The sequence below is a fragment of the Providencia sp. PROV076 genome (assembly GCF_028483405.1).
Classification (GTDB): Bacteria; Pseudomonadota; Gammaproteobacteria; order Enterobacterales; family Enterobacteriaceae; genus Providencia; species Providencia huaxiensis.
Genome location: NZ_JAMPRR010000018.1, coordinates 173,015 through 230,685, shown reverse-complemented (window position 1 = coordinate 230,685; position 57,671 = coordinate 173,015). Strand labels below are relative to the sequence as shown.

The following is a 57,671-nucleotide window of genomic DNA, read 5'->3' as shown; positions in this document are numbered from 1 at the left end:
TGCCGATTTCGCGGTCTGCGCCATTCCATCTAACATGCTGCCCGCTGCACCGCCGAGGGAAACCGTCAACCCGCTGGATTTGGTTTCCACTGTGGTGATATCGGTACGGCTATTTTCAGCCGCCGTAATATTCACATCACTACCGGTCACATTGATATCTTTCGCCGCAATCACATCACTACCATGAATGCTTGCTGTACCACCTGCGGTCAATGTCACATCGCCTGCCGTACTCCCAATCACACTGCCTTTTTTCTGGTTACTATCCGTATCGGTGGTCACTTTTTGTGAATTTGAACCAACCGTGAAACCAATGCCGCCGGTGCTCATCAGGCCTGACTTGGTTGTTTTCGACATATGTGTTTCATGGGACGCTTCATCAGAAGTGGTCACATTTAACTGATTTCCAGCGGTAACATTGACATCGTTGGTTCCAAGTAAATTACTCCCTTCGATATTGACGTTGTTCCCTGCGGTCACTTTCACACTATCGCCGCTAAACGTACTACTGATAGCGGTACGTTCGTTCACCTCATCATGAGTTTCTTTTGTCGTGCTTGATAAAAAGCCTTTATCCGTGCTTTTTGTGTGTTTCGCATAGTCACTGGTTTCAATACCAGAGGTAATATTGATGTCACGTCCAACATTGATCGCCAGCTCTCCACCGCTGGTCACAGTCGTTGCACGAGCGGAAAGATCTTGCCCGGCCGATAAGGTTAAATCCCCTTTAGTTTGAATTTGCGTGCCGACTTCAGTGCTATTAGCCCCACGATAGTAATTGCTTGAATTATGCGTGTAATCAAATGCCGAGCTGACATCACGAGTTTCTAAACTAATATCGCGTCCCGCAATAATGGAAGTTTTGCCATCAACGCCTAAATTGCCGACATCTGTGGCGATCAAGTTGATATCTTGTACCGCTTTTAAGATAAGCTGGCCATTATCACCTGTGACATAAATACTGGCTGGTCGGTCGAGCCATTGTGATTGGCCATCTCCACGCTGCGCAGTTTCACTGAGAATATCGCGGCCAGCTGAAAGCGAAACGCTGTCTAATCCACGAATTTCCCCACCGATATTCTTAATATCTTTTAGGGTATCAAGTTGTACATCTTTACCTTGAATGCGCCCACTATTTTCGATATTTTCAGCACGTAAATCGGTCAGTTCACGGCTACTGATTTCACCGCTATTAAGGATATTACCGGTCATGTTGGCGGAAACATTACGCCCCGCTAACAATGCACCATTACCGTTTAAGTCCCCTTGACGGGCTCGGACATACACTTGCGGAACACTAACCATTTCAACGCGGCCATCCGGCAGTGTGACTTCTTTATTCACCATCCACACGATGTCTGTGGTTAAGTTCGCCATTTGCTCTGGTGATAATGCAATGCCCGGAGTCAGGTTAAATTGCTTACCAAACGCAACACCGTTAGTTAGCAGCGCGCGATATTGCTCTTCATCACTATTGTAGTTGCCTAATAAGCGCTGTCCTGTGGTTTCAATCAGTTGATCACGAACTAAACGTTGCTCATAGTAACCATCCCCCAAACGCTTATGGAGCTGCTCATTGGTGACAATATCAATACTCGACAACCATTTCTTGTAGTTAGTGAAACGCGGGTCGGTTTCAATCAAAAATTGGCTATCACTACCCGGTGTTAAGTTAAACAGGCTATTGTCGGGTAATTGAGTGTTTGGCCCAACGGTTCTTATCACGGTATCGAGGTTGTCTTTCCCCTGAGGCCCAGTCTCCGCAGTGATATTTTCCCCTTTGCCTACATCAGTTTGCCCTTGAATGTCAGCCCCGTTACCGATGTTGGCATCATCAGCGTGTAATGATGAGTCAACCGATTTGTCGTCTTTAACATCCACTTTGTCTGAAATTGAAGGTAACTGCGCCACTTCCATTTGTTGGCCTGGCTTCAGGTCTAATGGCGTGTTTTTGCTATCTTTTAACGCCTGCTCAGTAACAGCTGCACCTTGGTTTTCTTGTTGATTAGCGTCAGAAACACGTTCGGCTTGCCCATCCAGTTGGTTCACTTTCACTGAATCGAGCTGAGTTTTATTGATCCCCCCCGCGTTCTCGGCAACCTCTAATAGATGTAAGGCTAAATCTTCTTCGCTATTAACCCCTTGGTATTTTGACGTGCTAGTACGCGTTTTCCATTTTTTACCACCTTTATAGCGATAAATCGTATTTCCATCTTCAAAGATACGGCGAACACCCTGTGCTTCTTCGTTGTTGAGATCATAGCCTGTTAAGATCAGGTTTTGCCCCGCAACAACGCGTGAATTTTCATTGTTCAGCTGCTGACCATCAATCGTCAAGTGCTTTCCACTCGTAATCAATGCGGCATCGCGTTTGATAACTTGGGTTTCATAAATGATACGGTCGTAATCGTATTCATAAAAATTCTTAGTCCAGTTACCATACTCAAACATCCGCCAGCGATTAGATTTTTCATAATGAATACCCACTTCCTTGTTCAGCGTACCATCTTCATTAATAGCGTAACGCGTTTGGTTGCCATTACGCGGCTGAATTTTATAACGTCGCCCATTACCAAAATCGTACCAATCAAAATGTTCACGGCTCACTTCCACGGCTTCATCAGTCAGTTGTAAATGGATATCTTTATTTTCAAGTAAATCCGTTTTTAGTGTGAGGTTACCTGCCGCTTCAATGTTAGCACTATGGTTTTTCACGCTTTTAGCATGACCGGTGGCTTTTAGCTGGTCGTTTAATTGGCTACCGATAGTTAAATCACCATCACTGTAAATTAAAGCGTGATCACGGTTTAAAAGTTCACCAACCGCAAGATTGGCCTCTTTACGCCCAGCAATAACCGCTGCTTTATCTCCTTGTTTATCATTGACTAAGCTATTTACTGCGATGGCAAGGAAATCACCATAAATGCGGCCTGTTCCTAAGTTACTTAAGGAATTAGCAACAATATGGGTTAATACGCCATCAATGAGCCCAGTATTGTGTACCTGACCACTGGCTTTTATACGGGTACTTTGCCCACTGATCTCACCTGAAAGTTGGTTAATAACGGTCGTTGTGTTTAAAACCAGCTCGCCAAGACTAGAAATTAACCCTTTATTGGTAAAACCTTGAGCAAAATTAGCCGTTAGGTTTTCACCTGCCTGAATGCGTCCCGTATTTTCAAATAGTTGATTGAAGGTGAGCGATAACGCTTTTTGTGCGATAAGTTTACCTTCACCTGTTAACTGGTTCGCCGTGATCGTGGCAGAGCCATTACTGACTATCACCCCTTGCTGATTTAATACCGCTAAGACTTTACCTTGCGCTTTATCGGTTACATTCAAATCCGTTCCCGCAGATAGCATCCCTTGTATGTTATTCAGGCTTTGTGCGATATTCGCTTCAATCGCTTGCCCTGCACGAACCGCCCCGCTTTGGTTATCTAAATGTGTGGTTCTGAGGTTAACATTTGCCCCTTCAAGGCCTTTACCTGCTTGAGCTGTATTTTTGTTATCAATAGACTCCGCAGAAATATCAAGGTTTTCATTGGCTTTGATCCAGCCTTGTTGGTTTTCAATTTGCTGTTTGACTACCAGTTCAACATTATTGAGACCTTGAATAACACCACTCATATTATTGAGTTGTTGGGTATTTACGTTCAGGTTTTGACCGGACAAAACCTGCCCTTGCTGGTTATCAATCCGTTGATGAATATCCAGCGTTGTACTCCCCTGAGATTGAACAACCCCTTCAGTATTATCGAGGTTTTTTCCTGTCACTTTTAACGCCGATTGGCTCAGTAATAACCCTTTTTGGTTATCAATTTGCTCAGCATTCACTGTGAGTCCAAGTTTTCCTTGAGCCACACCTTGGGTATTATTTAAATCCCCAGTATTCAATTCAAGCTTGTCATTACTCGCTAATGTCCCTTGCTGATTTAGCAATGCCTGCTGCTGGGTATTGATATCCATCGACTGCCCAGCGAAAATTTGCCCGTTCTGGTTCTCAATACCTGTCGTGGTGAGTGATGCCGCCCCTGAGCTTTGAATTTGCCCTTGCTGGTTAAGCAGTCTGCCACTGTCAATCGATAAACCGCCCCCACTTAATAAACCACCATTTTTTTGCGTAAAGCTATTGTTTATCTGCTCACCATGGGTGTTGAGTGTGAGCTGCTTTCCTGCTTGAAGTCGACCTTGTTGGTTATCCAGTGCCCCCGTGTTTGCCGTTAAATTATTGACGGCAAGAATTTCCCCCTCCGTATTATCAACACGTTTTTTCTGACTATCGAGGGAGATTTGGTTCGCTTGTATTTGCCCTTGGCGATTGATTAACTCACCAATTGCCATCGCCAGATTTTGGCTAGCAAAAATGCCTTGATCGGCTTTTTTAGCAAGATTCGTCAGTTTCTGCCCCTGTGTGTCAATACTCACAGAGCGGCCTTTAATCACGCCTTCACGGTTATCCAATAGTTGCGTTGTCATTGAGAGTTCAGACTGGCTGCCCACCAAGCCTTGCTGGTTGTTAACACCTTGGCTGTTCAGATTAAGCGTGTTTTTCGCCACAATACGGCCTTGCTCATTATTGAGTTCCCCCGTTGTTAGGGTTAACCCACCTTGCGCATAAATGCCTTTATTGTCACCGCTTTGGGTGTTATTGAGCTGCTCACCGTGAGTATCAATCAGCATGTCATTACCTGATTGAATTGACCCTTGTTGGTTGTCAATTTGGCCACTATTTAATACTAATGTTTGCTGAGCTAATAACGAACCTTGTGTATTATCAAACCGCTGGTTATGGGTATTAATATCAATGGTATTTGCTTGTAAATAACCCAACTGGTTTTGTAGTACTTGGTTGCTCATCTGCAACAGTTGCCCTGCGGCAATTAACCCTGCTTGGTTATTGATACCATTAGCCACATCCAGTTTTGCATCACCATGGCGAGCAACCAATTTTCCTTGCTGGTTTTCGATATCACTTGCCGTTATGTTCAGCCCATTCTCACCAATGAGTGCCCCGCTTTGGTTTAATAATTCACGGGTTAAATCAATACCTAGCTGACCATTTTTTGCAGTGATAACTTGTCCATCACGATTATCAAGACTATTGGCGGTTAATGAAAAGTCGCCATTACTGCCTATTTCACCCGCTTGGTTATTCAGCTTCCCTTGTAAATTGATTTTCCCGGCTTTATCGCCAGTTTGTAATAATTTTCCGCCTTGGTGATCAAGGGTATTTGCCGTTATTAAGATATGATCTGCTTGGGTGACAGCCTGATTTAGCGAAAGTATTCCACCTTCAATATTCAAGGTGTTCGATGCCAGTATTTCACCTTCATCACCGTCTAGTGATTGACTATTTAAGGTGACATTCCCCATGCTCGCAATCACTTTACCTGTGCGGTTAATCAATGATTGGGTTTCCACAAATACACCCTGCCGGCCGGTCAATGCTCCACCTGTGTTATCCAGCACTTGTTGAATTTGTAAATCAAGCTTACCCATTCTTGCGCTGAATATTTTACCTTGTTGATTATCAAGGGTATTTGCTTTGATTAGCCAAGAGCCGTTACCACTGATATCCCCTGCGCTATTGTTAATCTGTTGGGATACCTCAATAGTACCTTCACGTTCACCCAGTTGGGTCATTGTTCCTTGCTGATGGGTTAAATTATTCGCTCGCAATTGGATATGCTGCGCTTGCGTATTTGCGGCTGTCAGGTCAATCCCTTTACCACTTAGTGATAAATCGCCTTGAGCAATGATTTCCCCACGCTGACCTTGCAAGTCTTCAGTGGTCAGCAGCATATTCCCTTGTTTACTAATTGCTTTACCGTCAATATTGGTGAACGACTGTGTGTTAAGGGTAAAGTCTTGTTCTGCAAATAAGGTGCCTTGGGTGTTATCTACGCTCTGCTTCGCATTTAGGATTAGTGACCCGACTTTTGCCGCGACCACAACACCTTGCTGGTTAGCAAGCGTATTGACATCAAGACTTAGTGTGCCTTGGCTGCTAATATTCCCTGACTGGTTATCAAGGGTTTGAGCAAGCTTGATTTGCCCTTTTTCACTGCCCGTTTGCAGCATTTTCCCACGCTGATGAGACAGGTTTTGTCCTTCAATTTGGATGTTATCGGCCTGCGTCACCGCGTCATTGAGATTAAGTTCATCCCCCGTTAAAGCCAGTTTGCCTTTCGAGAGAATTTCCCCTTTTTCACCATCCAACTGTTTAAGTGTCAATTGGTTATCACCAAAGCTGGCAATAATTTTACCGGATTGGTTAATTAAGCGTTCCGCTGCTAGCTGAATACCTTGATTGCCTAATAATGTCCCTTGTGTATTATTCAGCGCCTGTTGAATAGCCAACGTCAAATGGCCTAATTTTGCCGCAATAATTTTGCCGTCTTGGTTGTTTAGCCCGTTTGCCACAATATCAATTTGGCCATTACTGGAAATTTCACCTTTCTGGTTTTCAAATTGGTTTTGAATATGTAGCTCAGTTTTACCTTCCCCAGTTTGCAACAAGGTGGCACCCTGATGGGTAAAGTTGTTGGCTAAAATAGAAACTTGGCCTGCTTGCGTGAAGCCTTGGTTTAAATTGATATCGGCACTTTCTATGCGCAATGCATTTTGCGTATAAATAGTCCCTTTTTCACCTGCTAAACGATTTGCCGTTAATAAAGCAGCACCGGATAAACTGCTCATTTTACCTTGCTGGTTGATCAGCTTATCGGCTTTGATCATCAGGTACTTATCGGTTTGAATAACCCCACGAGTATTATTCAATTCACCAGTAGATGTTAGGTCTAAACGATGGTTCGAGCTAGTGAGGATTTTACCGTCCGTGTTGTCAACGGCCCCTGCTTGTAAATTCAGATCACCTTTGGATGCAATACTCCCTTGGTTGTTATCCAATCGATTAGCTATATTGAGTTTCAGCGTTTTATCACCCGTCTGCAGCATATTTCCTTGACGATGAGATAACGTATTTGCTTGTAAAGTGATGTGCTCTGCTTGTGTTGTACTTTGGTCAAGATTGGCCGATTTTGCGGTTAACCCCAGTGCACCACTGGTCAGAATTTCCCCTTTCTGCCCATCAAGCGTATCTGTCTTGATGATCAGGCCTTGTTTACCGGATGCGAGTATCGTGCCTTGTTGGTTGCTCAGGTTTTTGCTTTGAATATCAACCTTGCCATCACGGCTGAGTAACTGCCCAGACTGGTTATTTAACTGCTGCGTCGTGATTGAAGTATCACCTGCAAGGTTAATTTCCCCTTGCTGATTGTTTAATAGCTTGGTATTTAAGGTATTTTTTGAGTTACCCGTTTGTACCAATTTGCCTTGCTGATTATCAATTAACTCAGGTGCAATTAACGTGAGCTCATTGGCAACAATCTCGCCGCGCTGATTATCAATGCCCGTTTTAGCCGTCAATGTGGCTTTATTCGTGGCTTTTAGGTGCGCATTTTTCGTTCGAATATCGGTTGTCGTTGAGGTCAACACAATATTGTTGGCTTGGGTATTAGAATCAGACAAATCAAGTGAACTACCTGTCGCGATTAAGGTGTCTTTGGCGACAATATCCCCTTGTAATGCAAGCGATTTATCCCCTTTAACTGTTAACGACCCCGCGGAAGTCAGCTTACCTTTGCTATCGACCCCTGCCGCCAATAAAGCACTACGATCACTGTTAATTTGCTCTGCATGAACTGCTGCATCACGCCCTGCAACGATTTGGCCTTTATCGGTGTTAGTTATTGCCTGTTTCGCTTTGAGCTGGATATCGTTTTGCGCCAGTATAGTACCGGTATTATTGATAGCATCTTGGCTAGTCAGGGCAATATTTTGGCTAGCGGTGATCACGCCAGAGTTACCTACTTTCCCATCCGCTGACAGGGTAATATCCCCGGCTTGTGCCCCAATATGCCCCGCATTACGCACGCCTACACCGTGCTCTGTCCCACGCATTTTAATAGTATTGGCGTACATCCCCCCTAATGCGGCAACATCTAAAGCAAATTCAGGCTTATCATCGGCAGAGGAATTATCCGTTTTAAGAATGGTTGTTCCATCCGCTGCCACGGTATTTTTTCCTGTCGTGATCGCTAAATCTTTGGCATGCAATTTCGCATTGATATTCACTGAGCGGGCAATCAACGCTGTGTAGTTGGTACCATTGCCATTATAGCCTTTCCCAAGAATATTGATGCTGCCTTTATCGACCTCAAATCCTTTGATTTTACCGTTTTCAATTAAAGTTTTTCCCGCCGATAGCAAAGCTTTATCGGCATTGATAAACCCGCAACCGTTACAGGTGATCCCCGCAGGGTTGGCGATGATCACATCCGCTTTTTTCCCTGCCACTTCAATAAAACCATTAAGTTGACTCGGGTCACGGCTATTTACCTCATTGAGGATAATTTTGGCTTCCCCTTTAGCGAGCCAATCATTACCTTGGATCATCCCACCAAGTTGTGTGTTCGTGTTGGTGCTGCTGTTATTGAGGATCGCCCCTTTATGATCAACATCGAACTGGCTGTATTGGTTACGAGAGACGCCATCACGGTTAGGCGCTTGAATATTAACTTGCGGTAAACCATTTTGCGTATTAACAATGGTCGGTTGTTGGTTACCCGGAGCCTTACCATCTGCAACGATGGTCGATGACGAAACGCTAAAGCTCACCATTCCTAATGTAAACCACAAAGAAGTGACTATCGGTTTAATTGACCAGCGCACTCGTCTACTTGTTACTTTCTCTACGTGATTTTCACTCGAACCCGCAGGACCCGCACGATGGCTGCGCGTAATATCTGAAACCACCATCACCATTTGGCGAGCAGCATTAAAAATTAGGCGGTAAAATAACTTGTTCATCCTGAGAGTCCTTAATAATTCCAGTTTACAGAGAAAGCAAAAGTGGCAGGGTCGGTTCTAAAACCATCAGGTTTAGAGAAGGGAGTACCGATAGATAAGTCATAACTCAAATTGGCAGGGGTTATTGCCCCACGTAGGCCAATCGCCCCACCCGCAAGGTGAGTCCCTAAATTCTGGTTAGTCCAACGCCCACTGATTTTGCCGTAATCAGCCCCAACATAGAGCTCTTGAGCAGGAATAGGCAGTGACCATGACAAGGTGTTGCGAAGTGTCCAGCCTTCATCCGCACTGAGCGTGCGCTCACCATCAAAGCCGCGCACCGTCCAGCGGTTACCAATACTAAATTGATCTTGAGGCGTTAAGGGACGGTCGCTTATTTGACGCGAATACTGAGTATCAAAACGCAACGATTGTTCGGCCACTGTAAAAGGGATACTAGCTGATGCGTTAAACTGCATCACAATCGCGAGGGCTGTCGCATAATCTTGAGAAGCTTTACTACTAAACTCTTCAAAAGCAGGCATAGCGCCAAACCAACGCGTCCCGTGTTGGTAACTCGCCCCCACGTTAATGGTTGATTGCCCCACATACTGGCGATGGTTTAGACCTAACTTCCACGCTGTAGTGCGCCGTTTTTGATTTTCAATTTCAGTGTTTTGCACAAAGTTACGGGTTTCGCGCAAATTCAGATCATAGGTAGCGGTGGTTTTCGCTGTGGCATCACGGTAAAGCACATTGCTCAGTTGCAAGTTCAAGCTTTTACTTTTACCGCGATATTCAATATCACTATTTGCACCAGCAATAGTTTGAGTGTATTCATAATCACTCGCGGTGGTGGCAAACTGCCAATAACCAAACGGCACCGAGTAGTGCGCGCTGTAATTGGTGGTGTCTTTATCGCTAGAAAAACTTAAATCGCGAGTCGCTGTAAGATAGAAAAGATCGCTGAGAGAAGTCGGGTTATCCAATGCAAGCATCACACCCGCTTGGTTTTTACCGGTACTTTTTGAACCCGTATTATCCACCCACGCGCCCGCATGCCAATAGCGTGATTGCTGACGGTTGATCACAATTTGGGTTTCACCCGGGCCATCACCGGGGATCATTTCCATCGATGCTTGTACGGTTGGCAAACGTTGTAGATTTTCTAAGCCTTGCTCAATATCCCTCAAATCCAATAAATTACCTGAATGGGCTGGCATTGCGGTATACAGCGTACTGTATTGTGATGAGTCATCAGTAAAAATGACTTTTTGTACTTTGCCTGGCATGACAACTAATTGGAGAACTCCTGTTGATAAATCTTGTTCAGGAACCAATACACGACTGGTGATCCAGCCGTGGCTAATCAGCCGATTTTGTACGTCAGTGACTAATAAATTGATGCCATCAACACCAATACAATGACCAACAGCCTGACCCGCTAACCTTTCTATAGGTACCCAATGTGGGAAGGCATCTTGCCCACTGACAACAACCTGTTCAATTAAAAAACAAGGAGTCTCTTGCGGAAATTGCAGACGTGTTTTTGCAATGGAAGCAGATAAGTTCACATCGGGAGATTTTGCATCAAACTGCTGTTGTAACGTTTGTTGCTGATGCGTTTGACGATTGAACAAGTTATCTGTGTTATCTGGTTTCAATAATGACGCTTTTGCAAGAGCAGGAAAACAAAAGGCAAAACAAATTGATCCGTTCAGTAAGGTACGTACATTAAGCATTAGTTTTTTTTAACGGTTTGGATTTAGGTTAAGTTAATATACGCAACTTTACATACTTTTTATTAAATAACAATCCAATTGGTTCGCATTTTTTGTTAATTGTCTGCTTAATTTTAAAATAACCAATTACTTTCAATAAAAACAAAATAAACCTATATATCAATTAATTATAAAAATAAAAAACAAATTTAACTTGTAGGGAATATTGTATTCAAGCCAGATAAACATCAAAAATGCACCTTAAGGCGTAATTTTTAGTGACTAAAAATCAAATAGTTGTAGTACCCTCTCTCTTATAAAGAGTAAAGAAAATCTAACCAATTACATTTGAAATAAATTATTACAACTTTATAAAAAAGAGGGTAAGAAAGATCGGTAATTAGGGCATATCAACGCCCTAATTACCTATTGATGAGAAGAGGTGAGCAGCTAACTATTGCTAATATTAAGTTTCAACGCAGCAGCTATCGCAAGTGGCGAAAAAGTAATACTGGCGGCAAACAGCGCTGCGAGAATAGCAAAATAGCCATCTAGCGGCATTTTAAAGCTATGCGCCTCCATTGTACCTGTTGCATAGATAAGCACAGGAATATAAAGCGGTAAGACTAGCAGGCTGACTAAAACGCCACCTTTTTTTAAAGAAACCGTTAATGCCGCGCCTATCGCACCAATAAAACTCAATACAGGCGTACCCAGTAACAATGTTCCCGCTAAGACAAATAGCGTGTCTGCGCTAAAAGACAGCATTAATGCAGCAACTGGAGATAACAAGATCAAGGGCAGCCCAGTGACTAACCAGTGTGCAATGACTTTAGCAAAAACGGTAATAAATAAGGGATGTGGGGCCAAAAGTAGCTGTTCAAGGGAACCATCGAGGTAATCATCCTTAAATAAGCGCTCTAACGATAACAGCGAAGACAAAATAGCGGCAACCCAAAATACCCCAACCGCAATACGTGCTAATAACTGAGGTTCAGGACCAATACTAAGAGGAAATAGTGTGATAACAATTAAGAAAAACCACAACGGGTTAACCAATTCAGAAAAACCACGAAAAGCAATTTTAAGTTCTCGTTTAATTAATAACCAAAACATGTTTCAACCCCACCCGTCAGTTTTAGTGAGCCAAATTGCCCTGACATCGCTTGGTGAGAGGTAAACAAAATAATCCCCCCTTGCTCTGCATGTTGATGAAAACGTTCTGTTAAACGCGCCACTCCCGCAACATCAATTGCAGTAAAAGGCTCGTCAAGTACCCACAAAGGGGCTTCGCTTAGCCATAACCTCGCTAAATTAACACGCCGTTGTTGGCCCGCAGACAATTGACTTACAGGGATATCTTCATAACCAATTAGCGAAACTTCCTCTAAAGCGGCCCAAATACGGTCACCTTCACTGCCTTTATTATGCATTCGGTAATAAAATTTGAGGTTTTCATACGGGGTCAATAATGATTTCACTGCGGGTTTGTGCCCTAAATAAAGCAGATGACGCGTAAACTCTTCTTTCAGTTTTTCAATCGATTGATTATTCCAACAAACCGCACCCTCATCAGGCTTTAATAGCCCCGCCATCATGCGTAACAAGGTGGTTTTCCCCGCACCATTAGGCCCTTCAACTTGCAAGATCTCACTGGGCTGAACGGTAAAATTTAGCTGGTGAAATAGAACCCTATTTTGCCGAAGGCAACTCACATCTTGAGCACTTAGCATGCAGCACAATTCCTGTTGTTTTTATTTTAAAGGTTAGCTTTTTGCAACTTTGTTCAACAGCATATCACTAATAGAGTCGCTCGATATTGCTTCACCGCAAAGCACTTGCATCAAAACCTCTGAACCTAGTGTAGATAATGAAAACAACATATCAGGCTTAAGTAAGCGAACTTTATCCATATTGCTTTCTTGGTTAATTAGCACCACAGTTTTTACCGAACTATTTTCCCCCGCTTGCTCTTTCACCCCCAATAAAGCGAAAGTACTGAGGGAATCGCTATCTGTCATGACTAACACACACTTTGCGTGTTTAACATTAGCTGCGGCGAGCAATTCGGAACTGGTTGGGTCACCGGTCACAATATTATCCTTTTCAGGGTAATGGCTGCGATGGTTTTCTTGGCAAATCACGGCCACCGGCAGTTCTCGGTTTTTCAGCCCTTGATAGACATTGACGGCCATTGGTGTGCTACCAATCACCACATAATGATTTTTCATATAAGAAAACCTCTTACGCACGATTTCTTTCGTACCTTTAGCTAACACCCCAACAATATAAACCACTGAAGTGGTAAAAATTGTGATCCCTAAAATAATCACTGTCACTGTGAATACACGCGCATCAACCGTAACCGGAACAATGTCACCAAACCCGACCGTTGTCATGCAGACTAAAGCAAAATAAAAGGCCGTTGTGCCGTCTTTAACGACTGGTGAAAATTCATCACCAATATATAAAGTACCAAAAATGGAATACAGCAATAATGCAATAATACAGGTTATTGCCACAAACCCGGCACTGGTTAAGCTATGGTGATGATACAGCTTCCAAAAAAGGCACAAAGCAACCAATAAAAAGAGGGAAAAATAACCTTGATGTATGTTTTCTTGTGTTAACCGCAGGTCAACAAATGAAATAATCCCAAGTAAAAATAATGAAAACACCCAAGCGATACGGGCTCCGTTAACCATAAATAGCGATAGGAAAATCAGTGAAATTCCCAATAAAAATCGCGGGATATCCAGCAATTTCATAAAACCCAGTGACTTCAACCACTGTGTTAGCCCAGACTCACGCCAATCAATGTAGTCGGTATAAGCGCTTAATACAGGCTTTAAAATCATTGCGCCATCAATAATAATTAGCAATGAAAGAAGCACCCTAATTGATAGGGGTGATTTCAAAAAAGCCACAAATGAGTTATCTAACATGTATTGCTCTCACCCTTCACTGATGCATTCACCAAATTTTCTTATATACCATAAATATGTCAAAGGATAGTATCAATGGCGTAAAGACGATTACAAATGCTAATTCGCCATTTACTATTTTGCTAATGGCGGGCAAAACATCGTCTATAATTGAATATCACAAGAACTGCCCCATTAAAACCAAACACGTTCTTTGCAAAAAAAACACTAATAAACATAGCGTTACGGAATTATTAAGAAATTATTATTTATAAAGGATATATTTTGGAACTTAAACTACGTCTTTATATCTAAAAATCGATTTCTCAATTATTTTTTATATTCGACTTAACAATAATAGAAAACAAGAGTTTAAAAACCTATGGGTAACACTACACACTCAGAAAAATTTAGCTGGATCTCACTGCTCTGGTTACTAATCTACTTTTGGTATTTTTCATCCCTATTACAACTGTATGTGCTAGTAACAGGGCAAAGTAATTCCATTGGCCTAAGAGATTCACTACTCTACAGCTCTCTTTGGTTGATCCCTGCCCTACTTTTTCCTAAAAAAGTTAAGCTAATTGCAGGAGTAATTGGGATTGTTTTATGGCTTTCCTCGGTTGTTGCTCTCGCTTATTTTGTTGTTTATGGGCACCAAATATCACAAAGTGTCATGTTTGTGATGTTTGAAACCAATACCAATGAAGCAGGCGAATTCCTTAAACAATATTTTAGTTTCAAAGTATTAGGTGTCATACTCGCTTACACGGTCGTCGCTATCTTCCTTTGGACGCGCCTAAAACCGGTAACATTACCAAAACCAGGGCGCATCGGTATTTCATTGCTGATTTTAGTTATTTTGTTCGGAATTCCTTATTATAACAAAGGCATTAAACAAGACCGGCCAATAGCTAATGTCGCATCTTATTTGAATAGTAAACTCGCCTATGCTGCACCATGGCAGTTTGTTAGTGGTTACCTTTTATATAAAAACCAGCTGGCAAACATGGAGGAGTTAATCCGCGACAACAGTAAAATTCCACCATTAGAAAACTTCGTCGATGCAAACGGTGACACCCCCCGCACATTTGTGTTAGTGATTGGTGAGTCCACCAGCCGCGATAGAATGAGCCTATATGGCTATTCACGCCCAACCACCCCTGAGTTAGATGAGCTAGCTAACGATTACCCTGCTAATTTATCTGTATTCAATGATGTGGTGACATCACGACCTTATACTATTGAGGCACTACAACAAATTCTGACGTTTGCGACACAAACAGAGCCTGAACTGTTCAATTCACGCCCTTCTATCATGAACATGATGAAGCAAGCAGGTTTTAAAACGTTTTGGATCACTAACCAGCAGACAATGACTGAGCGTAATACCTTATTAACGGCGTTCTCTCGCCAAACAGATAAGCAATATTATTTGAACAATGACATGGCGCAAAGCTCACGTATTTATGATGACGTGGTTTTTTCTCCATTCAAAGAAGCGCTTGCAGACCCTGCAGAAAAGAAATTTATTGTTGTCCATCTGTTAGGAACCCATATGCGCTATGAATTCCGCTACCCAGAAGATAAAGCTATTTTCAAAGATAAAGACAGCGTGGTTCCAGCGAATCTAAATGATGATGAAGTAAAAGATTACAATGCTTATGATAACGCGCAATATTATAACGACTATGTTGTTTCAACATTAATCAAGGACTTTGATTCTTCAAAAGAAAATGGTTTTCTGGTGTTTTTCTCAGACCACGGTGAAGACGTTTATGATACCCCGCCTCATAAAATGTTAGGGCGCAGCGAAGGAAAGCCGAGTAAAGTCATTTACAATGTGCCTTTCCTAGTTTGGCAGTCACCTGAGTGGTTATCAACTCATCAATTTGATTTAAATGATAAAACAGCCCGACCATTCAGTAATATGGACTTTATCTATGCGTGGTCTGATTTAGCAGGTTTAAACTATACCGGGTTTGAGCCCGAAAAAAGCCTGTTTAATGAGGCATTTAAACCTCAACCTCGTTACATTGGTGACCCAGATAATAAATCCTCATTAATGCTTTATGATGATTTAAAACAATAATTAGGTCTCTGTCGGTGAAATGTTACCTGCATTTCACCGACTTATTCATTTAAGCTATAACTTTCAGGTGCTGTGCACCCTTGCGGTTTATTTTACCATCTCGCAAAATAAACGTGACTTCACCACGCCAAAATTCAGCTAAGAAAATATCGTTTATTGATTCAATACCTTGTAATTCAATTTGCTGTATTAACCAAGCCTCGTCTCTTTCGATAGATTCCAAACCATAGCTTCTAATTACCCCTTCTTTTATCAGGATCACTGATGGCATATTTTTTTCATCACAAATAATGGTTAGCTGCCCATCAGGTTCTATTTGCGCATAATAAATTTCTTGAAAGGAGTGAATGCCTTGTGCATGAATTCGAGATGAAATATTGATGAGGTCTATCTTATTGGCTTTTTCTAAGATGTTTTCCATTATAAATTGGCCTTTTTTAATAATGGGTATGGGATTACCAATGGCCACATTACGAAAAAAATTAAATCTTTTTGTTAAAAAGTTCAAAAAGCTTATAAACAAAACACCAATAATTAAAATAATCACATACTGGTACAATGGGATAGTATCACTGTAAATCACCCCACCAATAATGCCCCCTAAGACAAAATTACCAATAAAATCAATAGGAGTCATTTGGGAAAGCTGTGTTTTCCCCGATAGATTCATATGAGTGATAACAATGGCAAAACCGATAATAAATTTTAAAATAATCAACGAATAATAGTACGCCATAATGCTATTCCTTTGTTATCTAAGCCATAAATTTGTTTTCATTATTTATTTAATAATAAGTTCAATCAGTTTAGCTTGATTCTCTATCTTTTATAACTCTATAGCATGGAACAAAAGATGACTTTCCAGAAAATAGGCTTCCACTTGAGCCAATAGTAAAGAAAATATAACCATTTCAATTAGTTACCTAATTATTTTATAACTCACTTAATTTCAACTATAGTTAAATATACACATTGGCGATTATGCCAATATCGAGCTTCAATAACATTTTTACCAGCATCGTGCTAAGGATATGTTTATGAATATAAAACTCATCACTTCACTTCTTTTCGCGGGGATCGTTACAGTTATCGTAGGTTGTGATGACTCATCCAAACCAAGTGACACCGTTAAACAAGCTGAAGAAAAAGCCCAGCAACTAAAAGAAGATGGTGAACAAAAAGCTGATGAACTCACGAAAGATGCGCAAAACAAAGCTGAAGAATTAAAACAAAATGCGTCAGAACTGAGCCAAGAAGTTAAAACAGATGCGATTAATAAAGCCGATGAAGTGGCAACCGATATGAAAGAAAAAACGGAATCGCTCAAAGCAGAAAATGACGCAGAAACTGATAAAAAATAATTATCCTCTCAATTCCCTTCAAGAATGTGGGCTTAAAATGCCTGCATTCTTATTTTCCTCCGAAAAGCACCAAAACCCTCCTAACTAATTCGCCATTCCACGATATAATTGCACTTCTTACTCGTTAGCTCTCAGGAAAACTAATGCAAATTAAATATAGCATTGGGTATGCAAACCCAGAACTCCTTACCGATGCCTTCAACCTGCGCCAACAAGTTTTTACTCAAGAGCAAGGGTTTCCCGCTGATATCGATGTCGATGAATATGATGAGTCCGCATTACATGTCGTTTTGTATTTAGAAGGACAGCCTGCTGCGGTATTACGTTGTGTGCTACTTGACGATAACCTCATCAAAGTAGGCCGCGTTGCAGTACAAAAACCACACCGTGGTAAAGGGCTAGGACGTGAATTAATGAAATTTGTAGAGCAATATGGCCGTTCCCATCATTACCGTAGGATTGCGCTCTCAGCACAACATACTGCCATTGATTTTTACCATACTCTGGGGTACCAAACTGAAGGAGAAATGTATGATGAAGAGGGAATGGACCACATTTATATGACATTATCTTTAGAGTAATAATTGCTCTTGAATTAAATTTTCTCGCCTCAATATTGATATAAGGTCAATATTTAATCAAGTAGGGGTGAATGATGGCAAATGGCTGGGCAAATGAAGATGCTGTTCAAGAACAAATTGATGCCACTCTCGATGATGCGGTAGCGAAAGCGCGTCGCCAATTGCACTCAGGTGAAAGTGCCGAGTTTTGTGAAGAGTGTGGTGAGGCAATTCCTGAGGCTCGCCGTTTAGCATTACCCGGCGTTAAATTCTGTATTAACTGCCAAAATGAATTAGATAAAAAACAATCTACATTTAGCGGCTATAATCGGCGTGGCAGTAAGGATAGCCAATTACGCTAATCACATTTCCTCCTCTACTTATCGATGGTTTTTACTTATCTCGTACTTACTTTCGCTCATTTACGTTAACTTATTGGTACAACATGTAAATATTACATTGTTAGTTATTAATTTAATGATAATTAACATGATATTTTTATCCTCTATTTAATGTTATTTCCCGATATTGTTGATCATTCACTCGTATCATGGCAGTATAACCGCCTATTTTTTAACTTATGAAGGTGATAAAGACTCGGGTTTCATCATTATATTTGGCGGTTTAGTCTGCCATCAACACCCTATTATTGTTCTTTCTATCTCGTTTCCTTAGGGAACCTTTTCGCAATTATTCACTGTTTCATTAAGAAGGACAGCTCGCTGCATACTTTGTTGATATCGGTATGCCAAAAATAAAATAAAACAAAAGAAGGTTGTTATGAGTCAAATTGATACTGATTCTAAAAAAATTCGTTCTAAAATTAGTCCCCCTGTGTTTTATAGCTCTGCCATCATTATTTTGGTTATCGTAGGCTTTGCCGCTTTGATGCCAAAAGTCGCAGAATCTCATCTAAGTCATCTTCAACAAAATTTATTTAATAACGCTAGCTGGTTCTACATTCTTGCCGTTGCTATTGTTCTTTTGAGTGTGACTTATCTGGGACTCTCTCGTTATGGGCAAATAAAATTGGGGCCAGACCACGCCCAACCCAATTTTAGCTATGTGTCATGGTTTGCTATGCTTTTCTCCGCAGGTATGGGGATTGGGTTAATGTTTTTTGGGGTTGCTGAACCTGTAATGCATTACCTAAACCCGCCAGTTGGTGAACCGCAAACCATTGAAGCTGCTAAAGAAGCGATGCGTTTAACCTTCTTCCATTGGGGGTTACATGCATGGGCGATTTACGCCATTGTCGCATTAATTTTAGCATTTTTTAGTTATCGCCACGGCCTACCTCTGACATTACGTTCAGCCCTTTACCCTATTATTGGTGATCGAATTTATGGCCCTATTGGCCATGCAGTTGATGTGTTTGCTGTTGTCGGTACCGTATTTGGTGTCGCGACCTCATTAGGGTTTGGCGTATTACAGGTCAATGCTGGGATGAACCATTTATTTGGTTTGCCCGTTAATGAAATGGTACAAGTCGGGTTAATTATTGCTTTTACTGGTTTAGCGACTATTTCTGTCGTCTCTGGACTAGATAAAGGGATCCGTATTTTATCTGAACTCAACCTTGGCTTAGCATTTCTATTATTGCTGCTTGTGGTGATTTTAGGTCCTACTGTATTACTATTAAAATCTTTTGTAGAAAATACTGGCGGTTATTTATCTGAAATAGTCAGTAAAACGTTTAATCTTTACGCCTATGAACCCAAATCAAGCAGTTGGTTAGGTGGTTGGACGCTACTGTACTGGGGGTGGTGGTTATCTTGGTCGCCATTTGTCGGTATGTTTATTGCCCGTATTTCTCGCGGCCGTAGCATTCGTGAATTTGTTATGGGAGTACTGTTTGTCCCCGCAGGTTTCACATTGATGTGGATGACATTCTTCGGTAACACAGCGATTGACTTGATTAAAAATAAAGGCGCAACATTATTAGCCGAAACTGTTCAAGCGGACGTATCTCTCGCTTTGTTTGAATTCCTTAATTATTTTCCATTCTCTTCGGTCTTATCTTTCTTCGCCATGCTAATGGTTATTGTGTTTTTTGTGACTTCAGCGGATTCAGGAGCAATGGTCGTTGACACGCTAGCCTCTGGAGGCGATTCTAACACGCCAGTTTGGCAACGTATCTTCTGGGCAGGTTTGATGGGGGTAGTTGCCATTACCATGCTACTCGCAGGTGGTTTGCAAGCCTTACAGACACTCACCATTGCGAGTGCTCTGCCCTTTGCTGCCGTTTTGCTTGTCTCCATTTATGGGTTATTTAAAGCCTTACGCGTCGACGCTTATAAGCGAGATAGCCAGCAATTAGCCACCATCGCCCCTACCGCTAGCCGTAACCCGATTCCGTGGCAGCGGCGCTTGCGTAACATTGTCTATTTCCCTAAACGTGCACATGTTAAGCGTTTTATGGAAGAATCTGTGAAACCATCCATGGAAATGGTGTCTGAAGAACTCGCTAAGCAAGGTACTGTGTGCCATATCCATACCGATAAAGATGACCGAATTGGGTTTGAAGTCGATTTAGGCGACGATATGAACTTTTTCTATGAAGTTCGCCTCCGTTACTATATTCAACCGTCATTTGCGTTATCGGGTATGGGTACTGAAACAGATGAAGAAAAAAGCGAAGAACAACGCTACTATCGCGCTGAAATTCACTTAAAAGAAGGTGGGCAAGACTACGATGTGATGGGCTGGGCAAAAGAGCAGATCATTCACGATATTCTTGATCAGTACGAAAAACATATTCACTTCTTGCACTTACTGGGTAAGTAGTCCCAAAAAAGAAACATTACCTAAAATGTGTCGATAAGAATTCACAGGCGGCTAAAATTATAGCCGCCTGTGTTTATTCAATTGTCTATTAATGCAATAGAATCCTATTTCATGACATTTGCATTTTTGATAATAAAGTACTGACGCTAGCTAAGTCTGGTAAGATTTTAGTGATCGTATATTCACATAATATTCCTTGAGTATTACCCTCTCCTTGTAAATAACATTTCATTCCAATCCCTGAGGTTGATATTTTTTTATAGACGAATTTCGACTAAAGTAATTAATAGTAAAATCAGTTAATCGTTTTGCTAAATATCCAACACTCACAAGACGAAGTTGATTTCGGGGTCAGATCCCCATGATAGGTTCCACACTGGAACCCACCATGTGCACAAAGATTGAAAGTCAATTAAAAACAATATGTTACACTTTCCTTTAACTAGTTAAGTTCACTGTGCCACTACACTCTCCATATAATATTTAGGATATTTAAATTAACTCCACAATGAATGAATAACTATTAAATTTTACGCTAATTCGTTTCTTGATTAATTATAGAATTATTTTTTGGACCTGACCAAGTTAGTTGATCTTTTAACTCATCAGGTACTAAAATAAATAACATTCTAATATATTCTATATTTTTTGAGTAAAGCACACTGATTTTCGGAGTGCAATTTTCATAATAGTATTTAGCTTGGTAGTTTAAAAATGATATATCACTACTAGTGAACTCATTCGTTAGAATTTTATTTGGTAAGTTATGTATTAGCTCAGATTCATAATAACATGATAAATCCTTAGATTTTATTTTTTTATCCTGAGATTGAATATTTCTTATGTATGGAAGGATCCAAAATAACATGTCTACATATATTTCATTTTTTGTCATGATATTACCCTATTAATTTCTAGATGGTAATGGTTTTGCTCCAGCAGGAGCAGATTCAACTACAGTCCATCTACCATTTTCAATCAATTTATTAATATACTGCGAGTCACCTGTTTTAACATATATTTCTTTAGCTGCTACCATTCTATGATTGCCTTCTGATATATAATGAATACCTCTTTTATCGACGTATCCAGCAATAATACCTTCTGGTGCAGTGAATCTATAGTTATTGCTGAGCATATCTATTTTCATTTGATCTATTTGACTAGGATTTTTAAGGCCCGTTTGTGTACTTTTTATCATTAATGTTATTTCATCAGAGCCTAGTTTTGACACTGTCAATACGCTCTTTTGTATAAGTTGTTTTCCTATCCAACCTAATGAAATAACTGAGGCTTGTATTTCAGGATCTGATATTAATACTGCTGCTTTTGTCCAACCCGGTGTTTTTGCGTTTATTTTATTTAAGTCTTGTGAGTTCCAATACATTAAGTACTGTTTTGCTAGGTCATTTTGCATGACATCAAAACCTAGATAACTAGCCCAGTAAGGCCTTTTAGCTAAATCAAATGCATTTGATATTCTCGTTTTAGTGATATCTTGTGTAACTAATGGGTTATTAGTTATTTCTACATCTAAATTGCCACTGTTTATTAAGCTGAACATAGCATATTTTTTTATTTGTGTAGCTTCGCAGTTTGTATTACCAGCACACTTTTGCATTTCATTATCAAAATCCATTGCGAGTTCATGGAGTAAATGATTAAACCTGAAGGTACTTTCTGCCGAGTCCGCGCCACTGTAGACCCCACCTGCATTACCTGTGAATATAGCACCCGCAAATCCCCCCAACACGCGGGATAATTGAGCGTATTTCTCGGAATCTTTTTGCCATTCTTTTTCATTGATTAAATTGTTGTTTAGTGTGATCCCTGCTAACTGAACAGCAAGACTACCAACTATAGCTCCTTTGGCATTTCCACCTGCAATTTCAGCGCTAATCCCCGAAACTACAGAGTGGCCTAAAAGCTTGCCTGAATGACCTAAGATGTCCCCTTTATCTCCAATTAGCTTGGCACCTTCGGCATTAATTTGACTCCCGATATTACTGAGTAAGGCACTCTTAAAGTTATCGGTAAAACTGCCACCTTGGATCGTGGTATTCACGGTTGAACTAATCACAGATTGCGCGGCAACACGCTGAGCAACCTTATTCCAATCCCCATTACTTAATAAAGGTAACTTAGCATTCCCCGGATTCCCTTTTGTCCATCCCATTTTGACATCTAAACCATTAAGCGCCCCGGAGATCACCATTTGAGCAACAATAGATTTAACTGTTTCGCTTTTACCTAGTGAATTAAGCGCTTTGGATAGGTTTCCTTGGTTTTCAGCCAGTGCGATCGCTGCTTGTGTTGAAAGAGCTGTCATACCAGAGTAAGCCGCGCCTGATATCACTGCAGCACTCGTACCACTACTCCCCGACGCGGCCCAAGCTGCAAATTTTGTTGCTGTACCTGACGTCATCGCTGCAACAGTTATCATAATCAGCGCAGCAGCAACCGGGTTTAAACTCTGGCTTTTATAATCCCAACTGTCATAGGCGTCTTTAACTAAGTTCCACTGCACATCTTCATGGTCTTTTAAGCCTGCAAGCCACTGTGTACCTTCTGTTTGACCAAGAGCCTCTAAGGCATTTTCTAGGCTCTGACCATTTTTCGATTTAACATCCGCAGTGATCCCTTTATTCGCATCAACAGTCAGTTTTCCACCAATATGCAATGCAGGTAAAACCCATTTATCTGAGGTATAGCCTTTATTACGTTGGGTGATATAAAAACCATTAGAATTTGTAATCACCTGTTCAAATTGCGAATTTTTGACCGCTTTAAAATTCACCTTGCCCGTTTGGCTGGTGATTTTGGCATTCTTGCCCGCATTAATTTTGGTCGCTTCTAATGTGACATCATCCTTGGCATACAGATTAATATCGCCACCAGCAGTAAACTCAGTGACTTTATTCGTCGTTTCACTCCGCGTTTTTTTCACTTCTTTTTTGGTAATGCAAAGTGTCCATTTATTGCATTTTTTCTTTTGCTCTTCATAGTGGCTGGTTTCTTCCATGGCTTGCGCATAGAGATAGCCGCCTTTTGCCGCGATATCTATCGTACCTTTTGCCACTAAGCGTGAGGCTTGGAACAGAATGCTCCCCTCAGACAAAATGGTCAGGGTTTTACCACTGTTAATTTCAGTGCCAATTTGGCGATATAACTCTTCAAATTTTTTCCCTGACTGCTTACGATAGTTCGTTTTGACCGACTCTAAGCGTACATTTCCACCGCTTGAGAGTGTGATGTCATCTAGGGATTTGATTGTGCTACCTTGTGCAGTGAGTGCGCCATTAGAGGCCAGTGTGATGCCTTTGTCACCGGAAAGTGTCGAGGTCACATAACGTACATCTTGGTTATCTTCGTTGGGGTTGGGAATGGCAGAGTAAGCGGTAGCGGTTAATTTAAGATCACGGCCAGAAAGTACAATAATTTTGTCTTTGGATTGGAGATTAGCCGACTGCAAGTCAATATCACGGGCTGCATTTAACGTGATATTGCCATTTGCGATGAGTTGTGAGCGTAGCTCTGGGTAGCGATTGGTCTTAAATACATTGTCGACATCTTTAATCGCTTTAGAGCCTAAAAGAATATCTTGGCCTGCATTGAATGTCAGTGATTTTCCACTGTTGAAGGCAATGCCATGCGCTTCAATATTTTTACCAGCGGTGAGGTTTATTTCCCCTGAACTTGCCCAATTTCCTGTTTTTGTGAGTAACGCATTGATATTGGCGACAGGCTCTGAAGCCGCGAGTTTCATTAAATTAGATTCATCACGACGAATAAAAATATTGTCATTAGCACTAAGGGTAAGTTTATTCGTTTTGGCTAACTGCGCATTATCAAAAGTGATATTTTTACCCGCTTGGATATGTAACGAATTTGCGGCATTGAGAACCGGGGGCGATAAGACATTATCCTTAAACGCAGAGACAGGATTTAAGCTATATTGAAGATTGCCATTTTTCGCAATTAAGGTGCTGTCTTTAGCCGTTAAATTAACCTGTTTGAGATTAAGGTCGTTGTTGGCAATTAGGCTTTGTGATTGTTTTGCAACCAGTTGTGCATCATGAATATTGATGTTTTGACCAGCGATAATAGACAGATCATTTTCAGACTGTAAGTTGGTAGAAATATTTATATTATTGGAATTTAAGACAATGTTTTTTGCAGTAATGGCAAAAGATGGATTACCTACTTGTACTATTTTTGCTATGGGTTTTTCGGTGCTAGGAAGCTTACTTTCAAGATTAATGGCGTTTTTAAAATCAAGGACAACATTATTTCCAGCGGTGAGCTCGGAAGGTATTATCTTTGAGGTCATCCATGCATATTGTTTCGTATATTCAGACCAAAATTTATTTAATTCACGATAACTCCCTAAATTATAGTCATTTAAGTATCTTTGTTCTTGCTCTACAGTGAAAACAGGATTATAAGTAGCATAAGTACTGAGCCTACCAGTTAAAAACTCTTCATTATTGAATGTATCTCCAGTTAGAATCATATTAGCTACTGCTGAGATAGTTCCTCCCTCATTTGTCAGTTGGTTTGCATTAACATAAAGATTCTTGCCGGCTAAAAGCCTTGAATTGGTTGAAATATCTTCAGTAAAAACATCGCGAGCAATTTCATATGCGGGGTATTCCAACAAATCAGCTTTGCCGAACCATTTATTGATTACGGGTTGTGGAGATGTATTGTCTATGACATCTGAATATAGCTCATCTCCAAATAGCGAACGTATAAAATTTTCAAAGAACATGTCTGCATTTCCCATACTGCGATCTGTTCGTTCGCTAGAATCAGGGGATAGTGCCTTTTTATTAAACGTGAATTTAGCGGATGTATTTTTTAATTTTTTTGTCCTAACAACCAAGTCCCCCGCATTGGTCTTTATCGTCCCTGACTTATTCTCAATCAGCGTACTCAAATCACCCTTGGCATTTTTTTGTATCCACAGATTATCTTGTGCCTGAATAAGTGCGCTATTTCCTGTGTTACTGACGTTATCAGCAAAGACTCGCATGTCCTTACCAGCGATAACTTTCCCGTTATTGGTGAGGGTGTTGGTGGCTAATGTGATGTCTTTGGCGGCATTCACGTTGGCATTGGCGTTAATTTGCAGGTTTTTGGTGCTGACATTAATGTCTTTTTTCCCTTGGATATTACCCGCAAGAGTAATTTTTCCATCGACAGTTAACGTCAGGTCATGTTGGTTGGCTTGCACATTGCTGAGGTTAATCCCCACCCCTGATTCAGTACTCACCAATTTCACTTGATTGGCATACATCCCACCCAGTGCTTTGGTATCTACCGAAATACTGGGTTTTGCCCCTTCACCCGCAATCGGTGTTACGGTGCCTTTTTGAAAATCGACACGGTTGGTGCCTTGCATCAAGGTCAAGTTTTTGGCTTTGATTTGCCCATTTAGTTCGGTGGCGCGGCTGATAATATCGGCATAGGTTTGTGCTTCGGCATTCAGGCCATTGGCGCCAATAACCACACTGCCTTTTTTCACCTCAACCGCAGACAATGCCCCCTTGTTATCCAGAATGGGTTTTCCCGTGGTCAAGGTAATCGCTGGGGTATTCACAAAGCTACAGCCATTGCAGGTAATCCCATTCGGGTTAGCAATTAAGACATTCGCCCCTTTGCCTGCTACTTCCAACTTACCTTGTAATTCTGAGCGGCTACTGCCGGTAACTTCGTTGATAATCAGATTAGCGGCATTTCCCTTTAAATTCGCATTGGCTTTGATTTGCCCTGCAATTTGGGAATTCACATTAGTGGTGGCGTTGTTGAGTACCGCACCTTGTTTATCAACATTAAATTGTTGAAATTTATTGTGGGATATTCCCGCCCCATTCGGTGCGGCGATATTAATAATCGGGACGTTATTTTGTTGGCTGATTTGGGTGTTTTTATCTGCTGCCGTCATGGCGGCTCCCCAAGCGGGATGTAAGGGGTAGACTGCGGTTAAGAAAATAATGGTGTAACTTAATATCCGCTTTGAGCGAGAAGGTAATTGTTCATTTAGCATAAATAATCCTTTAAAAACGTAAAGCTACAGAGAAAATGAGACCGACCAATAAGCCGACCAATTGTCTGGTTTAAGTTGTGAGGGATAATGCAAAGGTTTACTGAGTAGAAACTGAGAATAAATTAGGCTATTGCCTGTAAAAGAGAGACCAACGGCTCCCCCCGCTAGGGTGTCATGTTCAACGTGGTATTTATCTGAGGCAATAAACCCGTAATCTAAAGCCCCGATAAAACGCAGTTGCCCAATTGCCGTATTGGCGATGTCTTTATTAATTTCATTACGCCAATATCCGCCTCGGTTACCACTTAAAGACTGCTCGTGGTAGCCACGGACAGAGTACTGGCCTCCAATACTTATGCGTTCAATACCGTATAAATTATCGGGCGAATATTGGCCGTAAAATGAGGTTAAATAGGTCAAACCATTAGAGAAAAAATACTGATAACTGCTGCTTAGACTGAATTTGCGGTAATGGCTGCGCGGTGAATCTTTCGCGAGGGTATCCGGTGAGGCGCCAAAGGCGGATATTCCCCATTCAGCGGCAGGGTTAAACGTGAAGTAACCTTGTCCAAGCGTGGTGCTGTACTGCGGGGTAAATGAGAGCGAGGTTAAAGTTGGGCTGCTGATACTCAAGGTTTGGGAAGCTAACTGGGTGTTGGCATTTTTATGTTTTAAGCTACTTTGCAGTGTAAGCCGTTGCTTCCCATCGCGATAAATTAAGCGGCTGATATCAAGCTGCTGATTGGTATTTTTGCCTTCATAACGATATTGCTGCCCCGATGCATAAAACGGCTGTAACGTACTGTTACGGTAAAATTGGTAACGGTAAGACCAGTAACCATAAGGCACATTCACATTCGCAACGATATAACGGTTATGGTGGGATACACTTCCATCCATATCGGTATTGCCCGAGACTGACCACTGCTCACCAAACCCTAATGGGGAATCTACCGTTAAACCGCCGGTAAGCAGCTGTTTTCCCGTTGCCTCCATACCCGAGTTATCGAGATTCAACTGGCTCGTGATAGGCCATTTTTTCCCTTGTTGATGAATAATAACCCGAGAGTAGCCATTTTGGCTTCCTGGTTGGATATCGATAGTGTACTTAGCGGACGATAACCGGTTGAGTTGCTCCAACCCTTGTTCAATATGCCGTAGATTTAATATTTTGCCTTGTTGATAAGGAAATATTTGATGAACTAAACGCTCAGGGGAATTTTCAATCTCGATAGTTTCAACATGCCCTTCAATCACTTGTAATAACAATTGATGTGAGGATAAATCTTGCTCAGGAATGATGGCTTGAGAGGTAATAAACCCCTGTTCCATATAGTAATTAGTTACATGCTTGGTGAGCTTTTGTATTTCACTCAGTGTGAGGCAGCGTTTTAAATAAGATGAGGTTAACTGAGTTTGAGTTTTAGTCGTAAGCTGTGTGGCACCGACAAATTGGATCTCACTGATAAGGAAACATATTTCATTTTGGGAAGGAGATGGCAATGCATCTTCAATGGAAATAGTGCTTTGTTTTTCCAATCGATTACGTTGGATTAACTCTGACTCTAACCGTTGTTTTTGTTCAAATTGAACACTTTCCTGTGCAGAGGGGAGTAGTTGATTTTCTGTGTAGCCATAGGGCGAAATCATAAACAACGATAAGTATAATAAACGCCACATAATTTGATATTTTGTCATGTTATCTAAATTTTCGTTACGAACAGTAAATTTACCGTAATGTAACTTATTCTCATTAACTGTTTTTAGATAAAAAAAATCCACCATGACTAAAAATTAATACTTTCATTTTTAATGTGTTTTTTTGTATTTTTTAAGTTTATTAATTCGACAAAACTGCAATTGATAACAATCATTGGCTCTATGCACTGAAAATCAATCATTTGATTTTATTGGGAATGATTTTTCTGAAGAATTTGTCACAAGCAACCTATAAATAATTTCACAATTACAAATAAGATATGACAGTGAGGGATTGACTACTCAACCAATAAATATAAGTGAAGTTCAACTTCAGTGAATCTAAACGGAAAAGTGAATTATTTAAGTAATAACTATATTTAAAATAATTCGAATTGTAGGAAGGTGGCAATTGAAGATAGCCAGATGAGCATACACTCGTATGTAATCCAAATAACCGAAATATGACCAATAATTAAATTTCTAAATAGTTCGAACTCTAGCAAGGCGGCAATTGAGGATAGTTTGGGGAGCATACACAAGTATGTGACCCAAATAGCCGAAAGAAGCCAACACAGCTAGAGCTCGAAATATGACGAAAATTTAGGCGCTCTTTCTCTTATCAGCAGCGATATTACTATAATCTGGGCTCTCTAAAGCGATTAACTCATCCAACAGTGCGGTCAATTGCTGCATTTTCTCTGGCGAAAAAGCCTGCTCGATTTTTTGATAACCTTCTTCCACTTCCTGCCGTGCTTTGTCATACAACTCTTGCCCCGCAGGTGTCAAAGAGACATATAATTTTCGCTGATCATTCAACGGTTTTAAGCGGAAAATTAAACCTTCACGCTCCATACGGGTTAAGATCCCCGTTAAACTTGGGCGCAGAATACAGGTTTGGACTGATAATTCATGAAAATCAATTGAACGCTTATCAGCTAAAACGCGAATGATACGCCATTGCTGTTCAGTCAAATTATACGACTTTAATATCGGCCGGAAAAAACCCATTGCGGTTTCTCTTGCCTGCAATAATGCAATTGTCAATGATTCATGCATAAGCTTAAAACTCACCACTTAATTAACGTTATTTAGCCCAATTTAGGTATTTTATGGCGGCTGCCACATTGCTTTATTGGCCCAATGCTTTAGTGAAACCTTTGGTTATCACCATGAATTTCCACATCACCAATTTGCCTTAATTAAGAGTAGCACGCCCAAATAACAATCTCAAAGAAAAACCCTAAAATATTAATGAGTAAATAATTTAAAATCCAACTTTAAAGTTAATTTTTTGTAAATCAAAAAAAATTGAAAAAATAATAAATTCTTTTATAACAGCATCTTACAGAAAGATAACTTAATTGTGTTAATGAGATCACAATTAAAATTAACATTTTCATAAACCTATTGCTAATTTAAAAAATATACTTTATTAATATGTTAATAATTACTCGAAAGTTGAATTCTTTTCATTAAGGAGTTGTCAATGAAAGGCACTGTATTTGCCGTTGCCCTCAATCATCAAAGCCAGCTTAGCCATTGGCTCGAGGCATTCCAGCAAGCCCCTTATAAAACCCCGCCGAAAACCCCAGTGTGGTTTATTAAGCCGCGTAATACGCGTATCAATTCAGGCGAGCAAATTTTGCATCCCGCAGGTGAAGAAGTGCAAAGTGGCGCTACGCTTGCTTTGGTAATCGGCAAAAATGCACGTAAAGTCAGCAAAGAAGATGCACATCAATTTATTGCTGGGTTTGCATTGGCAAATGAAGTGAGCTTGCCAGAAGACACATTTTATCGTCCTGCGATTAAAGCCAAATGCCGTGATACTTTCTGCCCAATCGGTGAAATGGTAGCAACTTCACTGAATACTCCTGTTGATATCATCACTCTAGTGAATGGCAAAGAAGCGGATCGCTGGTCAACAAAAGATCTGATCCGCGATGCTAGCGAGTTAGTGGCTGCATTAAGTGACTTTGCCACCTTAAAGCAAGGGGATGTGATCCTACTCGGCACACCACAGCAACGTGTCACCATCAAACCCGGTGATGAAGTGGTTATCCAAGCGGAAGGCTTTCCTAGCCTGAAAAATACCGTTGTGGCAGCAGGAGGAAAATAATGTCTACGATAATAAAACGCGCCAAAATCCTTTTTAAAGGCACTGAATATTCCGTCACTGTTGGTGATAACGAAGCCATTACATTACCTAATGGGGATGTGATCGCGGGTGATTCTCCTGATGTTACATGGCTGCCTCCTGCTCAAGGGACGTTATTTGCCCTTGGTTTGAACTATGCCGACCACGCCGCAGAGTTAGAATTTAAGCCACCTGAAGAACCGCTGATTTTCTTAAAAGCGGAAAGCAGCTTAACGGGTCACCGCCAAGTTTCTGTTCGCCCTGATAATGTTGAATATATGCATTATGAGTCTGAATTAGTGGTGGTGATTGGAAAAACGGCTCATAAGGTCTCAAGAGAAGATGCCATGGATTATGTCGCAGGCTACACCGTGTGTAATGACTATGCGATCCGTGACTATTTAGAGAACTATTATCGCCCAAATTTACGAGTTAAGAGCCGCGATACCTTAACACCGATTGGCCCTTGGATTATCGATAAAGACGCCGTTAAAGATCCCCATAATTTGGCTTTATACACCTATGTTAATGGTGAATTACGTCAAAAAGGCACCACTGCCGATCTCATTTTTGATATTCCATTTTTAATTGCTTACCTCAGTGACTTTATGACACTGCAACCGGGAGACATGATTGCGACAGGGACACCAAAAGGGTTGTCTGATGTCGTACCGGGTGACGAAGTCATTGTTGAAGTTGAAGGCGTTGGCAGATTGGTCAACACCATTATCAGCGAAAAAGAGTATGAGGAACGTGTGTAATGACTAAGATTAATCATTGGATCAACGGTAAAAACGTTGCTAGCAAAGACTATTTTGAAACCACCAACCCTGCAACTGGCGAAGTATTAGCTGAAGTCGCAGCGGGTGGACAAGACGAAATCAACCAAGCTGTTGCCGCAGCAAAGGACGCATTTCCAAAGTGGGCCAATACCCCAATGAAAGAGCGTGCTCGCTTAATGCGTCGCCTTGGTGAATTGATCGACGAAAATGTCCCGCAAATTGCAGAAATGGAAACCAAAGACACCGGTTTGCCTATTCACCAAACTAAAAATGTGTTGATCCCACGTGCTTCACATAACTTTGAATTCTTTGCCGAAATTTGCCAGCAAATGAATGGCCGCACTTACCCTGTTGATGACAAGATGATGAACTACACCTTGGTTCAACCTGTGGGTGTCTGTGCGCTGATTTCCCCATGGAACGTGCCATTTATGACCGCAACATGGAAAACCGCCCCTTGTTTAGCTCTGGGTAATACTGCGGTGCTGAAAATGTCTGAGTTATCACCATTATCAGCGAATCGCCTTGGTGAACTGGCTCTAGAAGCCGGTATTCCTGCGGGCGTTTTGAACGTGGTTCAAGGCTATGGTAGCACTGCTGGTGATGCTTTAGTCAAACACCATGATGTCCGTGCGGTTTCCTTTACTGGGGGCACTGCCACTGGCCGCACCATTATGCAAAATGCAGGCTTGAAAAAATACTCCATGGAATTAGGGGGTAAATCACCTGTATTAGTCTTTGAAGATGCGGACATTGAACGTGCACTCGATGCCGCTCTGTTCACTATTTTCTCCATTAATGGCGAACGCTGTACTGCGGGCTCACGTATTTTCATTCAAGAGAGCATTTACCCTGAGTTTGTTAAACGCTTTGCTGAGCGTGCAAACCGCTTGATCGTCGGTGACCCGAACGATCCAAAAACCCAAGTGGGTGCATTGATCAGCCAACAGCACTGGAACAAAGTTTCGGGTTACATTCGCTTAGGTATGGAAGAAGGCGCAACCTTGTTAGCGGGCGGACCAGACAAACCGACCGATCTACCTGATCACCTGAAAGGTGGTAATTTCTTACGCCCTACCGTACTGGCTGATGTCGATAACCGTATGCGTGTCGCCCAAGAAGAGATCTTTGGGCCTGTAGCTTGTTTAATTCCGTTTAAATCTGAAGAAGACGGTTTACGCATGGCAAATGATATTGAATACGGTCTTGCTTCGTATATTTGGACGCAAGATGTCAGCAAGATCTTACGCCTTTCTCGCAGTATCGAAGCAGGAATGGTGTTTGTTAACACCCAAAACGTGCGTGACCTACGTCAACCATTCGGTGGCGTGAAAGCTTCGGGTGTTGGCCGTGAAGGTGGTGAATACAGCTTCGAAGTGTTTGCAGAAATGAAAAACGTGTGTATCTCCTACGGAGACCACAACATCCCTCGCTGGGGTGTATGATTCATCAATTTTTTATTTTATTTTATTTTATTTATCAATTAGATACCCATGAAAATTTGAACTGTAAATGATTCATGATAAATAATAGCTACAACAAATTATAGGTAAACTCGTTCCTTACCCTAAATAGTTTGAGTTGTAGCTAGGCGGCAAGCGAAATCATCCCTATGAGCATACATGAGTATGTGATTAGGGTGGTTTTGTGCGGCCAACACCGCTACAGCTCAAAATATAACGGGTAAGAGAGGATGAAATGGGTAAGTTGGCACTCGCTGCAAAAATAACACACGTCCCATCCATGTACCTATCAGAACTACCAGGTAAAAACCATGGATGTCGCCAAGCCGCTATCGATGGACACAAAGAAATCAGCCGTCGTTGCCGTGAATTAGGCGTTGATACCATTATTGTTTTTGATACACACTGGTTAGTTAATAGTGCTTATCACATTAATTGTGCTGACCACTTCAAAGGTATTTACACCAGTAATGAACTCCCACATTTTATTCGTGATATGGAATATGAATATGATGGGAACTCCGTATTAGGCCAAATGATTGGGGAAGAAGCACGTAAATTAGGCGTTCGTGCTCAAGCCCATGAAATTCCAAGCTTAACCCTCGAATACGCCACGTTAGTCCCTATGCGCTATATGAATAGCGACCGTCACTTTAAAGTTATCTCAATTTCAGCATTCTGTACGTCTCACAGTTTTGAAGACAGCCGCAAATTAGGTGAAGCCGTACTGACTGCGATTGAAAAATATGATGGCACAGTCGCTGTATTAGCGAGTGGTTCATTATCACACCGCTTTATTGATGACCAAAAAGCCGAAGACGGTATGAATAGCTACACTCGTGAATTTGATGAGCAGATGGATAAACGCGTCGTCAAACTTTGGCGTGAAGGCCGCTTTGAAGAGTTCTGCAAAATGCTACCTGAATATGCCGACTACTGCTATGGCGAAGGCCATATGCACGACACAGTGATGCTGTTAGGCATGTTAGGTTGGGATAAATACGCTGAGAAAGTGGAAGTTTTAACTGACTTGTTTGCCAGCTCAGGCACAGGGCAAATTAATGCCGTGTTCCCACTTCCAAACTATATCACTGATAAACAAGCTGCCAACGCATAAGGAACTGTTATGCCTCATTTTTATGCAGAATGTACAGAGAATATCCGTGAAGAAGCGAAACTTCCAGAGCTGTTTGCACAAGTGAATGAATCCCTTGCTGCTACTGGTATTTTTCCATTAGGCGGTATTCGTAGCCGTGCTATTTGGCTAGATACTTGGCAAATGGCTGATGGCAAACACGATTATGCATTTGTGCATATGACGCTAAAAATTGGTGCCGGACGCTCTCTTGAAGATAGGCAAAAAACAGGGGAGATGATCTTCGACCTGATCAAAGCCCACTTTGCCGATTTAATGGCAAAACGCTATCTGGCGCTGTCTTTTACCATGGAAGAGCTTGATCCCGTATTAAATTATAAGCAAAACAATGTTCATGCCTTGTTTAAAAGTTAACAGCTTAAAGGTTAATAGTTTAAATCTTTATTTAACGTTTCATTGAGAGGGCGAGATGGTTAAAAATTTCGATAAACACATACCGCACTACTTGATCCCATTACTGGGGTCATTAGTGGCATTCGGTCCATTGTCTATCGATATGTACCTTCCTGCCCTTCCTCAAATGGGAACTGCATTACACGCCACTCAAGGGCAAATGCAGTACACCCTTGGCGCTTTTTTTGCCGGTTTCTGTGTGGGAATGCTATTTTACGGGCCATTAAGCGATTTACTCGGCCGTCGTAAAATGCTGCTAAGTGGCCTAGTCATCTTTACGGTGGCAAGCCTGCTATGCGCTCAAGCTACTGATGCAAATACCTTAATTATTTTTAGAGCATTGCAAGCATTTGGCAGTGGTGCCGCCATTGTTATGGCTAGGGCGATTGCAAGGGATGTTTATCCTGCCCATGAGCTACCTAAAGTACTGTCATTAATGACACTGGTGACCATGATAGCCCCGCTACTGGCACCACTTTTAGGTGGTTTTTTACTTGTTCATTTTCAGTGGCAAGTGATTTTTTACTTATTAGCGTTGATTGGCTTAGCTTCGGTGTGTGCGATTTTTTTCTTGCTCCCTGAAACGCTAACCCACCAGCGTGGTTCTGAAAATATCCTTTGTGTCGCCTTCAAGAATTATGCGCAGGTGCTCACAGACCGAGAAGCACTGAGTATTATTGGCACCATGGCATTCTCTTTTGCCGGTATGTTTGCCTTTATCAGTGGTTCACCGTTTGTGTATATCAATTATTTCGGTGTTTCTGAACAACATTATGGTTTGCTGTTCGGTTGTAACATCTTGGGGATGATCGTCATGCTGTTGTTGAACGTTAAACTGCTAAAAACCTATAGTTTAACGCGCATACTGACTATGCAAAGTGGGTTTCAATTGGCATTTGGTCTGCTGTTACTCATATTTTACCAACAAAGTTTGCCCATAATTGTTATTCTAGTCGTGCTGTTCTTATCGATGGTCAATGCTATCGGCACCAACAGTTTGTCACTATTACTGCAACATCGCGGGAAAATTGCAGGAAGTGCCAGTGCACTTGCGATTTCTATTCAGTTTGCCTTAGCGGCTATCGCCAGCGTTGCAGTTTCTGTATTACAAGATGAATCCCCATTCGCTATGGCACTTGTTATGGCGCTTTGTGCCGGGTTAAGTTTTGCTAGCCAACAGCTATCAGCTAAAAATATCCGCCCACAAGTCCAATCAGTGTCTTCGGAGAACAACGAAAAATGAGCATAAATACCAATTCTACATTATTTCGCCAACAAGCTTATATCAACGGCCAATGGGTTGATGCCCAAAATAAAAGTGTGTTTGAGGTCACTAACCCAGCAAATAACGAGGTTATCGCTAACGTCAGCAACGTTGGTGCGTTAGAAACTCAACAAGCTATTGAGGCCGCAGAAAAAGCGCTCCCAGCATGGCGTGCTAAAACCGCCAAAGAGCGCAGCCAAATTTTAAACAAGTGGTTCCGTTTAATGATGGACAACCAAAAAGAATTGGCGGAGTTACTCAGTGCTGAACAAGGTAAGTCAATCACTGAATCGATGGGCGAAATTGCCTACGGTGCCAGCTTTATTGAGTGGTTTGCTGAAGAAGGTAAACGTATATATGGGGAAACCATCCCATCACCTCTGCCGGGACGTCGCCTTGTCACCATTAAACAACCTGTCGGTGTGGTTGCGGCTATCACGCCATGGAACTTTCCAAATGCCATGATCACGCGCAAAGTCGGCCCAGCCCTTGCTGCCGGCTGTACCATGGTGTTAAAACCCGCAGCAGAGACACCATTATCCGCATTAGCATTAGCAGTGTTAGGAGAAGAAGCGGGTATTCCTGCCGGTGTGTTCAATATCGTTCCGGGTACAGATGCACAGGCCATTGGTGGCGTAATGACCTCCAGCCCTGTGGTACGCAAACTCACCTTTACGGGTTCAACTCGAGTCGGTAAGTTGCTGATGGAACAGTGCGCCAATACAGTGAAAAAGATGTCTCTGGAACTCGGTGGTAACGCGCCATTTATCGTGTTTGATGATGCCGATTTAGATGCCGCTGTACAAGGTGCGTTAACGGCTAAATTCCGCAATAGTGGGCAAACCTGTGTGTGTGCTAACCGTATCTTAGTCCAAGAAGGCGTTTACGATGAATTTGCGGCTCGTTTAGCAAAAGCCGTGAGTGAACTGAAAATCGGCCCTGCCACACAAGCAGACTCCCAGCAAGGCCCTCTGATTAACCAAGCTGCAGTGGATAAAGTCACTGAACATATTGCTGATGCTGTTTCCCATGGTGCAAAAGTGATTGCAGGTGGTAAACCTGCGCACTTAGGCGGCTTGTTCTTTGAACCGACCGTTATCACTGGCGTCACTGAGGCTATGAAAGTGGCCAAAGAAGAAACATTCGGCCCACTCGCGCCATTATTTAAATTCCGTGATGAGCAAGAAGCAATTGATCTTGCCAATGACACTGAATTTGGATTGGCATCCTATTTCTATTCAAAAGATATCGGTCGTATCTACCGCGTCGCAGAAGCTCTAGAAAGCGGCATGGTCGGTATTAACGAAGGCATTATCTCAAATGAAGTGGCCCCATTTGGTGGCATTAAGCAGTCTGGTCTGGGGCGTGAAGGTTCACGCTACGGAATCGAAGATTACTTGGAAGTGAAATACCTCTGCTTTGGTGGTCTTTCTAATTAGTTAAATTGAGTACCGCTGGGTACGCATTCAATTTACACCTTGAATAGTTCGAGTGGCAGCAAAGCGCTTTAGTGCAGCGCTGCTCTCGAAATAGAATAGGTGAATAGGAGTATTAACAGCATGTTACAAAAAGATGTAATCTCGCAAATCGCGCAACGCCTAAATCAGGCTGAAAAATCACGTGAGCAAATCCGTCAGATCTCACTCGATCACCCAGAAATGACGATCGACGATGCTTACGCTATCCAAAAAGAGTGGGTTGGCGTGAAAATTGCTGAAGGACGTGTGCTAAAAGGCCATAAAATTGGGCTAACATCCAAAGCCATGCAGGCAAGTTCACAAATTGATGAACCTGATTACGGTGCGCTTCTTGACGATATGTTTTTTGATGATGGCTGTGATATTCCAACAGACCGCTTTATCGTGCCACGTATTGAAGTTGAATTAGCCTTCGTACTCGCAAAGCCATTAAGTGGGCCAAACTGCACCATCTTTGATGTCTATAACGCAACTGACTATGTGATCCCAGCGCTTGAGCTGATTGATGCACGCTGTCACAACGTTGACCCTGAAACCAATCGCCCACGTAAAGTGTTCGATACCATTTCAGATAACGCAGCAAATGGCGCGGTAATCTTAGGTGGTCGCCCAATTAAACCTCGCGATTTGGATATGCGTTGGATTAGCGCCCTACTCTATCGTAATGGCGTCATTGAAGAATCGGGCGTAGCCGCTGCTGTGCTCAATCACCCAGCGAATGGCGTAGCATGGTTAGCAAATAAATTAGCACCGCATAATGTACAACTTGAGCCAGGCCAAATTATCTTAGGTGGCTCATTTACACGCCCTGTTCCTGCTCGTAAAGGTGATGTGTTCCACGTTGATTACGGCAATATGGGTTCAATTAGCTGCCGCTTCGTGTAAGGAAAATGGTATGGATATTTTAGAAAATAAATTTAAAAAAGCGCTAAAAAGTGGGCAGCCGCAAATTGGTTTATGGCTTGGCTTATGCAGCCCATATAGTGCTGAATTACTTGCTGGTGCAGGCTTTGACTGGTTATTAATTGATGGTGAACATGCACCAAATAATGTGCAAACGACATTATCTCAATTACAAGCGATCGCCCCTTATCCGTCACAGCCCGTGGTACGCCCACCGTGGAATGATCCGGTGATCATTAAGCAATTACTGGATATTGGTGCACAAACCCTTTTGCTACCGATGGTACAAAATGCAGAGCAAGCCAAACAAGCAGTACGTGCAACGCGTTACCCGCCAGCCGGGATCCGTGGTGTCGGCAGTGCTTTAGCTCGTGCTTCTCGTTGGAACCGAGTACCTAATTATTTAACCCGTGCCAATGATGAAATGTGCGTGATAGTGCAGGTTGAAACCCGAGAAGCCATGAATAATCTTCCTGAGATCTTAAAGGTTGAAGGCGTCGATGGTGTGTTTATCGGCCCTGCGGATCTTAGTGCGGATATGGGCTTTTCAGGGAACCCTAACCACCCAGAAGTCAAAGCCGCGATAGAAAAAGCGATTGTACAAATTCGTGAAGCTGGCTTGGCACCCGGTATTTTGATGGCAGCCCCAGATGTTGCTGAACATTATCTGAAACTCGGCGCACTATTTGTTGCCGTCGGGGTTGATACCACGCTACTGGCTCGTACCGCAGAAGCGCTAGCAGCAAAATTTGGTAAAACCGTCTCTGAGGTGACTTCAAGTACACCAAGCGTTTATTAATTAAACTATCTCTAAATAAGTTAATTTTAACCCTACAGACAAATAACTTAATTAGATAAATAAGAAATCAATATCGCAACATTGGGCAGACAGCACCATGGCTGCCTACTCGTCCCTTGTACCTATAATAATCTGCAAAAGAAAGAATTGAGGGCCCTACAATATGAGTAATCAACAACTTGCAAGCACTAACCCTGCTGAACAACATAAAAATTTAACCGAACCGCAGCAGCGGGTGATTAATAAATTATTTAAACGTCTGATTGTATTTTTATTTGTGCTATTTGTTTTTTCCTTCTTAGACCGTATTAATATTGGCTTTGCGGGCTTAACCATGGGGAAAGACATCGGCCTAACGTCCACCATGTTTGGCCTAGCGGCTACCTTGTTCTATGCCACTTACGTGATTTTTGGTATTCCAAGTAACATCATGTTGGGGATTGTTGGGGCTCGCCGCTGGATAGCCACCATCATGGTGCTTTGGGGTATCGCTTCTACAGCCACCATGTTTGCCACAGGGCCTACGAGCTTATACGTCCTACGGATGTTAGTGGGTATCGCTGAGGCGGGCTTCTTACCTGGGATTTTAGTTTATCTGACTTACTGGTTCCCGGCCTATTTCCGCGCTCGTGCTAATGCCTTATTTATGATTGCAATGCCAGTCACCATGGCATTCGGTTCCCTGGCATCGGGCTATATTTTAGGCATGGATGGCATTTTAAACCTAAAAGGCTGGCAATGGCTGTTCCTGTTAGAAGGTTTCCCATCGGTGATCCTCGGTGTGTTGGTTTGGTTCTACCTTGATGATTCACCAAAGAAAGCAAAATGGTTGACCCAAGAAGACAAAGATACATTACAAGAAATGATGGACCAAGACCAACTAGAGCTTGTCCAACCACAAGGGTCAAAAAGCCATACCGCATTACAGAACAAAAGTTTATGGAAAGAAATTTTTACCCCTGTGATCTTAATGTATACCGTCGCTTATTTTTGCTTAACCAATACGTTAAGTGCGATTAATATTTGGACACCGCAGATCATGCAAAGCTTCAATGAAGGCAGTAGTAATGCCATGATTGGGCTATTAACCGCTATCCCACAGTTTTGTACTATTCTAGGGATGATCTATTGGAGTCGTCGCTCTGATAGATTACAAGAACGGAAAATGCACACTGCACTTCCCTACTTATTTGCGGCAGCGGGCTGGATCCTCGCTGCGATGACAAGCCATCCCGTCATCCAATTAATTGGTATTATCATGGCATCAACAGGTTCATTTACTGCGATGGCCGTGTTCTGGACAACCCCAGACCAATCAATCAGTTTACGTGCTCGCGCCATCGGTATTGCTGTTATTAACGCAACGGGTAATATAGGTTCTGCCGTCAGCCCACTGTTGATTGGTTGGTTAAAAGACCAAACCGGTAGCTTTAACTCCGGCCTCTATTTTGTGGCAGGCCTGCTGGTGGTCGGTGCGCTGTTAGTCATGGTTATTCCAATGAAAAACTCAAGACCAAGGGCAACACCTTAAAAATGTAAGGTTTAATAAATTAGAGTGCTGTAACTCAATAACCATGGATATTGCTCAAAATAATTTGGCTTGCAGCTAGGCGGCAAGCAAGCTAATCCCTAGGAGCATACACGAGTATGTGACTAGGGTTAGCGTGTGAAGCCAACAACGCTGCGGGCCAAAGAATGAAGAGCAATTCGAGTTGCAGCTAAGCGGCAAGCAAGCTAATCCCTAGGAGCATACTGAAGTATGTGACTAGGGTTGGCTTGTGAGGCCAACAACGCTGCGAGCCGAAGAATGAAGGGTAACTCAACTTTAATTACGAATATTGACATCAGTACAGACTACGACGAAACCCAAGGCACTGACGACGTCCACTACCAAACCTTTGGCAACATGGCTGCCTTCTTTGGTCGCGATATGCAAGCGCATCGCCATGACGGTTTCTTCCAGTTGCACTATTTGGTTACGGGCCATATTACTTTGCAGCTCGATGAGTCCCGCTATTCCGTTCAAGCCCCATTATTTATTCTTACGCCCCCTTCGGTTGCGCATGCATTTTTCACTCAAGAAGACACTGACGGCCACGTACTCACCGTACGACAGGATTTAATTACGCCATTACTGGGGTCGTTATACCCAGCAAATCCTGATTTAGTGGATATTCCGGCTATATGTTTATCTGTTGCTGATAAACCTGATGATATCGATACCTTTAACCATTACTGGGCATTGATGGCGCGTGAATCGGCTAATAACTATATAGGTAAAGACCAAGCCCTCGCTTCTTTAGCCCAAGCATTATTTACGTTTCTGCTGCGCTCGATTCCACTTGATGAACACCCAACAACAGGGGTTAGAGGCGAACATCGTCTATTCCAGCGGTTTAATCAGCTCATTGACTTGCATTATCATGAACACCTTGCAGTGCCTGAATATGCCAAGAAACTTGATGTCACAGAATCACGCCTTAAGGATATGTGCCGGCGGTTCGCTAACCGGCCACCGAAAAGGTTAATTTTTGACAGAATATTGCGTGAAGCTAAACGAATGTTGTTATTTTCCGATAGCCCCGTTTCTGAGATTGCCTACCAGCTCGGTTTCAAAGACCCCGCCTATTTTGCGCGTTTTTTTAACCGGTTAGTAGGATGCTCTCCTAGCCTATGGAGAGAACAAAACATTCATTAAAGAGAGGCTTAGTGATTTTATCCTTATTTTTTAGGTAAAAATCATTAAGCTTCTCTATCTGCATATCAAACCATCTTCTCCCTTATCTCTACAAACTATTACACCTTCAAATTATTTTACATTTTAAAAACATTTTGATGTTTTATAAATTTTGTTTTAACTTTGTAAAAATGCCGATAACGCTTAACTAAAAGTGAACAAGAAGATTAAAAAAAGAACAATAATATACTAGAATAATAATTAACATTAATATAAAAATAAGTTAATTATTAATTAATAATCAATAGATTATGCTACAACAAAAGCATTACGTTAATATCAAAACATCGAGATGATCACATTTCTTTCACAAAAAACAACTTTCAACGAAAAGTACCAGTAAACCTTTAGAATGTCTCTTTAAAACTCCCTCGTAAAGCGATTCAATTAAGAAACACAAAACAAACATAAAATTAACATATTTAGCTTGCAGCCTTTGTGCCCTATCAATGCAAGCCCTCATTGTGAGATAACGAGGTAGACATGAAACCAGAAGATTTTCGTTCCGATGCTAAACGCCCTTTTAATGGCCAAGAATATTTAAAAAGCTTACAAGATGGCCGCGAAATCTATATTTATGGCGAGCGCGTAAAAGACGTCACCACTCACCCTGCTTTTCGTAATTCAGCCGCTTCTATAGGACAATTATATGATGCGCTTCATGATAAAACGACTCATGACCAACTTTGCTGGAACACCGACACAGGCAACGGTGGATACACTCACAAATTCTTCCGCTTCGCTAAAAGTGCCGATGAACTGCGCCAACAACGTGACGCTATCGCAGATTGGTCACGCCAGAGCTACGGATGGATGGGACGCACTCCAGACTATAAGGCGGCATTCGCCAGCTGTTTAGGTGCTAACCCAGAATACTATGGTCAATTTGCAGACAACGCGCGTCACTGGTATAAACGCATTCAAGAGAGCGGCCTTTACTTTAACCATGCGATTGTTAACCCGCCAATCGACCGCCATAAGCCAGCTGATGAAGTCAAAGATGTTTATATCAAACTCGAAAAAGAAACGGATGCGGGTATTATCGTCAGTGGTGCAAAAGTCGTTGCGACCAACTCCGCATTAACACACTATAACTTTATCGGTTTTGGTTCTGCACAAGTGATGGGTGATAACCCAGATTTTGCACTGATGTTTGTTGCACCAATGGATGCCGACGGTGTGAAATTAATCTCACGTGCATCTTATGAATTAGTGGCTGGCGCAACAGGCGCACCATTTGATTACCCGCTTTCAAGCCGTTTCGATGAAAATGATGCCATCTTGGTGATGGATCATGTGTTAATTCCATGGGAAAACGTCCTGATCTACCGTGACTTTGACCGCGCTCGTAATTGGGCCGTACAAGGTGGGTTTGCGCGTTTATTCCCATTACAAGCTTGTGTCCGCTTAGCGGTTAAATTAGACTTCATTACCGGATTGTTACAAAAAAGTTTAGAATGTACAGGTGTTATTGATTTCCGTGGTGTACAAGCCGATCTCGGTGAAGTGGTCGCATGGCGTAATCTGTTCTGGTCATTAACCGATGCAATGACCTCTGAAGCGCAAGCATGGGAAGGCGGTGCTTATCTACCAGATACTCAAGCCATCCAAACTTACCGTGTTATGGCACCAATGGCTTACACCAAAATCAAGAATATCATTGAAAGTAACGTGACAAGTGGCCTGATTTACCTACCATCAAGCGTTCGTGATATGAATAATCCAGAAATTGATAAGTATTTAGCTAAATATGTTCGCGGCTCTAATGGTATGGATCACGTTGAACGTATTAAGATCCTTAAACTCATGTGGGATGCAATCGGTAGTGAATTTGGTGGCCGCCACGAACTGTATGAAATTAACTACGCAGGAAGCCAAGATGAAATTCGTCTGCAATGTCTGCGTCATGCATACGGTTCTGGCAATATGAAAGCCATGACAGATATGGTTGATCGCTGTTTATCAGACTACGATCAACACGGATGGAAACGTCCACACCTGCATAACAACAATGATATTAATCAGTTAGATTCGCTGCTGAAATAATCGGCAGCAGGAGGTCAAAATGTCTTTAGAAAATGAACATCGCCTGCGTTTCAGAGATGCGATGGCAAGTCTTGGTGCAGCAGTCAATATCGTCACCACGGATGGGACTGAGGGTCGCTGTGGAATTACAGCCACCGCAGTCTGTTCAGTTACAGATACGCCACCCACTTTGATGGTCTGTGTCAACCGCAACAGTGCAATGAATGCGGTTTTTCAAAAGAATGGCCGCCTGTGCGTGAACGTGCTGAGCCATGAGCAAGAAGAGTTAGCTTGCCATTTTGCTGGGATGAAAGGTTCCACAATGGAAGAGCGTTTTAGCTGGAATGTGTGGGATAACGGTATTTTACAGCAACCTTTACTAAAAAATGCCCTTGCCAACCTTGAAGGCGAAATCACTCAAGTGCAGGACATGGGTACGCACTCTGTCTATATGGTTGAAATGAAACAAATCATTGTCCGTGATGAAGGGCATGGCTTAGTCTATTTCAAACGTAGATTCCACCCTATTATGCACCAAATCCTTGAGCCAACCGCTTAATGGCTCACAGATATCGATTAAATAGCCTCGACTTTAAGAGGCTATTTTTTTATCCATACTTTTTCTTAGATAAAACCACATCTTAATACTTCGTTTAACATTAAAATTTTTTAATACTGACAGATTAATGTTTCCTTTCTTCTTATTTTCTAAGTAACTAGCTAGTTTTGAACGATTATAGAAATAACATCAAAAAACCGAATTTTAAACATAACAAGTGTAAACAAAAACACAACCAATTGATTTAAAACAAATTTTAATTTAACTCGAATTATGCTTAATTGACATATTATAAATAACAGGTATACACTAAAATAATACAAATATTTTAACGATAAATAAAAAATTTTAAAATGAACTATTTGATTAATGATCATATTACTTATGATAGTCATCAGGGGCTGTTATATACCGACGATATTAATAACGCCTTAAAACTAACAACAACTTTAAACCGTTTGTTGCTAGTCTTAGTGCAAAATAATCATGACATCGTTGACCGAGAAACAATATTACGTAGGGTTTGGGAGGAACATAACCAAGTCGTCTCTGATAATAACCTTAATAGCAGTGTATCTGTACTACGTCGTCACCTGTCTTCTTTTTCTGATGGTGAAATTATTACAACTATTCCTAAAGTTGGGATTAAATTTTCTGCTGACCTGAAAATTGAAAATGGGCGTGAGGAAATAAAGGATAATAATGACAAAGAATTGCTCACTACTGGGGTTGAACTAGGCTCTTCATCAAAGGTACCTGAAGGAGCTTCCCCCCAAGTAAGCGAAAATAAAAAAAATTACATGCTGAATAACCGGTATGTTGAAATTTCACTTATAGCTATCATTATTTTTTGCTTATTATACCTATTTAAAAGTTATTTCTTTGCAAGCCGAACAGAATATCCTGAAGTTGGTCGTATTGATCAATGCAGTATCCGCTACATTAATAGTTACCATAAACCCGATACAACAACCATCAGCTTTGCGACAATTCAAAATGAACTCACGAAATTAAACCTTGATTGTAAAAAGCCAGCAACTATTTTTTATTATAATGTTGGTATCGTCGCGAATGATAAAAATTTATATGACAATTTCCTATTTTTGTCCTATTGCCCAACGGTACCGAAAGAGAGCGCAACTGTGAGCTGTGAGAATTTTTATGTCAAATAAATTATCCGCAAGAGTGTTTTCTTTGTCCATTATCTCTACAATTCTGGTTTTTATTAGCTTATATGTTCATCACATAATTAATACCCCTGTTATTCCCAATTGTCAGACAACCTTAAAAATAAATATCTCTGACCATCGTTCCACCTTAAAAGGATTTTACTTGCTAAGTGTTATACCTAATGAAAACAAACCTGATCAGCACACATTCATTATGAATGGAAGCATTAATGACAATGGTAAAAACTATACTATTTCACGAAAATTTCTGATGAAACATGAATACTTAGGCGACCATTTTTTTTTACGTGTTGACAATATATTTATAGACCCAGGTGATCAAGCTCAAGAGAAAATCAATATTCGGGGAGTCCCTGAAATGAATCAACTTTATTTTTTAAAAATAAAAAAATTAACCGATACAAGTTATATTTTTGAAGAAAATTTCTCTCCACTTTTTATTTGCACTCTGTAAATTTAAAAAAAACCATAAAAAATGCATCAAATATTGATATTTTGATGCATTTTTTTTATTTCTAAACACCTTCAACCTTAAAACATCTTAAAGGAACAAGCATTAAACATTTTACAGACCATCAAATTAGCATAAAAATATTAATAAGCATTAAAAAAAGCCAACAAACAAATTATAATTTTTAATTTAATTAAAATTAAAGAATTTTATTCCATTTTACACCTAGGAAGGATAAAGTTTCCTCCGTCGAAATGATCCACGCTAAAAACGATTATGTTAAGCGTTCTGTGATTAGGACATTTGAAAATCCATTGATGGATACTGAACTTTATTCCTATGCCAGTACTTATATAAAGGCTCACTAGGGATCAAATATTTACTTATTTTTAAGGATGTAAGATATGAAATTAAATAAACTTTCTATTGCTGTTTTATTCGCTACTTCAGCCATTTCAACCTCTATCTTTGCTAGTGGTAATAGTGGTGAATTACATTTCAGCGGCCAAGTTGTTAATGCGCCATGTAATATTGAATCAGAAAGTACAAAACAAGAAGTTCCATTCGGTCAACTTTCTCGTGCATCTTTAGAAGCGGGTAATGCAGCAGAAAAAGATATCGCAATTAAATTAAAAGAATGTAACTTTGATGAATTTAGCAAAGACACTGAAGGTAAGTGGATTGCTGTTAAAGATATTAAAATTACCTTTGGCGGTAAAAACTATGTCGGTACTAATAAAGAATTCTTAGGTACTACTGGTACAGCTTCAAACATCGGTATTCAAATCAAAGATTTCAAATTTGATGAAGCCAAATCTGTTATGAATCAAATTCGTAATAAACAAGGTGAAAACGTTTTAGAATTTACTGCATTAGCTAAACGTGTTGATGGCACAACACCCGTTACCGAAGGTGAATTTAGTTCTATTGCTGATTTTAAAATCACATACGAGTAATTTTTTTAGGGGAGAGAATTCTCTCCCCATAAAAGGCTCATTATGAAAAAAAATACTTATCTATGGATTGCCTTATTATTTAACTCGATTAACTCTAATGCGACTAGCTCTAACCTTGGACATATTCAAGATGGTCTTCGAGGCGAAACAGTAATGCAGGGTTATATCGTTGCGGCACCTTGTTCAATTGAAACTGATAGTCAATATCAATATATAAATTACGATTATATTTCTAATTATAGTATAAATAATATAGAAGATGAAAAGTTAATGCGAAAACCTTTCTATATAAAATTAAATAACTGTATTAGTGAGTATGACAGCAGTAATCATAAAGGTATTAAAATTCGTTTTTTTGCACCACAAGATACGTATTCTAATGCAATAAAACTATCAGGCCCGAAGCCTGGGGTTGTTCTATATATATACGATATTAACAATAATTTATTAATCCCAAATAAGCTCTATTCCATTTCTAATAACTACATTTATTTTGATAAAAAAAGTAAAGAGAGCTTTTTAAAATATGAAACAGAATTGGGTGCAAGTAATAACGAAATTACACCTGGTGATTACTTTACCACAATTAAATTCAACGTTACTTACGACTAGTAAATAAACTCATAATTAATTTGATGAAAAAATCATGGTTAAATTTAATATTTACTCTTACATCATTGTGACTTCTTTTGTATCTTCAATCTCTTCGTTAGCCTATGCTGTCGAATTTAATACCGATATGTTAGATACGGAAGACACTCAAAATATTGACTTTAGCCAATTTTCTCAGGCTGGATTTATCATGCCTGGTATTTATCATTTAACCCTCAAAGTCAATAATGAGAGTATGGGTAGTGCGCAAGATATCACTGTGATAGCGCCACAATCCCAAAATAATAATTTATTCGATACCGTTTGTGTTCCTTTTAATATTCTTGATCGTTTAGGGCTTACTCCAGACGCAATTAAATTAATTAAATATCGTGATGAGGATAAATGCCTTGATTTATCTCCGCTTGAAGGTGCTTCATTAAATGTAGATTTATCGACATTAACGCTATCTATTTTAATTCCACAAAGCTATTTAGAATATACTGATCCAAGTTGGGTTCCTCCTTCACGTTGGGAAGAAGGTGTAAATGGATTTTTATTAGATTACAACCTAACAGGTTCTTTAACGCGTAGAAATTCAGGTTCACGAGAATCGTACCTTTCTGCTAACGGAACAACAGGGCTTAATTTTGGTGCATGGCGTTTACGCGGTGATTACCAAGCAAACTACCGAAAATCGACAGGAAGTTTCGAAAACCAATATAGTGATGCCACATTTAGCCGATTATTTGCATATCGCTCAATAAAATCTATTGCGTCTATTTTAACGTTAGGTGAGAACTACTTTTATTCTGCTATTTTTGATTCTTGGCAGTACACCGGGGTATCTCTTGAAACCGATGAAAATATGATGCCCCCTAAATTAACGGGTTATGCCCCAGAGATTATTGGTATTGCTCAAACTAATGCCACAGTCATTGTCAAAAGCCATAACCGTATAGTTTTAGAAACAACCGTACCTGCTGGCCCCTTTCGTATCCAGACACTAGATAGTTCCATTCGTGGAACATTAGATGTGACGGTGCGAGAAGAAAATGGTGAAGAGCAACAATTTAGCATTACCACTGCAGCATTACCCTATTTAACGAGACCAGGGCAAATCCGCTATAAATTTGCAGCGGGTAAACCACGTTTTAATGGCCGCCAGCTCGAAGGCGATTTAACTGCGTCGGGAGAACTCTCTTACGGGTTAAATAACCTTTGGTCTATCTATGGGGGATCCGTTTTATCAAAAAATTATCAGGCATTTTCAGCTGGCTTTGGCCGTGACCTATTTTCATTCGGTAGCCTTTCGTTCGATGCGACTCAGTCACATGCTCAATTACTTGATAAAACATTAACTGGCCGAAGTTATCGACTTAGTTATTCAAAATCATTTGATGAAGCCAGAACCGACATTACATTCGCAGGGTATCGTTTCTCTGATGAAACCTATCGCTCTTTGCAACAAACGTTGGATGAACGACGTACAGGTAATGAAAGTCAAGCTCAAAAAGAAAGCTATCAAGTTAATATTAATAAATATTTTGATGATTTCTCATTGGGTGGAAACTATCAATATAATACTTATTGGAATAGTGAAACAGAAGAACAATACAGCTTATACCTAAGTACTCTTTTAAATTGGGCGACTATTGGGCTCAAAAATATTAACCTGACAGCGTCTGCAACTCGTTCAAAAAGAGCGGGATATCAAGATGATGCGCTCAGCTTATATTTCACTATTCCTTTAAGTCAAGGGAGTAGCGTCAGCTTTTCTGAAGGTTATACCCGAAACCAAAATGGCCAACACAGCTCAACACATAATATCGGCTATAGCGGATATAGTGAGCAGCGCAATTATAACTTAAATGTCGGTTATCAAACAGGAAGTCATCAAGATGACCAAACCAGCTTTAGTGGTTATTTAAACCAAAATCTTCCTTATGCCTCAATTTCAGGAAACGCAAGTTATGTCCCGAACGAATATCACAGTGTTGGGGGATCAATTAATGGTGGAATTACCTTAATTAAAGAAGGTATTGCCATGCACCAAGCCGCTTATGGTGGTACTCGACTCGTTGTAGAAACACCTGGAGCAGCTAACGTTCCTCTGAGTGGTGGAGTTTATCAAACTAATCAGTTTGGACTCGCTGTATTGCCAAATGTGAGTAGTTATCGGAAAACCAGCGCATCAATTAATACCAGTAAATTACCAAAAGATGTTGAGGCATTGGAGACTGTCACCGATGCGACTTTGACTCGTGGGGCAATCGGATATCGTCGCCTCAACGTTATTCAAGGTGAAAAAACGTTTGCTCGCTTAAAGTTGGCTAATGACACTTATCCACCTTTTGGCGCTAGCGTACGTAATAGCAACAATATTGAACTCGGAATTGTTGGTGAACAAGGTATTACGTGGATTGTTGGTATCCAACCTAAAGACTTACTCAACCTCTATTGGGGAAATAAACACCAGTGTAGTGCCCATGTGCCTGACGTGATTAATCCTCAGGAGATTTACCCAACTATTATTTGCCGTTAATAAGAGAACTAAGATGAAATTGAATTCCCCTTTTTTATTACTTACTAGCGTATTCACGCTGACTATGAGTGTAATTTCTGTTACGAATGCCGCGGTTACACTTGATCGCACTCGTATAATTTTCGATGGAAATCAGTCGTCTATTAATATTACGATCCGTAATGATAACCCGGAGCTACCTTATTTAGCCCAGTCGTGGTTGGAAAATGCGTTAGAACAAAAATTGGAAACAGGCCCTATTATTGCCACTCCGCCGATTCAGCGCATGGAGCCCAAATCAACTAGCCTAGTTCGCCTAAGCACCGCACCTGACATTGCAAAGTTACCGCAAGACAGGGAATCCCTGTTTTATTACAACCTGCGTGAAATCCCGCCTAAATCATCAGAAGCGGGTGTGTTGCAAATTGCATTACAAAGCCGTGTAAAACTATTTTATCGCCCTGAAAACATTGTTGCACAAAGCAAAACAGATTGGACGAAACATATAACATTAACAACAACATCATCGGGTTATACATTAAATAATCCAACACCATTTTATTTAACTGTAATTGGTTTAGGGAACAGCCAAAAACAATCCGAAGAAAGTGATTTTGACGCGGTTATGGTACCGCCGAAATCTAACCAACTGATTAAATCATCCAAATATTCAACACCTTACCTGACATATATCAATGATTATGGTGGAAAGCCTTCACTTGCTTTCAAATGCCAAGCTTCAAAGTGCAGTGTGACGGAATAATGAGTAAAAAATAGATAGGAGCAGAACAATGAAATTGAATTACCTAGCATTATGGGCTTTTGCTATACCTATTTTTGCTAAATCTGCTGTGCCTGTGACAACAGGCTCAATATATGTCAATGCGCGTATTGTTACTGCTCCTTGTCTACCTAATATCTCATTAAAATTAAATGAAAGTACTTTAATTGCAGCAACCTATAGCGTAGAAATGCATTTTTCTCATTGTAGCAAACCAATACAAAAGCAAGCTTGGGTACCGTTTACACTGAAATTAGGCAATAACCAATATGCGCTAACACAACCACGACGCAATAACACCATTTTATTCTCTATTCCTGCTAGTAATAAGATGCAACGTGTGGAGATAAATTATGATTAGATACTCAACATTATTATTTAGCTTTTTATTCCTAACGTGGAATACCAGCTTTGCCAATAGCCTAACCGTTTACTTTGAGGGTGTGCTAGTGCCGCTTGGTTGTCGACTGAGTGATGATGATACACAAAAAAAAATATATCTTTCTGGGCTACGGTTTTCTTCAATCGAAACATTAGGACGTTCAGATATGCAGCCATTAAAATTGGATATCATGGACTGTTCTGCAATGGCTTTGAATAAAACGATCAAAATAACGTTAAATACCCAAAATATTGAAACACATAATGGTATTAATTATTTAAAAACCACAGGTGAATCTAATGTTTTATTAGCTCTGACTGATAGTCGAGGTAAAGAACTCGAGCTTAATACAACAATTGATGTCAGCACAGTTACTGAATCAGGGAAAGGATCCATTAATACACTTTTATTTGGTGTTTATGCTCAAAAACCCTTTAGCACTCGTTTAAAAACAGGGGGGTTTTCCTCAACTGTTACTTTTAACCTTGATTATCAATAAGGAGAATTGAAATGAAATTCATTTGTTTTTCATTCCCTTTAATTAGCTTATTAGTTTCCTTAGGTACTCAAGCGGATGTGCTAATTTCTCTTTCTGCTAAATTGGTTAGACCGCCATGTGTACTTACAGCAGAAAATGGCGAAAAAGAATTAGTCATTAATTTTCGAGAGGTGGCGCTAGACAGACTAACTGAAGAAAAACAGTCCTTTGGTATTCTCATTAAACAATGTGAACTTCGAAAAAATTTACAAGTTTACCTATCTCCTAGAGAAGGAAGTACTTTAACAATAAACAATGAAACCGTGCTTGCGACCTCTATTAATGGATTGGGTATTCGTTTTTCAGAAGAAAATAAAAGTAATGCGCTCAACCTTAATAAATGGGAAAGGATTGCTCCATCCGTAAGTGGTGATACAGGGAAAGTTGTTATTCAATCACAATTAGTCACTAATCAAGCTATTGAAAATCTCACTGCAGGGCCATTTAGTGCCGCTTTATCAGTGATGGTTGATTATCTGTAATATTGGGAAGTCTTTATGAAAAATATAAAAATATATTCACCATTACTTTTGTTACTACTCTTAATTAGCTTAAATTCCTATAGTGCGACCCGCTATTCAGGAAGTGGTGGTGGTTATAAAATGAGCTTAGTATCTAACAACTCCGTTGTTTCTAACACCCCAGCAATTGGAAGTGATAACAATAAATATTTTTTAATCGCTCCAGCAAATAGCTCCGGTATTGTTATTAATGAAAGTACATCTCAGCCTTATGGCTCTGTATATTGTACTGTGAACTTCTTACAAGGTAATTATTCCGCTGGTCTTCATTGGAGCTACGCCTACCACCGTGTCTTTGCCTATATGCCAGAGGCAGGCTTTACTATTGGTGGGCTGACCGCATATAAAATAAACAACAATACATTTTTTACTCTTTATTCTGAGAATGGAATAACCAGTGGCTGGCGAAATATTTCAGGGAGAGGATGTTCTAATGAAGCAATGGGGCCATTAGCAACATCATATTTTACTGTTCATTTTCCTTTTACCGTTAGAGTTTATGTCAAAGATATTCCTGTTGATGGAAAAATCGTTATTCCAAACGCAATGATCGCAGGTTATACACGATTATTCCAAGACTATGGAACACCAGATATTTATGTACCTATTGATAAAGCCACCGTTAAATTAGACCTCACTACGTCGGTTATCAATTATCCGTCAAATTGCCGTTCTAGTATTGATAATTTAAATATTGATCACAAAACATTGGATGCTTATGAATTTAATAGTAAAGAAACTCGTACTGTTACCTATACATGCGATAGAGTGCAGCCAGTTAAAGTAAAATTAACTTTAGACTATGCCACAGACAGTGATCCACAAAAACGACTCCCTTTAACATCAGGAAATAACACTATTTATTCTGAGCTTACACTTTATGATGAACAAAATAATCAAAGTGGAAAAACATTTGAAACAACAATAGATAAAGTAAAAAACATTATGATTGAAAGTAAAGTTTCAGGTTATGACGCCGAACCTGGAGACTACAAAGGTAATGCTTGGTTAATCGCCACATTTATTTAATTCAGCGGTAAGTGTACTATGATAATAATATCCCGAGGACTATTTTTTGGTATCTTTATTGTTTGGCACCTTGCTAGTCTTATTTATATCGATAGCCTAGGAAGCCTAAGACAATCATTACCACAAAACATTATTAGTTGGTTATCTATTTCCTTGACAATATCTATTATTGCATTTACTATTTTCTATCGAAAAATTAAAATAATCATTACATTACCTGCTATTTGCTACTGTTTTTCCTTAGCCATTCTAATGATGGGATTAATATCTCATCAGGGAGAAAATAATAGCATTGATTTTTGGTATTGTTCTGGTATTACTGTTGGCGTATTACTCTATATTGCAGGGTTACAAGTGAGAAAAAAATGGTTAATACAATCATTTTGTATTTACTGTTATATCACTATTAGTGTAGCTCAAACCTTTATCACTGCATATCAATATATATTTGAAGCAGATATTTTTTATCTTGCCTCTGGCATGAGGTCAAATGGATTATCACAACAAGTTAATATATTATCAGTTAACATGGCGGCTGCATGCTTATTATCTCTAATGACTCTTGTGTTATCACAATTTTCGTTGTTATCTGAGCGTTATGAAAAAATTAGGGTTGTATTACTTGGAACTTGTATTTTATTTTTCACATTAACTTTAGTTGTTCTGCAGTCTGTTATTGCTTGGCTAAGCTTTACTGTTTGTGCATTTATTTTTATTTGCCTTTTTTACAAGAAAAACCCTCTACGTGTTAGCGCTAGTTATTTTATTATTGCTGTAGCAATTTTTATTGGAATTTATCTAATAAGGCTATGCCCTCAGTATATTGCAACTGATATTATGAACCAATTCCATTTAAAACAAATGTTGCGTTTTTCTATTACTTTATTCTTAGAGAAACCTTATGATGCATGGGAGCAGTCTTTTTTATTTGAAAACAGTTATGAAAGAACAGCAATTCCTTTTTTCAGCCCTAAAATGTATATTGTTCCTCATCCACATAATGAAATATTACTCTGGCTGATGACTGGAGGGTTCATTAATTTGATTTTTTTATCTTTATTATTAACCGGAGGTATCTATGTCGTATTTCAATCTTTTATAAAATATAAAATTAACGGAAATGGTTACCCATTGGCAATCATTCTATCAATAACCCCTATTATTATACATAATCATGTTGAATACCCTTTTTTACTTTCTGTATTACACTGGGGGATCGTCATATTATTTCTATCATTCTCAGATGCCGCTTTCGCATTAGAAAAACAATCCCTACTTTATATTAACAAGCAACTATCTTATTTATTTAGCTTTATTATATTTATTATTGGATTGGGCGTATTTATTATTGGGTTATTTCTATTTAATGGAGAAAAATCTTTTTATGCACTGGGTAGTTATGATAACGAAAGCATAGAAATTCGAGTATCGAGTTCAATTAGCTTAGAGAAAAATAACGTATAAGAAAACATAAATAAACCTTATTTTCACTCAAGTAGTGTTGTATTAATCAGGACAGTATTATGAGAATATATCAAACTGAAATTTCAAACAACTATATAGGACTACAACTTCGTAAACGCCGCTTACAAATGGGCTGGACCGCACATACTTTAGGCAAAAAATCAGGCCTAAGCCAACAGCAAATTTCCCGTTATGAACGCGGTACGCAGAATTTTACCATTCATCGACTATGTATATTTGCTAATGTACTGCAGTGTGACCTAGATTATTTTCTTGAACAAAATATCTATGAGAACCTTTCTCTTGTCGATATAAATCTTTAAGCACTGTTTAAACAGTAAAATCTGATTTTGTTATAAAATAAGATCAGATTTTCTTTATTCTAACCTCAATTTCATTCTTTTCTGATTGCATAAGCTGCATGGCTTTTATACATTTAACTCAAATCACTTATCTTGGGTTAAAACGCATCAATATGACTATCACACTTATCGTTGTATTTGTTTTACTATTATTGGCCGTAGGCTGGGGGATCTCTATTTATAACCGCCTGATCAACGCTCGTAATCAAGTCAGCAATCAATTTGCCAATATTGATGTTATTTTAAAACAACGTGCAGACCAAATCCCGCAACTTGTTACCATCACAGAAAAAGCGATGGAACATGAAAAAACATTATTTACTTCATTAAGTGATGCACGCCAACGCTACTTTAATGCCCAAAATATGCATGAAAAAATTGCGGCATCAAATGAAATGAACCGTGCACTCAGCAATCTTGTTGCCATTGCAGAAAACTACCCGACTCTCATTTCTGGTGAGCAATTCACACAACTACAAATTGCCTTAAGTGAGGTTGAAAATAAAATCGCGCAGCGACGTGAAGGCTTTAATGATGCAACAACAGAATACAATACCGCAATACAAATGTTTCCAGATAGCCTGATTGCGAATGCCTTTCGTTTTACAGCACTGCCATTACTTGATATTTCTGAAGATGAAAAAAAATATCACGGCGTCCAGTTTAAATAATGTCAGCGTAAAGGTATCAATGCGTGAATATGTATTTTTTACTTGGTGCAGCCATTGGCGCTTTAATTTTATTTATTGATAATAAATTTTCGATGAATAAAAAAGTAAACTGGGGAATTATTCCTTTTATCAGTGTTGCTTGTGGAATGTGGTACTCACTCTCTCCTTCTATAGGCGACTATGGCAGTATCATTTATTACGTCATTGTACTCGTCATCACCTTTTTTATTACCCGCAATGTCGTCAGAGCTAGCAAAGCTGGCTATCAACGTTATCAACGCTTACAAAATGAAGGCTCATCAAAGTTTAGTGCGTTTCTTAAAGTCCTTGTGGGAATGCTACTAGCAACTTGCCTATTTGCTGGGTTCTTTATCGACATGCGGGTATTTTTTATCGCATTTGTCTTAGCCTTCGTATTTAAAGCGATTGAAAATACACCAACCAAGCGCTTCTTAAAATTTCAGAAAAACTTAGCCACTTCAAAGATACGCTCTATGGCGATGGGGCTTGTGGAAATTGAAGGAAAAATTACTGCCGGGACAGTTATAAAAAGCCAGCTAGGCAATAAATCCTGCTATGGCTCCTTTTATTTTGAATATTCCATATCAAAAGATAAAGATGGTAAAAAGAGTTATACCTTACAAAATAGCAAATACAACATGCACAGCTTTACCATAACGGATGATACGGGCTCTGTTAAAGTAGAATGTGACCCTGATTATTTTATTTACCCTGGCTTAGAACCGCATATGGATATTGAAAGCGGTAATCGCCGTTACAAAGAATATTTACTTGAACCAAACAGTAGCTATTTATTAATTGGCACTGCAGATGCCAATGAAAAAGGGGAGCCCGTTATTATACGTAAGGCACCTCATATGTTATTAGGCGTCTCACCTTCTAACTATGTCGTCCGTTGGAACAAAACGGGTCCATTGCGTCGAAATTTAGCTATTACCGCCATGATTGCACTTTTTCTGATTGGTGTGATTTTGGTTACCCCGATGGATTACAAAAATGGGCAGCTCAATATGTATTTCGACCAGATTGCATTATTTGGTGATGACTAACATGGAAAAGCTTATTTTTTTCATCATTATCGCTGTTATTGGCTATGTTTTTATACGCTATTTTATTAATATTTATAATAATATTGTATTCTTGAATAATAATTGCCATAAGGCATTCGCGAATATTGATGTGTTATTAAAGAAGCAAGTTGAATTAGTTCCTGTATTAACCCAAGTTGCAGATAAAGCGATGGCACATGAAAAGCAGCTATTTAGTGAATTAATGGCAAGCCGCCAGCGCTATTTATCGAGCACCGCGATTGAAACCAAAGTCGATACCGCAAACCAGTACCCATCAAAAATAAAGCCACTGATTGCTGTCGCTGAAAAATATCCAACACTAATCAGTAAAGCGGTGTTAATGGAATTACAAACCCAAGTAAAACATATTGAAGACCAAATTGCAGACCGACGTGAGTTTTTCAACCAAACCGTCACACTCTACAATACGGATATTCATGTTTTCCCCAATCTTATTTTTGCCCGATTATTTGGTTTTAAAAATATCCCCCTGCTATTTAGCCAACAGGAGCGTTCATCATGGTAAGTATCCCTTTCTCTTGGTTTGGTTTCACGGATTGGCTCATTGAACAAGAAGCAGGTCTTATCATTATGTTTGCGACATTTGGTACGCTACTGTTAACTTTTGTCGTGCTTACCATCCTCAATATATTCGGGTTAAAAAAGTACTCGCTCTATATTGCTGGCGCGTTATTGTGCTCCATTTTCATAAGCATGATGGTCATGATCCCACTGCTACTACTTTTCAGTATTGAAAACTCAATTAAGTTGCAACTTGTTTGGGTAGTGATTGTTGCCAGTTGCTTAATTTCATTTTTAAGCAACCGACATTATTTAGATATCTACTTCAATTCCATTAAAAAGAAAGCGAATAAAGAAGTCAAAAAACAAAATAAGAAACGTAAAAAATAGCACTTACTCTATTTATATTAAACTTGCTCTGCTTCTAATCTTTGCACATAACGGTAATGTGAAAATGTCACTAGCAACGCTATAAAAGCAATTAATGCTCCTAATATAAACCCACCTGAATAGCCTACCGCTGCCGTTAAACCAACAAGCATCATTGAACTGACTAACTCCCCAATGTCCCGTGTGCTTTGTACCGCGGTCATGTCAGTACCCGCTTGCTGATAACCTGATGCAAATTGCATCCCTGCTGTCATTATCGCGACCGAGGTGATCCCCGCAGATAATGAACCAAATGTAATACACAGTGCAACTAAGCTCATTGACACGCCACTGAAAGATTGTAGCAACCACAATAGTGAAGAGAGTAAAGCAAATAACAGACCAAATGAGAAAGCGCGCCACACACCGATTTTACCGATTAACCACGCCCCACCGCCACAACCTAGTACTAATGTGACCATTCCACC

At 40.3% G+C, this 57,671-nt stretch carries 45 protein-coding genes (2 of these 45 running past the window's edge); 34 read left to right on the top strand and 11 right to left on the bottom strand.

Going from position 1 to position 57,671, the window contains the following annotated elements:
- The 5 genes from PSF67_RS13425 to PSF67_RS13405 all read right to left on the bottom strand — a co-directional run.
- Positions 1 to 8,874: part of a two-partner secretion domain-containing protein coding region (locus tag PSF67_RS13425; RefSeq protein ID WP_272677071.1), annotated on the bottom strand (this coding region is incomplete at its 3' end). The annotated region extends 780 nt beyond the left edge of the window; the window shows 8,874 of its 9,654 annotated nt.
- 11 nt (positions 8,875 to 8,885) lie between these two features.
- Complete coding sequence (locus tag PSF67_RS13420) at positions 8,886 to 10,595, bottom strand: ShlB/FhaC/HecB family hemolysin secretion/activation protein (RefSeq protein WP_272677070.1); 1,710 nt, start codon at positions 10,593 to 10,595, stop codon at positions 8,886 to 8,888.
- A 429-nt stretch (positions 10,596 to 11,024) separates the two neighbouring features.
- Positions 11,025 to 11,690: a heme exporter protein CcmB gene (ccmB, locus tag PSF67_RS13415; protein WP_004905254.1), complete on the bottom strand. Its 666-nt coding sequence runs from the start codon at positions 11,688 to 11,690 to the stop codon at positions 11,025 to 11,027.
- Positions 11,675 to 12,307: a cytochrome c biogenesis heme-transporting ATPase CcmA gene (ccmA, locus tag PSF67_RS13410; protein ID WP_166268303.1), complete on the bottom strand. Its 633-nt coding sequence runs from the start codon at positions 12,305 to 12,307 to the stop codon at positions 11,675 to 11,677. Before ccmA ends, ccmB begins: the two co-directional genes overlap by 16 nt.
- Before the next feature lie 33 nt (positions 12,308 to 12,340).
- Positions 12,341 to 13,519, bottom strand: coding sequence for an ion channel (locus PSF67_RS13405; RefSeq protein WP_102139482.1), 1,179 nt, complete (start codon positions 13,517 to 13,519; stop codon positions 12,341 to 12,343).
- A 361-nt stretch (positions 13,520 to 13,880) separates the two neighbouring features.
- Here PSF67_RS13405 and cptA point away from each other — a divergent pair, with 361 nt between their 5' ends.
- On the top strand, positions 13,881 to 15,590 hold the full coding sequence (gene cptA / locus PSF67_RS13400; RefSeq protein WP_102139483.1) for a phosphoethanolamine transferase CptA: 1,710 nt from the start codon (positions 13,881 to 13,883) through the stop codon (positions 15,588 to 15,590).
- A 49-nt stretch (positions 15,591 to 15,639) separates the two neighbouring features.
- Here cptA and PSF67_RS13395 read toward each other — a convergent pair whose 3' ends face one another.
- Positions 15,640 to 16,326, bottom strand: a complete 687-nt coding sequence (locus tag PSF67_RS13395) for a DUF421 domain-containing protein (RefSeq protein WP_102139484.1) — start codon at positions 16,324 to 16,326, stop codon at positions 15,640 to 15,642.
- A 301-nt stretch (positions 16,327 to 16,627) separates the two neighbouring features.
- Here PSF67_RS13395 and PSF67_RS13390 point away from each other — a divergent pair, with 301 nt between their 5' ends.
- From PSF67_RS13390 to PSF67_RS13375, 4 genes are all read left to right on the top strand, one after another.
- A complete protein-coding gene (locus PSF67_RS13390) occupies positions 16,628 to 16,951 on the top strand; it encodes a hypothetical protein (RefSeq protein ID WP_102139485.1) in 324 nt (107 codons plus the stop codon).
- 143 nt (positions 16,952 to 17,094) lie between these two features.
- A complete protein-coding gene (locus PSF67_RS13385) occupies positions 17,095 to 17,532 on the top strand; it encodes a GNAT family N-acetyltransferase (protein ID WP_210844170.1) in 438 nt (145 codons plus the stop codon).
- Between the two features lie 74 nt (positions 17,533 to 17,606).
- Positions 17,607 to 17,873: a DksA/TraR family C4-type zinc finger protein gene (locus tag PSF67_RS13380; RefSeq protein WP_036958544.1), complete on the top strand. Its 267-nt coding sequence runs from the start codon at positions 17,607 to 17,609 to the stop codon at positions 17,871 to 17,873.
- Positions 17,874 to 18,291: 418 nt separating this feature from the next.
- Positions 18,292 to 20,298, top strand: a complete 2,007-nt coding sequence (locus PSF67_RS13375) for a BCCT family transporter (RefSeq protein ID WP_102139488.1) — start codon at positions 18,292 to 18,294, stop codon at positions 20,296 to 20,298.
- 535 nt (positions 20,299 to 20,833) lie between these two features.
- Here PSF67_RS13375 and PSF67_RS13370 read toward each other — a convergent pair.
- From PSF67_RS13370 to hpaR, 4 genes are all read right to left on the bottom strand, one after another.
- The gene (locus tag PSF67_RS13370; RefSeq protein WP_102139489.1) at positions 20,834 to 21,193 is read right to left on the bottom strand and encodes a zinc ABC transporter substrate-binding protein; all 360 of its coding nucleotides are present in this window, start codon (positions 21,191 to 21,193) and stop codon (positions 20,834 to 20,836) included.
- Positions 21,194 to 21,205: 12 nt separating this feature from the next.
- Positions 21,206 to 26,347 carry a DUF637 domain-containing protein gene (locus PSF67_RS13365; RefSeq protein WP_272677068.1) on the bottom strand — a complete coding sequence of 1,714 codons (5,142 nt, stop codon included), beginning with the start codon at positions 26,345 to 26,347 and terminating at the stop codon, positions 21,206 to 21,208.
- 24 nt (positions 26,348 to 26,371) lie between these two features.
- Complete coding sequence (locus PSF67_RS13360) at positions 26,372 to 28,027, bottom strand: ShlB/FhaC/HecB family hemolysin secretion/activation protein (RefSeq protein WP_272671335.1); 1,656 nt, start codon at positions 28,025 to 28,027, stop codon at positions 26,372 to 26,374.
- 621 nt (positions 28,028 to 28,648) lie between these two features.
- A complete protein-coding gene (gene hpaR / locus PSF67_RS13355) occupies positions 28,649 to 29,104 on the bottom strand; it encodes a homoprotocatechuate degradation operon regulator HpaR (RefSeq protein WP_102139493.1) in 456 nt (151 codons plus the stop codon).
- Between the two features lie 430 nt (positions 29,105 to 29,534).
- Between hpaR and PSF67_RS13350 the strand changes: the two genes are divergently transcribed.
- From PSF67_RS13350 to PSF67_RS13210, 29 genes are all read left to right on the top strand, one after another.
- Positions 29,535 to 30,164 carry a fumarylacetoacetate hydrolase family protein gene (locus tag PSF67_RS13350; RefSeq protein ID WP_102139494.1) on the top strand — a complete coding sequence of 210 codons (630 nt, stop codon included), beginning with the start codon at positions 29,535 to 29,537 and terminating at the stop codon, positions 30,162 to 30,164.
- A gap of 11 nt (positions 30,165 to 30,175) precedes the next feature.
- Positions 30,176 to 30,943 (top strand): fumarylacetoacetate hydrolase family protein, encoded by a 768-nt coding sequence (locus PSF67_RS13345; RefSeq protein ID WP_166266804.1) that lies wholly within the window; start codon positions 30,176 to 30,178, stop codon positions 30,941 to 30,943.
- Positions 30,943 to 32,409, top strand: coding sequence for a 5-carboxymethyl-2-hydroxymuconate semialdehyde dehydrogenase (hpaE, locus tag PSF67_RS13340; RefSeq protein ID WP_004905295.1), 1,467 nt, complete (start codon positions 30,943 to 30,945; stop codon positions 32,407 to 32,409). Before PSF67_RS13345 ends, hpaE begins: the two co-directional genes overlap by 1 nt.
- A 253-nt stretch (positions 32,410 to 32,662) precedes the next feature.
- A complete protein-coding gene (gene hpaD, locus PSF67_RS13335; RefSeq protein ID WP_102139495.1) occupies positions 32,663 to 33,544 on the top strand; it encodes a 3,4-dihydroxyphenylacetate 2,3-dioxygenase in 882 nt (293 codons plus the stop codon).
- Between the two features lie 9 nt (positions 33,545 to 33,553).
- Positions 33,554 to 33,937, top strand: a complete 384-nt coding sequence (locus tag PSF67_RS13330) for a 5-carboxymethyl-2-hydroxymuconate Delta-isomerase (protein ID WP_102139496.1) — start codon at positions 33,554 to 33,556, stop codon at positions 33,935 to 33,937.
- Positions 33,938 to 33,992: 55 nt separating this feature from the next.
- On the top strand, positions 33,993 to 35,219 hold the full coding sequence (locus PSF67_RS13325) for a Bcr/CflA family multidrug efflux MFS transporter (RefSeq protein WP_102139497.1): 1,227 nt from the start codon (positions 33,993 to 33,995) through the stop codon (positions 35,217 to 35,219).
- Positions 35,216 to 36,679, top strand: coding sequence for an NAD-dependent succinate-semialdehyde dehydrogenase (locus tag PSF67_RS13320; RefSeq protein WP_272677065.1), 1,464 nt, complete (start codon positions 35,216 to 35,218; stop codon positions 36,677 to 36,679). The genes PSF67_RS13325 and PSF67_RS13320 overlap by 4 nt, the downstream gene beginning before the upstream one ends.
- 120 nt (positions 36,680 to 36,799) lie before the next feature.
- Positions 36,800 to 37,603, top strand: a complete 804-nt coding sequence (hpaH, locus tag PSF67_RS13315; RefSeq protein ID WP_102139499.1) for a 2-oxo-hept-4-ene-1,7-dioate hydratase — start codon at positions 36,800 to 36,802, stop codon at positions 37,601 to 37,603.
- Positions 37,604 to 37,613: 10 nt separating this feature from the next.
- Entirely contained in the window at positions 37,614 to 38,420 is an 807-nt protein-coding gene (gene hpaI / locus PSF67_RS13310) for a 4-hydroxy-2-oxoheptanedioate aldolase (RefSeq protein WP_102139500.1), read from the top strand.
- A gap of 163 nt (positions 38,421 to 38,583) precedes the next feature.
- Positions 38,584 to 39,951 (top strand): 4-hydroxyphenylacetate permease, encoded by a 1,368-nt coding sequence (hpaX, locus tag PSF67_RS13305; RefSeq protein ID WP_102139501.1) that lies wholly within the window; start codon positions 38,584 to 38,586, stop codon positions 39,949 to 39,951.
- 276 nt (positions 39,952 to 40,227) lie between these two features.
- The gene (gene hpaA, locus PSF67_RS13300; RefSeq protein WP_102139502.1) at positions 40,228 to 41,118 is read left to right on the top strand and encodes a 4-hydroxyphenylacetate catabolism regulatory protein HpaA; all 891 of its coding nucleotides are present in this window, start codon (positions 40,228 to 40,230) and stop codon (positions 41,116 to 41,118) included.
- A 522-nt stretch (positions 41,119 to 41,640) separates the two neighbouring features.
- The gene (gene hpaB, locus PSF67_RS13295; protein ID WP_004905326.1) at positions 41,641 to 43,203 is read left to right on the top strand and encodes a 4-hydroxyphenylacetate 3-monooxygenase, oxygenase component; all 1,563 of its coding nucleotides are present in this window, start codon (positions 41,641 to 41,643) and stop codon (positions 43,201 to 43,203) included.
- A 19-nt stretch (positions 43,204 to 43,222) separates the two neighbouring features.
- Positions 43,223 to 43,741: a 4-hydroxyphenylacetate 3-monooxygenase, reductase component gene (hpaC, locus tag PSF67_RS13290; RefSeq protein WP_272677064.1), complete on the top strand. Its 519-nt coding sequence runs from the start codon at positions 43,223 to 43,225 to the stop codon at positions 43,739 to 43,741.
- Between the two features lie 353 nt (positions 43,742 to 44,094).
- Positions 44,095 to 44,913: a winged helix-turn-helix domain-containing protein gene (locus tag PSF67_RS13285; protein WP_272677063.1), complete on the top strand. Its 819-nt coding sequence runs from the start codon at positions 44,095 to 44,097 to the stop codon at positions 44,911 to 44,913.
- Positions 44,903 to 45,385, top strand: coding sequence for a FidL-like protein (locus tag PSF67_RS13280; RefSeq protein ID WP_102139505.1), 483 nt, complete (start codon positions 44,903 to 44,905; stop codon positions 45,383 to 45,385). The genes PSF67_RS13285 and PSF67_RS13280 overlap by 11 nt, the downstream gene beginning before the upstream one ends.
- Positions 45,386 to 45,786: 401 nt before the next feature.
- Positions 45,787 to 46,338, top strand: a complete 552-nt coding sequence (locus PSF67_RS13275) for a fimbrial protein (protein ID WP_102139506.1) — start codon at positions 45,787 to 45,789, stop codon at positions 46,336 to 46,338.
- Between the two features lie 42 nt (positions 46,339 to 46,380).
- Positions 46,381 to 46,950, top strand: a complete 570-nt coding sequence (locus PSF67_RS13270) for a fimbrial protein (RefSeq protein WP_102139507.1) — start codon at positions 46,381 to 46,383, stop codon at positions 46,948 to 46,950.
- Positions 46,951 to 46,984: 34 nt separating this feature from the next.
- On the top strand, positions 46,985 to 49,474 hold the full coding sequence (locus PSF67_RS13265) for a fimbria/pilus outer membrane usher protein (RefSeq protein ID WP_102139508.1): 2,490 nt from the start codon (positions 46,985 to 46,987) through the stop codon (positions 49,472 to 49,474).
- Between the two features lie 13 nt (positions 49,475 to 49,487).
- A complete protein-coding gene (locus PSF67_RS13260; RefSeq protein WP_102139509.1) occupies positions 49,488 to 50,216 on the top strand; it encodes a fimbria/pilus periplasmic chaperone in 729 nt (242 codons plus the stop codon).
- 28 nt (positions 50,217 to 50,244) lie between these two features.
- Positions 50,245 to 50,595, top strand: a complete 351-nt coding sequence (locus PSF67_RS13255; protein WP_272677061.1) for a hypothetical protein — start codon at positions 50,245 to 50,247, stop codon at positions 50,593 to 50,595.
- Entirely contained in the window at positions 50,588 to 51,115 is a 528-nt protein-coding gene (locus tag PSF67_RS13250) for a fimbrial protein (RefSeq protein WP_272677059.1), read from the top strand. The genes PSF67_RS13255 and PSF67_RS13250 overlap by 8 nt, the downstream gene beginning before the upstream one ends.
- 11 nt (positions 51,116 to 51,126) lie before the next feature.
- The gene (locus PSF67_RS13245; protein WP_004905345.1) at positions 51,127 to 51,636 is read left to right on the top strand and encodes a fimbrial protein; all 510 of its coding nucleotides are present in this window, start codon (positions 51,127 to 51,129) and stop codon (positions 51,634 to 51,636) included.
- 15 nt (positions 51,637 to 51,651) lie between these two features.
- A complete protein-coding gene (locus tag PSF67_RS13240; protein ID WP_206277007.1) occupies positions 51,652 to 52,704 on the top strand; it encodes an adhesin in 1,053 nt (350 codons plus the stop codon).
- Between the two features lie 18 nt (positions 52,705 to 52,722).
- Positions 52,723 to 54,168, top strand: coding sequence for an O-antigen ligase domain-containing protein (locus PSF67_RS13235; protein WP_272677056.1), 1,446 nt, complete (start codon positions 52,723 to 52,725; stop codon positions 54,166 to 54,168).
- 59 nt (positions 54,169 to 54,227) lie between these two features.
- Positions 54,228 to 54,491 carry a helix-turn-helix domain-containing protein gene (locus PSF67_RS13230; RefSeq protein ID WP_195698235.1) on the top strand — a complete coding sequence of 88 codons (264 nt, stop codon included), beginning with the start codon at positions 54,228 to 54,230 and terminating at the stop codon, positions 54,489 to 54,491.
- 98 nt (positions 54,492 to 54,589) lie between these two features.
- A complete protein-coding gene (locus PSF67_RS13225; protein WP_244974804.1) occupies positions 54,590 to 55,201 on the top strand; it encodes a LemA family protein in 612 nt (203 codons plus the stop codon).
- 29 nt (positions 55,202 to 55,230) lie between these two features.
- Positions 55,231 to 56,271, top strand: coding sequence for a hypothetical protein (locus tag PSF67_RS13220; protein WP_181490145.1), 1,041 nt, complete (start codon positions 55,231 to 55,233; stop codon positions 56,269 to 56,271).
- 1 nt (position 56,272) lies between these two features.
- On the top strand, positions 56,273 to 56,818 hold the full coding sequence (locus PSF67_RS13215) for a LemA family protein (RefSeq protein WP_168222823.1): 546 nt from the start codon (positions 56,273 to 56,275) through the stop codon (positions 56,816 to 56,818).
- Complete coding sequence (locus PSF67_RS13210) at positions 56,812 to 57,204, top strand: hypothetical protein (RefSeq protein WP_210848932.1); 393 nt, start codon at positions 56,812 to 56,814, stop codon at positions 57,202 to 57,204. The genes PSF67_RS13215 and PSF67_RS13210 overlap by 7 nt, the downstream gene beginning before the upstream one ends.
- Before the next feature lie 17 nt (positions 57,205 to 57,221).
- Here the strand turns inward: PSF67_RS13210 and PSF67_RS13205 are convergent, their stop codons facing one another.
- A protein-coding gene (locus tag PSF67_RS13205; RefSeq protein WP_231068229.1) for a RhtX/FptX family siderophore transporter crosses the window boundary here: on the bottom strand, positions 57,222 to 57,671 show its 3' end. Its footprint extends 774 nt past the window's final position; only the last 450 of its 1,224 coding nucleotides appear in the window; its start codon lies beyond the right edge, outside the window; the stop codon is at positions 57,222 to 57,224.

Bases quoted from the DNA above. Each gene is read 5' to 3' on its own strand.
- PSF67_RS13420 (WP_272677070.1), bottom strand. From the start codon at position 10,595: ATGCTTAATGTACGTACCTTACTGAACGGATCAATTTGTTTTGCCTTT.
- ccmB (WP_004905254.1), bottom strand. From the start codon at position 11,690: ATGTTTTGGTTATTAATTAAACGAGAACTTAAAATTGCTTTTCGTGGT.
- ccmA (WP_166268303.1), bottom strand. From the start codon at position 12,307: ATGCTAAGTGCTCAAGATGTGAGTTGCCTTCGGCAAAATAGGGTTCTA.
- PSF67_RS13405 (WP_102139482.1), bottom strand. From the start codon at position 13,519: ATGTTAGATAACTCATTTGTGGCTTTTTTGAAATCACCCCTATCAATT.
- cptA (WP_102139483.1), top strand. From the start codon at position 13,881: ATGGGTAACACTACACACTCAGAAAAATTTAGCTGGATCTCACTGCTC.
- PSF67_RS13395 (WP_102139484.1), bottom strand. From the start codon at position 16,326: ATGGCGTACTATTATTCGTTGATTATTTTAAAATTTATTATCGGTTTT.
- PSF67_RS13390 (WP_102139485.1), top strand. From the start codon at position 16,628: ATGAATATAAAACTCATCACTTCACTTCTTTTCGCGGGGATCGTTACA.
- PSF67_RS13385 (WP_210844170.1), top strand. From the start codon at position 17,095: ATGCAAATTAAATATAGCATTGGGTATGCAAACCCAGAACTCCTTACC.
- PSF67_RS13380 (WP_036958544.1), top strand. From the start codon at position 17,607: ATGGCAAATGGCTGGGCAAATGAAGATGCTGTTCAAGAACAAATTGAT.
- PSF67_RS13375 (WP_102139488.1), top strand. From the start codon at position 18,292: ATGAGTCAAATTGATACTGATTCTAAAAAAATTCGTTCTAAAATTAGT.
- PSF67_RS13370 (WP_102139489.1), bottom strand. From the start codon at position 21,193: ATGACAAAAAATGAAATATATGTAGACATGTTATTTTGGATCCTTCCA.
- PSF67_RS13365 (WP_272677068.1), bottom strand. From the start codon at position 26,347: ATGCTAAATGAACAATTACCTTCTCGCTCAAAGCGGATATTAAGTTAC.
- PSF67_RS13360 (WP_272671335.1), bottom strand. From the start codon at position 28,027: ATGTGGCGTTTATTATACTTATCGTTGTTTATGATTTCGCCCTATGGC.
- hpaR (WP_102139493.1), bottom strand. From the start codon at position 29,104: ATGCATGAATCATTGACAATTGCATTATTGCAGGCAAGAGAAACCGCA.
- PSF67_RS13350 (WP_102139494.1), top strand. From the start codon at position 29,535: ATGAAAGGCACTGTATTTGCCGTTGCCCTCAATCATCAAAGCCAGCTT.
- hpaE (WP_004905295.1), top strand. From the start codon at position 30,943: ATGACTAAGATTAATCATTGGATCAACGGTAAAAACGTTGCTAGCAAA.
- hpaD (WP_102139495.1), top strand. From the start codon at position 32,663: ATGGGTAAGTTGGCACTCGCTGCAAAAATAACACACGTCCCATCCATG.
- PSF67_RS13330 (WP_102139496.1), top strand. From the start codon at position 33,554: ATGCCTCATTTTTATGCAGAATGTACAGAGAATATCCGTGAAGAAGCG.
- PSF67_RS13325 (WP_102139497.1), top strand. From the start codon at position 33,993: ATGGTTAAAAATTTCGATAAACACATACCGCACTACTTGATCCCATTA.
- PSF67_RS13320 (WP_272677065.1), top strand. From the start codon at position 35,216: ATGAGCATAAATACCAATTCTACATTATTTCGCCAACAAGCTTATATC.
- hpaH (WP_102139499.1), top strand. From the start codon at position 36,800: ATGTTACAAAAAGATGTAATCTCGCAAATCGCGCAACGCCTAAATCAG.
- hpaI (WP_102139500.1), top strand. From the start codon at position 37,614: ATGGATATTTTAGAAAATAAATTTAAAAAAGCGCTAAAAAGTGGGCAG.
- hpaX (WP_102139501.1), top strand. From the start codon at position 38,584: ATGAGTAATCAACAACTTGCAAGCACTAACCCTGCTGAACAACATAAA.
- hpaA (WP_102139502.1), top strand. From the start codon at position 40,228: ATGAAGGGTAACTCAACTTTAATTACGAATATTGACATCAGTACAGAC.
- hpaB (WP_004905326.1), top strand. From the start codon at position 41,641: ATGAAACCAGAAGATTTTCGTTCCGATGCTAAACGCCCTTTTAATGGC.
- hpaC (WP_272677064.1), top strand. From the start codon at position 43,223: ATGTCTTTAGAAAATGAACATCGCCTGCGTTTCAGAGATGCGATGGCA.
- PSF67_RS13285 (WP_272677063.1), top strand. From the start codon at position 44,095: ATGAACTATTTGATTAATGATCATATTACTTATGATAGTCATCAGGGG.
- PSF67_RS13280 (WP_102139505.1), top strand. From the start codon at position 44,903: ATGTCAAATAAATTATCCGCAAGAGTGTTTTCTTTGTCCATTATCTCT.
- PSF67_RS13275 (WP_102139506.1), top strand. From the start codon at position 45,787: ATGAAATTAAATAAACTTTCTATTGCTGTTTTATTCGCTACTTCAGCC.
- PSF67_RS13270 (WP_102139507.1), top strand. From the start codon at position 46,381: ATGAAAAAAAATACTTATCTATGGATTGCCTTATTATTTAACTCGATT.
- PSF67_RS13265 (WP_102139508.1), top strand. From the start codon at position 46,985: ATGGTTAAATTTAATATTTACTCTTACATCATTGTGACTTCTTTTGTA.
- PSF67_RS13260 (WP_102139509.1), top strand. From the start codon at position 49,488: ATGAAATTGAATTCCCCTTTTTTATTACTTACTAGCGTATTCACGCTG.
- PSF67_RS13255 (WP_272677061.1), top strand. From the start codon at position 50,245: ATGAAATTGAATTACCTAGCATTATGGGCTTTTGCTATACCTATTTTT.
- PSF67_RS13250 (WP_272677059.1), top strand. From the start codon at position 50,588: ATGATTAGATACTCAACATTATTATTTAGCTTTTTATTCCTAACGTGG.
- PSF67_RS13245 (WP_004905345.1), top strand. From the start codon at position 51,127: ATGAAATTCATTTGTTTTTCATTCCCTTTAATTAGCTTATTAGTTTCC.
- PSF67_RS13240 (WP_206277007.1), top strand. From the start codon at position 51,652: ATGAAAAATATAAAAATATATTCACCATTACTTTTGTTACTACTCTTA.
- PSF67_RS13235 (WP_272677056.1), top strand. From the start codon at position 52,723: ATGATAATAATATCCCGAGGACTATTTTTTGGTATCTTTATTGTTTGG.
- PSF67_RS13230 (WP_195698235.1), top strand. From the start codon at position 54,228: ATGAGAATATATCAAACTGAAATTTCAAACAACTATATAGGACTACAA.
- PSF67_RS13225 (WP_244974804.1), top strand. From the start codon at position 54,590: ATGGCTTTTATACATTTAACTCAAATCACTTATCTTGGGTTAAAACGC.
- PSF67_RS13220 (WP_181490145.1), top strand. From the start codon at position 55,231: ATGTATTTTTTACTTGGTGCAGCCATTGGCGCTTTAATTTTATTTATT.
- PSF67_RS13215 (WP_168222823.1), top strand. From the start codon at position 56,273: ATGGAAAAGCTTATTTTTTTCATCATTATCGCTGTTATTGGCTATGTT.
- PSF67_RS13210 (WP_210848932.1), top strand. From the start codon at position 56,812: ATGGTAAGTATCCCTTTCTCTTGGTTTGGTTTCACGGATTGGCTCATT.